The sequence below is a fragment of the Curtobacterium sp. MCBD17_030 genome (assembly GCF_003224255.1).
Taxonomy (GTDB): domain Bacteria; phylum Actinomycetota; class Actinomycetes; order Actinomycetales; family Microbacteriaceae; genus Curtobacterium.
Map to the genome: position 1 here is coordinate 110556 of NZ_QKLI01000003.1, position 56592 is coordinate 167147.

General features: G+C 68.9%; 55 protein-coding genes and 3 tRNA genes (2 of these 58 running past the window's edge). 28 read left to right on the forward strand and 30 right to left on the reverse strand.

All coding sequences use genetic code 11. The features are described 5' to 3' along the window. The 3 genes from DEI89_RS04670 to DEI89_RS18300 all read right to left on the reverse strand — a co-directional run. Positions 1-128, reverse strand: partial view of a GAF and ANTAR domain-containing protein gene (locus tag DEI89_RS04670; RefSeq protein WP_309146506.1) — the 5' portion only. The gene continues 757 nt to the left of window position 1, outside the view; the window shows 128 of its 885 coding nt (coding positions 1-128); the start codon lies at positions 126-128; its stop codon lies beyond the left edge, outside the window. A gap of 88 nt (positions 129-216) precedes the next feature. Beyond that, the gene (locus DEI89_RS04675; protein ID WP_110902886.1) at positions 217-1059 is read right to left on the reverse strand and encodes an SDR family oxidoreductase; all 843 of its coding nucleotides are present in this window, start codon (positions 1057-1059) and stop codon (positions 217-219) included. Between the two features lie 66 nt (positions 1060-1125). After that, complete coding sequence (locus DEI89_RS18300; RefSeq protein WP_375537767.1) at positions 1126-1437, reverse strand: hypothetical protein; 312 nt, start codon at positions 1435-1437, stop codon at positions 1126-1128. Between DEI89_RS18300 and DEI89_RS18230 the strand changes: the two genes are divergently transcribed. Both DEI89_RS18230 and DEI89_RS04685 read left to right on the forward strand, forming a co-directional pair. Next, positions 1324-2082 carry a transcriptional regulator gene (locus DEI89_RS18230; RefSeq protein WP_375537766.1) on the forward strand — a complete coding sequence of 253 codons (759 nt, stop codon included), beginning with the start codon at positions 1324-1326 and terminating at the stop codon, positions 2080-2082. The genes DEI89_RS18300 and DEI89_RS18230 overlap by 114 nt on opposite strands. A gap of 72 nt (positions 2083-2154) precedes the next feature. Then, entirely contained in the window at positions 2155-3141 is a 987-nt protein-coding gene (locus DEI89_RS04685) for an aldo/keto reductase (RefSeq protein WP_110902888.1), read from the forward strand. Positions 3142-3362: 221 nt separating this feature from the next. On the opposite strand, the gene dnaB is transcribed toward DEI89_RS04685, so the two are convergent. From dnaB to DEI89_RS04715, 6 genes are all read right to left on the reverse strand, one after another. After that, a complete protein-coding gene (gene dnaB, locus DEI89_RS04690; RefSeq protein ID WP_110902889.1) occupies positions 3363-4727 on the reverse strand; it encodes a replicative DNA helicase in 1365 nt (454 codons plus the stop codon). Positions 4728-5372: 645 nt separating this feature from the next. Then, entirely contained in the window at positions 5373-5825 is a 453-nt protein-coding gene (gene rplI / locus DEI89_RS04695; RefSeq protein WP_110902890.1) for a 50S ribosomal protein L9, read from the reverse strand. A 14-nt stretch (positions 5826-5839) separates the two neighbouring features. Next, positions 5840-6097 carry a 30S ribosomal protein S18 gene (gene rpsR, locus DEI89_RS04700; protein WP_017887834.1) on the reverse strand — a complete coding sequence of 86 codons (258 nt, stop codon included), beginning with the start codon at positions 6095-6097 and terminating at the stop codon, positions 5840-5842. Between the two features lie 47 nt (positions 6098-6144). Continuing rightward, a complete protein-coding gene (locus tag DEI89_RS04705) occupies positions 6145-6732 on the reverse strand; it encodes a single-stranded DNA-binding protein (RefSeq protein ID WP_110902891.1) in 588 nt (195 codons plus the stop codon). Positions 6733-6735: 3 nt separating this feature from the next. Next, entirely contained in the window at positions 6736-7125 is a 390-nt protein-coding gene (gene rpsF / locus DEI89_RS04710; RefSeq protein WP_110902892.1) for a 30S ribosomal protein S6, read from the reverse strand. Positions 7126-7285: 160 nt separating this feature from the next. After that, the gene (locus DEI89_RS04715) at positions 7286-8722 is read right to left on the reverse strand and encodes a CCA tRNA nucleotidyltransferase (protein ID WP_110903003.1); all 1437 of its coding nucleotides are present in this window, start codon (positions 8720-8722) and stop codon (positions 7286-7288) included. 111 nt (positions 8723-8833) lie between these two features. Here DEI89_RS04715 and DEI89_RS17930 point away from each other — a divergent pair, with 111 nt between their 5' ends. The 5 genes from DEI89_RS17930 (at position 8834) to DEI89_RS04740 (ending at position 17067) form a co-directional block, all read left to right on the forward strand. Then, the gene (locus DEI89_RS17930; RefSeq protein ID WP_220034514.1) at positions 8834-13051 is read left to right on the forward strand and encodes a DUF6049 family protein; all 4218 of its coding nucleotides are present in this window, start codon (positions 8834-8836) and stop codon (positions 13049-13051) included. A 78-nt stretch (positions 13052-13129) separates the two neighbouring features. Then, complete coding sequence (gene trxB, locus DEI89_RS04725) at positions 13130-14125, forward strand: thioredoxin-disulfide reductase (protein WP_110902893.1); 996 nt, start codon at positions 13130-13132, stop codon at positions 14123-14125. A gap of 84 nt (positions 14126-14209) precedes the next feature. Then, positions 14210-14536: a thioredoxin gene (gene trxA, locus DEI89_RS04730; RefSeq protein ID WP_110902894.1), complete on the forward strand. Its 327-nt coding sequence runs from the start codon at positions 14210-14212 to the stop codon at positions 14534-14536. Between the two features lie 220 nt (positions 14537-14756). Next, complete coding sequence (locus DEI89_RS04735) at positions 14757-16058, forward strand: PLP-dependent aminotransferase family protein (RefSeq protein WP_110902895.1); 1302 nt, start codon at positions 14757-14759, stop codon at positions 16056-16058. A gap of 46 nt (positions 16059-16104) precedes the next feature. Then, a complete protein-coding gene (locus DEI89_RS04740) occupies positions 16105-17067 on the forward strand; it encodes a D-alanine--D-alanine ligase (RefSeq protein WP_110902896.1) in 963 nt (320 codons plus the stop codon). Positions 17068-18333: 1266 nt separating this feature from the next. Here DEI89_RS04740 and DEI89_RS04745 read toward each other — a convergent pair. From DEI89_RS04745 to rpmH, 8 genes are all read right to left on the reverse strand, one after another. Then, a complete protein-coding gene (locus DEI89_RS04745; RefSeq protein WP_110902897.1) occupies positions 18334-19323 on the reverse strand; it encodes a ParB/RepB/Spo0J family partition protein in 990 nt (329 codons plus the stop codon). Further along, on the reverse strand, positions 19323-20255 hold the full coding sequence (locus DEI89_RS04750) for a ParA family protein (RefSeq protein ID WP_110902898.1): 933 nt from the start codon (positions 20253-20255) through the stop codon (positions 19323-19325). Before DEI89_RS04750 ends, DEI89_RS04745 begins: the two co-directional genes overlap by 1 nt. Before the next feature lie 96 nt (positions 20256-20351). Then, positions 20352-21014 carry a 16S rRNA (guanine(527)-N(7))-methyltransferase RsmG gene (rsmG, locus tag DEI89_RS04755; RefSeq protein WP_110902899.1) on the reverse strand — a complete coding sequence of 221 codons (663 nt, stop codon included), beginning with the start codon at positions 21012-21014 and terminating at the stop codon, positions 20352-20354. Further along, positions 21011-21487 (reverse strand): R3H domain-containing nucleic acid-binding protein, encoded by a 477-nt coding sequence (locus tag DEI89_RS04760; protein WP_110903006.1) that lies wholly within the window; start codon positions 21485-21487, stop codon positions 21011-21013. The genes rsmG and DEI89_RS04760 overlap by 4 nt, the downstream gene beginning before the upstream one ends. 92 nt (positions 21488-21579) lie before the next feature. Then, positions 21580-22554: a membrane protein insertase YidC gene (gene yidC, locus DEI89_RS04765; RefSeq protein WP_110903005.1), complete on the reverse strand. Its 975-nt coding sequence runs from the start codon at positions 22552-22554 to the stop codon at positions 21580-21582. Between the two features lie 8 nt (positions 22555-22562). Then, positions 22563-22928 (reverse strand): membrane protein insertion efficiency factor YidD, encoded by a 366-nt coding sequence (yidD, locus tag DEI89_RS04770; protein WP_110902900.1) that lies wholly within the window; start codon positions 22926-22928, stop codon positions 22563-22565. Then, complete coding sequence (gene rnpA, locus DEI89_RS04775; RefSeq protein ID WP_110902901.1) at positions 22925-23275, reverse strand: ribonuclease P protein component; 351 nt, start codon at positions 23273-23275, stop codon at positions 22925-22927. Before rnpA ends, yidD begins: the two co-directional genes overlap by 4 nt. 18 nt (positions 23276-23293) lie before the next feature. Further along, a complete protein-coding gene (gene rpmH, locus DEI89_RS04780; protein ID WP_043595303.1) occupies positions 23294-23431 on the reverse strand; it encodes a 50S ribosomal protein L34 in 138 nt (45 codons plus the stop codon). A 519-nt stretch (positions 23432-23950) separates the two neighbouring features. Here rpmH and dnaA point away from each other — a divergent pair. The 10 genes from dnaA (at position 23951) to DEI89_RS04830 (ending at position 35370) form a co-directional block, all read left to right on the forward strand. Beyond that, on the forward strand, positions 23951-25408 hold the full coding sequence (dnaA, locus tag DEI89_RS04785; RefSeq protein WP_110902902.1) for a chromosomal replication initiator protein DnaA: 1458 nt from the start codon (positions 23951-23953) through the stop codon (positions 25406-25408). Between the two features lie 455 nt (positions 25409-25863). Further along, entirely contained in the window at positions 25864-27024 is a 1161-nt protein-coding gene (gene dnaN, locus DEI89_RS04790) for a DNA polymerase III subunit beta (RefSeq protein ID WP_110902903.1), read from the forward strand. A gap of 70 nt (positions 27025-27094) precedes the next feature. Further along, positions 27095-27979 (forward strand): phosphogluconate dehydrogenase (NAD(+)-dependent, decarboxylating), encoded by an 885-nt coding sequence (gene gnd / locus DEI89_RS04795; protein ID WP_110902904.1) that lies wholly within the window; start codon positions 27095-27097, stop codon positions 27977-27979. A gap of 37 nt (positions 27980-28016) precedes the next feature. After that, a complete protein-coding gene (gene recF / locus DEI89_RS04800; protein ID WP_110902905.1) occupies positions 28017-29246 on the forward strand; it encodes a DNA replication/repair protein RecF in 1230 nt (409 codons plus the stop codon). Next, positions 29246-29746: a DUF721 domain-containing protein gene (locus tag DEI89_RS04805; protein ID WP_110902906.1), complete on the forward strand. Its 501-nt coding sequence runs from the start codon at positions 29246-29248 to the stop codon at positions 29744-29746. The genes recF and DEI89_RS04805 overlap by 1 nt, the downstream gene beginning before the upstream one ends. Before the next feature lie 133 nt (positions 29747-29879). Beyond that, positions 29880-31898: a DNA topoisomerase (ATP-hydrolyzing) subunit B gene (gene gyrB, locus DEI89_RS04810; protein ID WP_110902907.1), complete on the forward strand. Its 2019-nt coding sequence runs from the start codon at positions 29880-29882 to the stop codon at positions 31896-31898. A 112-nt stretch (positions 31899-32010) separates the two neighbouring features. After that, positions 32011-34695, forward strand: a complete 2685-nt coding sequence (gyrA, locus tag DEI89_RS04815; RefSeq protein ID WP_181421500.1) for a DNA gyrase subunit A — start codon at positions 32011-32013, stop codon at positions 34693-34695. Then, a complete protein-coding gene (locus tag DEI89_RS04820; RefSeq protein WP_110902908.1) occupies positions 34688-35095 on the forward strand; it encodes a DUF3566 domain-containing protein in 408 nt (135 codons plus the stop codon). Before gyrA ends, DEI89_RS04820 begins: the two co-directional genes overlap by 8 nt. Before the next feature lie 72 nt (positions 35096-35167). Further along, a tRNA-Ile gene (locus DEI89_RS04825) sits at positions 35168-35244 on the forward strand. A 53-nt stretch (positions 35245-35297) separates the two neighbouring features. Further along, positions 35298-35370 (forward strand) — tRNA-Ala (locus DEI89_RS04830). 505 nt (positions 35371-35875) lie between these two features. Here DEI89_RS04830 and DEI89_RS04840 read toward each other — a convergent pair. Then, entirely contained in the window at positions 35876-36436 is a 561-nt protein-coding gene (locus DEI89_RS04840) for a hypothetical protein (protein ID WP_110902910.1), read from the reverse strand. Between the two features lie 114 nt (positions 36437-36550). Here DEI89_RS04840 and DEI89_RS04845 point away from each other — a divergent pair, with 114 nt between their 5' ends. Together DEI89_RS04845 and DEI89_RS04850 are read left to right on the forward strand one after the other, a co-directional pair. Beyond that, positions 36551-37090, forward strand: coding sequence for a peptidylprolyl isomerase (locus DEI89_RS04845; RefSeq protein ID WP_110902911.1), 540 nt, complete (start codon positions 36551-36553; stop codon positions 37088-37090). Positions 37091-37239: 149 nt separating this feature from the next. Next, positions 37240-37947, forward strand: coding sequence for a rhomboid family intramembrane serine protease (locus DEI89_RS04850; protein WP_258368742.1), 708 nt, complete (start codon positions 37240-37242; stop codon positions 37945-37947). 384 nt (positions 37948-38331) lie between these two features. Here DEI89_RS04850 and DEI89_RS04855 read toward each other — a convergent pair whose 3' ends face one another. Continuing rightward, on the reverse strand, positions 38332-38586 hold the full coding sequence (locus tag DEI89_RS04855; protein WP_110902913.1) for a cell division protein CrgA: 255 nt from the start codon (positions 38584-38586) through the stop codon (positions 38332-38334). An 83-nt stretch (positions 38587-38669) separates the two neighbouring features. Here DEI89_RS04855 and DEI89_RS04860 point away from each other — a divergent pair, with 83 nt between their 5' ends. Next, positions 38670-39308 carry an aminodeoxychorismate/anthranilate synthase component II gene (locus DEI89_RS04860; RefSeq protein ID WP_110902914.1) on the forward strand — a complete coding sequence of 213 codons (639 nt, stop codon included), beginning with the start codon at positions 38670-38672 and terminating at the stop codon, positions 39306-39308. A 71-nt stretch (positions 39309-39379) separates the two neighbouring features. Here the strand turns inward: DEI89_RS04860 and pknB are convergent, their stop codons facing one another. The 7 genes from pknB to DEI89_RS04895 all read right to left on the reverse strand — a co-directional run bounded on the left by pknB (position 39380) and on the right by DEI89_RS04895 (position 48591). Then, on the reverse strand, positions 39380-41206 hold the full coding sequence (gene pknB / locus DEI89_RS04865) for a Stk1 family PASTA domain-containing Ser/Thr kinase (protein ID WP_258368743.1): 1827 nt from the start codon (positions 41204-41206) through the stop codon (positions 39380-39382). A 152-nt stretch (positions 41207-41358) separates the two neighbouring features. Further along, complete coding sequence (locus DEI89_RS04870) at positions 41359-43086, reverse strand: serine/threonine-protein kinase (protein WP_110902916.1); 1728 nt, start codon at positions 43084-43086, stop codon at positions 41359-41361. Next, a complete protein-coding gene (locus DEI89_RS04875; RefSeq protein ID WP_110902917.1) occupies positions 43083-44537 on the reverse strand; it encodes a penicillin-binding protein 2 in 1455 nt (484 codons plus the stop codon). Before DEI89_RS04875 ends, DEI89_RS04870 begins: the two co-directional genes overlap by 4 nt. After that, a complete protein-coding gene (locus DEI89_RS04880; protein ID WP_110902918.1) occupies positions 44534-45973 on the reverse strand; it encodes an FtsW/RodA/SpoVE family cell cycle protein in 1440 nt (479 codons plus the stop codon). Before DEI89_RS04880 ends, DEI89_RS04875 begins: the two co-directional genes overlap by 4 nt. After that, complete coding sequence (locus tag DEI89_RS04885) at positions 45970-47340, reverse strand: Stp1/IreP family PP2C-type Ser/Thr phosphatase (RefSeq protein ID WP_110902919.1); 1371 nt, start codon at positions 47338-47340, stop codon at positions 45970-45972. Before DEI89_RS04885 ends, DEI89_RS04880 begins: the two co-directional genes overlap by 4 nt. 7 nt (positions 47341-47347) lie before the next feature. Continuing rightward, entirely contained in the window at positions 47348-47914 is a 567-nt protein-coding gene (locus DEI89_RS04890; RefSeq protein ID WP_110902920.1) for an FHA domain-containing protein, read from the reverse strand. Then, positions 47911-48591, reverse strand: coding sequence for a DUF3662 and FHA domain-containing protein (locus DEI89_RS04895; protein ID WP_110902921.1), 681 nt, complete (start codon positions 48589-48591; stop codon positions 47911-47913). Before DEI89_RS04895 ends, DEI89_RS04890 begins: the two co-directional genes overlap by 4 nt. An 85-nt stretch (positions 48592-48676) precedes the next feature. Between DEI89_RS04895 and DEI89_RS04900 the strand changes: the two genes are divergently transcribed. Further along, positions 48677-48763: transfer RNA gene (locus DEI89_RS04900), tRNA-Leu, on the forward strand. Positions 48764-48911: 148 nt separating this feature from the next. Here the strand turns inward: DEI89_RS04900 and DEI89_RS04905 are convergent. The 3 genes from DEI89_RS04905 to DEI89_RS04915 form a co-directional block, all read right to left on the reverse strand. Then, on the reverse strand, positions 48912-49703 hold the full coding sequence (locus DEI89_RS04905; protein WP_110902922.1) for an alpha/beta fold hydrolase: 792 nt from the start codon (positions 49701-49703) through the stop codon (positions 48912-48914). Between the two features lie 51 nt (positions 49704-49754). Continuing rightward, entirely contained in the window at positions 49755-50438 is a 684-nt protein-coding gene (locus DEI89_RS04910; RefSeq protein ID WP_110902923.1) for an SDR family NAD(P)-dependent oxidoreductase, read from the reverse strand. 91 nt (positions 50439-50529) lie between these two features. Then, a complete protein-coding gene (locus DEI89_RS04915) occupies positions 50530-51387 on the reverse strand; it encodes an NmrA family NAD(P)-binding protein (protein ID WP_110902924.1) in 858 nt (285 codons plus the stop codon). Positions 51388-51486: 99 nt separating this feature from the next. Here DEI89_RS04915 and DEI89_RS04920 point away from each other — a divergent pair, with 99 nt between their 5' ends. The 7 genes from DEI89_RS04920 (at position 51487) to DEI89_RS04950 (ending at position 56438) form a co-directional block, all read left to right on the forward strand. Further along, positions 51487-52260 (forward strand): TetR/AcrR family transcriptional regulator, encoded by a 774-nt coding sequence (locus DEI89_RS04920; RefSeq protein ID WP_110902925.1) that lies wholly within the window; start codon positions 51487-51489, stop codon positions 52258-52260. 109 nt (positions 52261-52369) lie between these two features. Then, complete coding sequence (locus tag DEI89_RS04925) at positions 52370-53206, forward strand: SDR family oxidoreductase (protein WP_258368747.1); 837 nt, start codon at positions 52370-52372, stop codon at positions 53204-53206. A 37-nt stretch (positions 53207-53243) separates the two neighbouring features. Further along, positions 53244-54125, forward strand: coding sequence for a manganese catalase family protein (locus DEI89_RS04930; RefSeq protein ID WP_110902927.1), 882 nt, complete (start codon positions 53244-53246; stop codon positions 54123-54125). 189 nt (positions 54126-54314) lie between these two features. Next, a complete protein-coding gene (locus DEI89_RS04935; protein ID WP_110902928.1) occupies positions 54315-54497 on the forward strand; it encodes a hypothetical protein in 183 nt (60 codons plus the stop codon). A 3-nt stretch (positions 54498-54500) separates the two neighbouring features. Further along, the gene (locus DEI89_RS04940) at positions 54501-55067 is read left to right on the forward strand and encodes a MarR family winged helix-turn-helix transcriptional regulator (protein WP_110902929.1); all 567 of its coding nucleotides are present in this window, start codon (positions 54501-54503) and stop codon (positions 55065-55067) included. A 91-nt stretch (positions 55068-55158) separates the two neighbouring features. Further along, complete coding sequence (locus DEI89_RS04945; RefSeq protein WP_258368750.1) at positions 55159-55812, forward strand: TetR/AcrR family transcriptional regulator; 654 nt, start codon at positions 55159-55161, stop codon at positions 55810-55812. 71 nt (positions 55813-55883) lie between these two features. Then, the gene (locus DEI89_RS04950) at positions 55884-56438 is read left to right on the forward strand and encodes a hypothetical protein (RefSeq protein WP_110902930.1); all 555 of its coding nucleotides are present in this window, start codon (positions 55884-55886) and stop codon (positions 56436-56438) included. 142 nt (positions 56439-56580) lie between these two features. Here DEI89_RS04950 and ctaD read toward each other — a convergent pair whose 3' ends face one another. Beyond that, positions 56581-56592 carry the end of a cytochrome c oxidase subunit I gene (gene ctaD / locus DEI89_RS04955; protein WP_110902931.1) on the reverse strand. 1752 nt of this gene lie beyond the right edge of the window, so the window shows 12 of its 1764 coding nt (coding positions 1753-1764); its start codon lies off the right edge, out of view; its stop codon occupies positions 56581-56583.

The window sequence follows — 56592 nt, forward strand, 5'->3', positions numbered from 1 at the left end:
CGACGAGTGTACGTCTCGAACCTGTCCGCGCCACCCCCCCCGGTGCAGTAGCGGCCCACAGCACCGGCAGCAGCAAGGCCTCTCTGAGCTCCGATCCTGATCGGGCTCATGCTGACCGTGATGCTCATCCAGGTCTGACGACGGCGGTCACTTTGCGCCCGTTGAGCGATCGGCTACCGGACAGTCGTAGGGACGTCCGGTAGCCGATCGAGGGAGTCAGACGTCGTGAGCGAGTGAGGAAGACAGTTCCTCGTGTGCGGCGACCTGCTGCAGGAGCAGGTTGGCTTTGTCGACACCGGTTTGCACGGCGTCAGCGCCCGCGACCCATCGCAGCGGCGGCTCGTCGGAATCGACCAACGACACCAGGCCAGCAGCGAGCTTGGTGGGATCACCGCCCTGCTTGCCGTTCATGCTCTTCCACGCCTCGATGGTCGTCGCGGTGCGCTCGGCGTAGTCGTCGATGGACAGCTCTGGCCAGATGGTGGAAGCTCCTTCGACGAGCAGCTCGGTCCGGAAGAAGCCAGGCTCGACGATCATGGTCGAGACACCGTACGGCGCGAGGTCGTACCGGATGGACTCCATCCACCCTTCGAGGGCGAACTTCGACGCGCAGTACGCCGCGACGAACTCCTGACCGACGAGGCCGGCAGTCGAGCTGATCGTGACGACCTGCCCGCTACGCTGACGACGCATGACGGGTAGGACCGCCCGGGTGACGTTGAGCGGGCCGAAGAAGTTCGTTTCGATCTGCTGCCGCATCTGCTCAGGGCTGATCTCCTCGAAGAACCCTGCGTAGAACAGGCCGGCGTTGTTCACGAGAACGTCGATCCGCCCGAAGCGGGAGACCGCGGCGTCCGCGGCGGCCCGCGCCGCGTCTTCGTCGGTGATGTCGAGCGAAACTGCCAGCAGATCATCCCGCTCGCCGAACACCTCGGTGACCTTCGCGGCGTCACGCGCGGTGGCAACGACGCGGTGGCCGGCGGCGAGGGCAGCTCGGGTCAGGTCGATGCCCATCCCGCGTGCTGCGCCGGTGATGAACCAAACGGTGGAGTCAGTCATGGGTGTGCCTTTCGATCGGGAACACCGCAAGTGAACGACGCCGTCACGGCCGGAAACAGACTCCGTCTACACGGTCACTGACAGGGACCCCCTGCCGGCAATCCGGTGACGTACCGTCGGGGCGTGGACATTCAGGCGGAGATTCGCGATTTCCTCACATCGCGGCGGGCCAGGCTCCTGCCGGAACAGATCGGCCTGCCGGACTTCGGCGGACGCCGCCGAGTTGCTGGGCTGCGCCGTGAGGAAGTGGCCCTCGTCGCCGGGATCAGCACCGAGTACTACACACGCCTTGAACGGGGCAACGCGACCGGCGTCTCTGACAGCGTCCTCGACGGTGTCGCTCGTGCTCTGCTCCTCGACGACGTCGAAGCGGCCCACCTCGTTGACCTTGTTCGAGCCGCCAACGCGCCGACCCACCTTCGGCCGCGGCGCTCTGCGCAGCGATCACAACCGGGCAGCGTGAGTGCGGGCGTGCAGCAGATCGTGGACGGCATGACGGGCATGCCGGTGGTCGTGCAGAACACCACGCTCGACGTGGTCGCGTCGAACCCGCTGGGGCGTGCGTTCTACCTCGACCTGTTCGGTACTCCTGGCCGGCCGGTGAACTTCGGCCGGTACATCTTCCTCGACCCTCGCTCGCGCGACTTCTACCGCGACTGGGACAGCGTCGCTGAGCAGAGCGTCGCGGTGCTGCGCACTGAGGCGGCCCGTGCCCCGGCGGACCGTGCACTCGCTGCCCTCGTCGGGGAGCTGTCACTGGCAAGCGAGGCATTCCGCACCCTCTGGGCCAGTCACACCGTGCGGGAGCACCGTGCGGGTGAGAAGCTCGTGCACCACCCGATCGTCGGAGACCTCGACCTGACGTTCGAGTCACTGGACGTCAGCTCTCGAAGCGGGCTCGCCCTGATTACCTACATCGCAGTTCCGGGATCGCCCTCCGACGACAGCCTGCAACTCCTTGCGCACTGGGCTGCGACGAAGGACGCCGCGAGCGTGAAGGAACCTCGAACGACCGAACCATGAGTCGCCCGCACCCGCTCGACGACCTGGCAGAACCTTGCCGCTGATCGTCGTGCCCATCGAAAGGACCCATCCGTGAAGTACACCCGACTCGGCAACTCCGGACTGAAGGTCAGCAGCATCGCGCTCGGCTGCATGAGCTTCGGCGACCCCGCCAGCGGCCACCTGCAGTGGTCCCTCCCCAAGGACGACGCGCTGCCCTACTTCCGGCAGGCCCTCGACCTCGGCATCACTTTCTGGGACACGGCCAACGTCTACTCCTACGGCGACTCCGAGCGCATCGTGGGTGAAGCGATCCGCCAGTTCACCAACCGCGACGAGATCGTCCTGGCAACCAAGGCGCACTTCTCCGACAAGCCCGGCACCGGGCCTGGCCTGCACGTCGCCGGCCTGTCGCGGAAGGCAATCATGCAGCAGATCGACGCGTCCCTGACCCGTCTCGGCACCGACTACGTCGACCTGTACCAAATCCACCGCTTCGACCCGGAGACCCCGATCGAGGAGACGATGGAAGCCCTCCACGACGTCGTCAAGGCCGGCAAGGCCCGCTACATCGGCGCGTCCGCGATGTGGACGTGGCAGTTCGCCAACATGCAGCACGCCGCGGACCTGCACGGATGGACCCGGTTCGTGTCCATGCAGGACCAGTACTCCCTGCTGTACCGCGAGGAAGAGCGTGAGATGTTCGGCCTGCTCGCCGACCAGGGCGTCGGCAGCATCCCCTACAGCCCCCTCGCCAAGGGCCGCGTCGCCCGCCCCGCCGGTGAGCAAACCAAGCGCTCCTCCGACGACCCGGTCGGTAACAGCTTCTTCGCCGACACGGAACGCGACCGTCCCGTCATCGACGCGGTGCAGCGGATCGCCGAGGCCCGGAACGTGCCGATGGCGCAGATCGCGATGGCGTGGGTCCTCAACAACCCGGTCGTGAGCGCACCCATCATCGGCGCGACCAAGCCGCACCACCTCGACGACGCTGCCGCCGCCGTTGATATCGACCTGACGGCAGACGAGGTCACTGCACTCGAGGAGCACTACCAGGTGCGCCCCGCTGGCGGCTTCTGAGTAGCTGCTACCGCCAGCATTACGAAGCGGCCCTACTGTGCGAACGCGCGGTAGGGCCGCTTCGTCTCTGTGTTCCCACGCGTCTCGATTGACCTTCGACTACCCGTGTCGGCCCCAGCGCTCCGTGGCGGCCTGGGACGAGCCGCACCGCCGACCGGCGACGGGCGACCGGCGACAAGTTGTACCCGAAGGAGACAAGTTGTGTGCGCGGCGACACTCCCCTACTGCGGCATGTCCACGAACCGCGAGAACATCCCGTGGAACGCCACCGTGATGGTGTCGGTCGGCCCGTTGCGGTGCTTGGCCACGATCAGGTCCGCCTCCCCCTGACGCGGGTTGTCCTTCTCGTACGCCGACTCGCGGTGCAGCAGGATGACCATGTCGGCGTCCTGCTCGATCGACCCTGACTCACGCAGGTCGGAGATCATGGGCTTCTTGTCGGCACGCTGCTCGGGGCCACGGTTCAGCTGCGACAGGGCGATGACGGGCACCTGCAGCTCCTTCGCCATGAGCTTGAGCGCACGCGAGAACTCGGAGACCTCCTGCTGGCGGCTCTCGACCTTCTTGCCCGAGGTCATCAGCTGCAGGTAGTCGATGACGACGAGCTTCAGGTTGTGCTGCTGCTTGAGTCGACGGCACTTGGCACGGATCTCGACGAGGGTCATGTTGGGGGAGTCGTCGATGAAGAACGGGGCGTCGTTGATGCGGCCGCGGGTCTGCGCGATGGTGGTCCAGTCGCGGCTGTCGACGGTGCCCTTGCGCATGTTCTGCAGCGGCACGCTGGACTCGGCGGACAGCAGGCGCATCGCGATCTCGGCGCGACCCATCTCGAGCGAGAAGAACGCGGCGGTCTGGTTGTGCTTGAGCGCTGCGGAGCGGCACAGGTCGAGCGCCAGGGTCGACTTGCCGAGTGCGGGTCGTGCCGCGACGATGATCAGCTGTCCGGGGTGGAAGCCGTTGGTCAGGGCGTCCATCTGGGCGAACCCGGTGGGGACGCCGGTCATCTGTCCGTCGCGGCCCTTGGCGGCTTCGATCTCGTCGATGGCGGTGCCGATGGCTTCGGTGAGGGGCACGTAGTCCTCGGTCTGCACCCCGCCGGCGACGTTGTAGACCTCTGCCTGGGCACTGTTGACGAGGTCGGTGACCTCACCTTCGCTGGCGTAGCCCATCTGGACGATGCGGGTGCCGGCTTCGACGAGGCGGCGGAGGACCGCCTTCTCGGCGACGATGGCGGCGTAGTAGCCGGCGTTCGCCGCCGTGGGCACCATGCTCGTCAGGCTGTGCAGGTACTCCGCGCCGCCACCGCGGGACAGGAGGCCCGTCTTCGTCAGCTCGTCGGTGACGGCGATGACGTCGGTCGGCTCCCCGTGGGAGTACAGCGACAGGATCGCGTCGAAGATGACCTCGTGCTTGGGGATGTAGAAGTCGACGCCGCGGGCGGTCTCGATGACGTCGGCGACGGCGTCCTTCGACAGCATCATTCCGCCGATGGTCGACTGCTCTGCGAGCATGTCGTGCGGGGGAGTCCGGTCGGCGTTCCGCTCGGCGTACTCCCGGGGGGCCGGCTCCAGATGCGCGATCGACACACGTGCTCCTCAGTGTTTGGCGGTGCTGGCGGACGGCTCTGTGAACCGTTCCCCACCGAGCAGTTCTACCCCGGGCGACCGACATCCCCGAGTCGCTGGCTCAAGCTACGGGTACGGAGTTATCCCCAGCAAACAGCCCTGTGGACAACTCTGTGGAGAGATCGTGGAACACGCCGGACTCCTGTGTGGAGGGTTGTGCACTCAGCTGTGGACAACGCGGCCGGGGAACACACTTTCGACCGTTGATCAGGGCTTTCGTGTTCCACACCATGTGTGGAGAACTCGGCTTCAAGCGTGAGTCGAAGGTTGCCGTTGGAGCCCGTCACTGTGCAGAACCGACTTGACAAACGGCACCCGCGTCCCGTCTCACTCGGCTGGCTCCCAGGTGGCAGAGCCGAGCCGGACGTAACCGGCCAGCGGTGTTTCGGGTGCCGGACCTGCTCAACCGGCGCGCACCTCCAGGACGTTCCCGGCAGCCGCCGACACGCCCAGCACCACGAGGTACACGTCCGCCGAGCAGTCACCGTCGACCGGCCGTTCGGGGCGGAGACACCACGTGCACCCGGGCATGCGAGAAGGGCGGGCCTCCACTGGGGGAGACCCGCCCTTCCGGCGGTGCTGGTGCTGCCGGAGCAGCGACCGGGACTACTTCGCGGCGACGACCTTCAGCGAGATGGTCGCGACGATGTCCTCGCGCAGACGCACGGTGGCCTCGTGGTCACCGACGGTCTTGATGGTCGCGGGGACCTCGACCTTGCGCTTGTCGAGCGAGCCGACGCCCTGCGCCTGGACGGCGTCAGCGACGTCACCCGGGCGGACGGAGCCGAAGAGACGACCGTCCTTGCCGGCCTTGACAGACAGCTGGATGGTGGCGTTCTCGAGCTTCATCTTGAGGTCCTGTGCCTCTTCGATGGTGGCGAGCTCGCGTGCGGTACGAGCTGCACGGATCGACTCGACCTGCTTCTCGCCGCCCTTCGACCACGACACGGCGAAGCCCTGCGGGATCAGGTAGTTGCGGGCGTAGCCGTTCTTGACGTCGACGACGTCACCGGCGGAACCGAGGCCAGAGACCTCGTGGGTGAGGATGAGCTTCGACATTCGTCGACCTCCGATCAGCGGCCGGAGCCGGCGTAGGGGAGGAGCGCCATCTCACGGGCGTTCTTCACGGCACGGGCGATGAGGCGCTGCTCCTGGACGGAGACGCCGGTGATGCGACGGGCGCGGATCTTTCCACGCTCCGAGATGAACTTGCGAAGGGTCGCAACGTCCTTGTAGTCGATGACGCCGACCTTGATCGACTTCGCGGGAGCGGCGTTCTTGCCGCCCTTACCGCGAGGCTTCCGGCGATCGCCGGTGCTCTTTCCAGCCATTGTGTGTCCTTAGAGAAGAAGAAGTTGTGTCGTCAGACCGCTGAGGATCAGAACGGGGTCTCGTCGTCGTAGGTGCCGCCGGGGGTGGACCACACGTCGTTCGACGATGCGTTCCCGCCACCCTGCTGACCACCCTGCGGCGACCACGGGGCGTCGGACTGACCGCCACCGTTGCCACCGGACGCGCCACCGTTGTAGCCGCCGTTGCCGCCGGAGGAGTTGCCTCCACCGACCTGGCCACGGCCACCACCGGCGCCACCACCACTGCCACCCGGTGCACGGGTGATCTGGGCGGTCGCGTACCGGAGCGAGGGGCCGATCTCGTCGACCTCGAGCTCGATGCTCGTCCGCTGCTGTCCCTCACGGTCCTGGTAGGAACGCTGACGGAGACGACCCTGCGCGATGACGCGCGAGCCCTTCGTCAGCGACCCCGCCACGTGCTCGGCGAACTCGCGCCACACACTCGCACGGAGGAACAGCGCATCGCCGTCCTTCCACTCGTTCGCCTGACGGTCGAACGTGCGAGGAGTCGACGCGATGGTGAAGTTCGCCACGGCGAGCCCGTTCTGCGTGTAGCGCAGCTCCGGGTCCGCGGTGAGGTTGCCCACCACCGTGATGACGGTTTCGCCGGCCACGGGCTACTCGGCGCTCGCGGTCGTGGCGGCCGAGGCCGACGCGTTGGCGGCCTTGCGGGCGGCACGGGCTTCGTCGCGCTGCTTCTGCGCGGCGACCTGGGCCATGCCCTCTTCGGCGCGGAGGACCTTGGTGCGCAGGACGGCCTCGGAGAGACCGAGCTGGCGGTCCAGCTCCTTGGCGGAGTCGGCGGACGACGTGAAGTTCACGACGGCGTAGATGCCCTCGTTCTTCTTCGCGATCTCGTAAGCGAGCCGGCGACGGCCCCAGACGTCCACGTTGTCGACGGTGCCACCGTCGTTGCGGATGACCGCGAGGAACTTGTCCAGGCTGGGAGCGACGGTGCGCTCATCGATCTCGGGGTCGAGGATCGCCATCAGTTCGTACTGGTGCATGCGGAACCCACCTCCTCTGGTCTCAGCGGCCCCGGGCAGTTCCCGGGGCAGGAGGGTTGATGCATGTGCCTCGGCACGCTGAATGCGCGCGAGACAACCTGCCCATCGTAGCGGACGGCCTGGAGGCGCGCCACCGGCTGTGCAGAGCGACCGGCGTCGGTCAGGCGGACGCGTCGCGCGACGCCCACCACGTGCGGAGGCGCGCCTCGGCGTCCTCGGGCCCGAGCGGCCCCTCGTCCATCCGCGCCTCGAGCAGGAACCGGTACGCCTCGCCCACCGCGCGCCCCGGCGGGATGTCGAGGATCCGCATGATGTCGTCCCCGGAGAGGTCGGGACGCATGGAGTCGAGTTCCTCCTGCTCTGCGAGGACGGCGATCCGGGCCTCCAGGTCGTCGTACGCGAACCCGAGCCGGTCCGCCTTCCGACGGTTCCGGGTGGTGACGTCCGAGCGGGTGAGCTCGTGCAGCCGCTCGAGCTGGTCGCCGGCGTCCCGGACGTAGCGGCGGACGGCCGCGTCGGTCCAGGCGCCCTCGGTGTAGCCGAAGAACCGCAGGTGCAGTTCGATCAGGCGGGACACCGAGGCGATCGTGTCGTTGTCGAAGCGCAGGGCGCGGAGCCGTTTCTTCGCGAGCTTCGAGCCGACCAGGTCGTGGTGGTGGAAGCTCACGGCGCCGCCCGGCTCGAGCTTCCGGGTCGCCGGCTTGCCGATGTCGTGCAGCAGTGCGGCCAGACGCAGGACCGTGTCGGGGGCGTCGCCCGGGTGGCGTTCGGCCTCGTACCCGATGGCCTGCGTCAGGACGGTGAGCGAGTGCTCGTAGACGTCCTTGTGGTGGTGGTGCTCGTCGATCTCGAGCTTCATCGCGGGGAGCTCGGGCAGGATCCGCTCGGCGATGCCGGAGTCGACCAGCAGCCGGATGCCCTCGACCGGGTCCGCCGTGTCCAGGAGTTTCACGAGCTCGTCCCGAACGCGCTCGGCGGAGATGTTCTCGATCGAGTCGGCGAGGTCGGACATGGCGTCACGGACGTCGTCGGAGACGGTGAACCCGAGCTGGGCCGTGAACCGTGCCGCGCGCATCATCCGGAGCGGGTCGTCGCGGAAGGACACCCGAGCCGCCTGCGGCGTCGCCAGGCGCTGCGTGAGCAGGTCCTCGACGCCGCCATGGACGTCGACGAGTTCGCGCTGGGGGAGTCGGAGTGCCATCGCGTTGACGGTGAAGTCGCGGCGGAGCAGGTCGGCCTCGATGGTGTCACCGAAGGTGACCTCGGGCTTGCGGGTCTCGCCGTCGTAGACGTCACTGCGGTAAGTGGTGATCTCGACCTGCTCGCCGCGGACCATCGCGGCGATGGTGCCGAACTGGCGGCCGACGTCCCAGGTCGAGCTGGCGAGGGGCTCGACGATCGCCAGGACGGCGTCGGGTCGGGCGTCCGTCGTGAAGTCGAGGTCGGTCACCGGACGGCCGAGGAAGGCGTCCCGGACGGGCCCGCCGACGAGCGCGAGCTCGTGACCGGCGGCGGCGAACGCCCGTGCGAGGACGTCGACGGTGTCGGTGGCGGCGAGTGCGTCGAGTCGCTCGACGGCCTGGGCTACGGACTGCATGACGCCGTCGATCATCCCAGATAGTGGGCGGGAGCACCTGCGCGCTCGCCTGCTGTCATGGTCGCGCCTCATACACTCGTCGTGGCCCGCTGAAGACCAGGACCCTCCCACATGCAGATTCTCCGTACCGTGCTCGCCGCCGCCGCGTCCGCCCTGGTCGCCACCGGTCTGGTCATCGCGCCCGCAGCGGTGGACGTCGCCGACGCCGCCACCACCTCGAAGCCGGCGACGCCGACGACGGCCCAGGCGGGCACCACGTCGGTCCAGGTGACCCCCTCCGGACGCGGGGTGCTCGACCTCGGCGACGACCTCTCGCTCTCCGTCACGGTGACGAACGACACCGACACCGCTCTGCCCGCGGGCCGTGCGGACCTGGACATCATCCGGCCGGTGGTGGGGACGCGCGACATCCTCACCGACTGGCTCAACGACACCTCGTCAGACGGTTACCCCGGCGAGCCCATGGACCGGGTGACGATCCCGGAGGTCCCGGCACATCGATCAGTCACGGTCGACTCGATCTCGGTGCCGTTCGCCGACGTCCGTCTGGGCACGCTCAACCCCTTCGGCGCCCGACGCATCGCGGCCTCGTACGTCGCCGGATCGACCCTCGCGGTCGGGCGCTCCGCCTTCACCTGGAACCCCGGGCCCGACGCCGCACCGGTCGACGTCGCGGTCGCGATGCCCGTCACCGTCCCGGCGACCGAGGACGGCCTGCTCAGCGCGAACACCCTGGCCGCCGACACCGCGCTCGACGGCACCCTCACCCAGCAGCTCGACGCGGCGGCCGGCCACAGCGTCGCCCTCGCCGTCGACCCCCGCATCATCGCGTCGATCCGCATCCTCGGCGACGACGCCCCGAGTTCCGCGACGGCGTGGCTCGAGCGGCTCGAGGGCCTCCGGAACGAGAAGTTCCCGCTGTCCTACGCCGACGCGGACGTGACGGGGCTGCGCCAGGCCGGGCTGTCGGGCATCGCCGCGCCGATCTCCTTCGACCAGGCCATCGCCGCCGCCGTGGACGCCGACCGGTTCCCGGGGGCGACCCCGAGCCCGACCGCCACCGCGACCCCGGCGGACCCGGCCACGGACCCCGCGCAGGACCCGGCCGACCAGGACAGCGGCACCACCACGCAGACCCCCGACGACACCGCCACCGGACCGACCGACACCGCCACCGCGGACGCGGCAGACGGTAACGCCGACGGCAACGGCAACGGCAACGGCGCCGACGAGACCGACCCCGCCACCATCCCCACCTCGGCCTCGCTGGTGTCCTTCCCCTGGACCGTCGACACCGTCGCCTGGCCCGTCGAGGGCACCGTCGCCGCCGACGACCTCCCCGCCCTGCGCACCGCCGGCTCCACCTCGACGATCATCTCCAGCGGGAACACCTCCGCCGGCCGGGACACCACGGTCGCCGCCGCCGAGCAGGTCGGCTCGACCAAGGCCCTCGTGTCCGACCAGGGCATGTCCGACCTGCTGCGCCAGGCCGCCGACGCCCGCTCCGCACGGGCCACCGACCGCGCCATGGCGACGCTCCGCGCCACCCTCGCCACCGTCGCCGTCCAGGGCAGCGCCACGGGTCCGGTCCTGCTGACCCTCGGCCGGTCCTGGCCGACCGACTCCGCGCGCCTGGAGCAGGCCCTGGACGCCCTCGAGGACACCGCCTGGATCTCGCCGACGGACTTCTCCACGGTCGTCGACGCGAAGCCGGGCTCGCTCACCCTGCAGAGCAGTGACGACGGTGCCGACCGGCTCACCGTCCTCCGGCGCCTGGTGCGGTCCGAGCAGGCGCTCGTCGACTTCGCCAGCGCGGTCACCGACCCGGTCCAGGTCACGGCTCCGGCCCGCCTGCGGACCCTCGCCGCCGCGTCGAACGCCTGGCGTGCGGACACCGACGGACTGACGACCGTCGTGGACGGCATCGACGCGGACCACCGGGAGACCATCGGCAGCGTCGGGATCGTCAACTCGAGTGACATCACGCTGCTCGGTGACCGGTCCTCGCTGCCGATCTCGGTCCGGAACCGTTCCGACTGGCCGGTCACGGTGTTCCTGACCGTCACGCCGTCGAACTCGTTCCTGCGCATCGAGCGGAACGCCGTCGAGGTCACGATCCAGCCCCGCTCCTCGACCCGCACCACCTTCCCGGTGCAGTCGGTAGCGAACGGCAAGGTCGCGCTGTCGATGGCGCTGACGAGCGCGAGCGGTGCCCGCATCGCCACCCCCGCCACGGTCGAGATCAACGTGCAGGCGCAGTGGGAGACCGTGATCACGGCCCTCGCCGCGATCGCCGTCGTGGCGGTCTTCGGCCTCGGGATCCTCCGCAACGTCCGCCGCCGCCTCCGTCGCCGCAACGGCGAGCCGGAACCCGAGGACGACGACCCCAACCGTCCCCTCGAGATCCAGCCCCCCGGCCCGGGCGAGCGTCCGCTGCCCGCCGAGACGGTCCGGCCTGGAGGCCCCACCACCGTCCCCGGGGCCGCCACCGCCATCGCCGTGGCCAGCTCCGGCACCGACACCGTCGCTGGCGACGGCGACCGTCTCGAGGACGCGATCGCGCGGGCCGGGATGGAGTCGAGCCTCCCGTCCGACCGAGACGACCAGGGCGACCGACACGACCAGGGCGACCGCCCGCACCCCGAGGAGCCGACCATCAGCACCACCCAGCCCAGCGCCGAGGTCGACGCCGAACAGGGCGAGGGCCGCGGGCTCGGCCGGGCCAGCGCGATGCTGGCGGCGGGGACGATGATCTCCCGCCTGCTCGGGTTCGCGAAGACCTTCGTGCTCGCCTACGCCATCGGCCAGGCGAACTCCCGGTCCGCCGACGCGTTCGCGGTCTCGAACCAGCTGCCGAACAACATCTACGCGCTCATCGCCGGCGGACTGCTGTCGGCCGTGCTCATCCCGCAGATCGTGCGCTCGATGTCGCAGAACAGCGACGGCGGGCGGGCCTACGTCAACAAGATCGTGACCCTCGGTGGCTCGGCCTTCGTCGTCATCACGATCATCGCGACCCTGCTCGCGCCGCTCCTGGTCCGTCTCTACTCGGCGCAGACTCAGGACGGCAAGGGCTTCTCGCCGGCGACCACCGACCTGGCCGTGGCGTTCGCCTTCTGGTGCCTGCCGCAGATCCTCTTCTACGCGATCTACTCGCTGCTCGGTGAGGTCCTCAACGCCAAGCAGGTGTTCGGGCCGTTCACCTGGGCGCCGCTCATCAACAACGTCATCGCGATCTCCGGCCTCGTCGTCTTCATCGCGATGTTCGGGAACCGCGCGGTCAACTCCGGCACCGACGACTGGACGCCGCTGAAGATCGCGGTGCTCGCCGGCAGCGCCTCGCTCGGCGTGCTGGCACAGGCCGCGTTCCTGCCGTTCTTCTGGAAGCGCGCGGGCCTGACCTTCCGCCCCGACTTCCGGTGGCGCGGCGTCGGGCTCAAGGCGACCGGGACCGCCGCCGGCTGGCTCTTCGCGATGATCCTCGTCACGCAGCTCGCCGGCATCGTGCAGTCCCGCGTGGCCTCGCTCGGCTCGGGCAACGCCGGCAACGCGGTCCTGCAGAACGCCTGGCTGCTGTTCATGCTGCCGCACTCGATCATCGCCGTGTCGATCGCCACCGCGTACTTCACCCGGATGAGCCACGACGCCGAACGCGGCGACCTGGCAGCCGTCCGGCGCAACCTGTCGCTGTCGCTGCGGATCGTCGGGCTGTTCACGGTGTTCTCGTCGGTGGCGCTGATGGTGGTCGCCGCACCGTTCGGCCGGATGTTCGCCGCGGACTTCGACGGTGCGTTCTCGATCAGCGCCGTCCTGCTCGCCTACATGCCCGGACTGGTGCTGTTCAGCATGCTCTTCATCATCCAGCGGGTGTTCTGGGCGATGCACGACCACCGGACGCCGTTCTTCATGCAGCTCGTGCAGTCGGTCCTGTTCGTGATCGGCGCGCTCGCGGTCACCCTGCTGCCGGGGAACATCATCGGGCTCTCGCTCGCCGCGTGCACGACGATCGCCGGCTCGGCCCAGACGATCGTGGCCCTCGTCGTGGTCCGCCGTCGACTCGACGGCATCGAGGGTCGCATCGTCACGCGTTCGCACCTGCAGTTCGTCACGGCCGCAGTCGTCGCCGGCGTGGTCGGGTTCCTCGTCACGACGTTCTTCGGTGGGTACTCCCGCACCGGGTTCGCCATGTCCGACTTCACGAGCGCGTTCATCACCGTGGTGCTCGCCGGCGCCGTGATGGTGGCCGTCTACTTCGCGGTGCTGGTCGTCGTCAAGAACGCCGAGGTCCGCAGCGCCGTCGAACTGGTGCGTGCCCGGCTCGGACGCTGACAGGGGAGCCAGTCCCGGGAATGGTGCGCAGCTACCATGGGTTGACCCGGTCAGCAAGCAACGGAAGGGCAATCACGCATGCGCGAGCTCATCATCATCGGTTCCGGTCCTGCCGGGTTCACGGCCGGCATCTACGCCGCGCGCGCTGAACTGAAGCCGCTCATCGTCGCCTCCAGCGTCGAGACCGGCGGTGAACTCACCAAGACGACCGAGGTCGAGAACTTCCCGGGCTTCCCCGAGGGCGTCCAGGGCCCCGACCTCATGATCAAGATGCAGGAACAGGCCGAGAAGTTCGGCGCCGAGGTCCTGTACGACGACGCCGTCTCGGTCGACCTCACCGGCCAGGTCAAGAAGATCACGGTCGGCTCCGGCGAGACGTACGAGGCCCTCACGGTCATCTACGCGACCGGTTCCGCCTACCGCCACCTGGGTCTCGCCGACGAGGAGCGCCTCTCCGGCCACGGCGTCTCCTGGTGCGCCACGTGCGACGGCTTCTTCTTCCGCCAGAAGAACATCGCCGTCGTCGGCGGTGGCGACTCCGCGATGGAAGAGGCCACCTTCCTCACCCGCTTCGCCGACAAGGTGACGGTCATCCACCGCGGGGACTCCCTGCGCGCGTCGAAGATCATGCAGGACCGTGCGATGAACGACCCGAAGATCGAGTTCGCGTGGAACAAGGAGGTCACCGGCATCACGGGTGGCTCCGCTGTCGAAGGCGTCACGCTCAAGGACACCGTGACCGGGGACGAGTCCTCGCTCGCCCTGGACGGTCTGTTCATCGCGATCGGCAACGACCCGCGCACGCACCTGGTGCACGGTCAGCTCGAGATCGCCCCCGAGGGCACGCTCGCTGTCGAGGGCCGCTCGTCCCGCGCCGTCGGCGTCCCCGGTGTCTTCATCGCCGGTGACGTGCTCGACCCGACCTACCGCCAGGCGATCACCGCCGCGGGCTCGGGTGCGGTCGCAGCCCTCGACGCCGAGAAGTACCTCGCCGACCTCGACCGCGAACTCACCGACCAGGCCGAGGGCGTCACCCCGACCGAGGCGACCATCGACGTCACCGCCCGCGTCTGACCTGCGGCCCTGCACGCCACGGGAATGCGCGCCGCCGCGTCCCCGTTCACCACACCGAACCGACTTCCCGTCGAAGGAGCAAACATGTCCAGCGCAAAGGCAGTGACCGACGCCACGTTCGAGGCCGAAGTCCTCAAGTCCGACAAGACGATCCTCGTCGACTTCTGGGCCGAATGGTGCGGCCCGTGTCGCGCGGTCTCGCCGATCCTCGACCAGATCGCCGCGGAGCACGCCGACAAGATCGAGATCGTCAAGCTCAACGTCGACGACAACCCCCAGTCGGCCATGAACTACCAGATCACCTCGATCCCGGCGATGAAGGTGTTCAAGGGTGGCGAGGTCGTCAAGACCGTCATCGGCGCCAAGCCGAAGCCGGCCCTCGAGGCCGACCTCGCGGACTTCCTCGCGTAGGACCCGCACCCACAGACCCGGACGCCCCGTCCTCCATTCCATCGGAGGGCGGGGCGTTCGCCTGTCCGGAGGCCCGTCCAGCGTCTGCTGACCGGCGGACGCTGAGGGGGCCTCCCGACCGGAGCCAGGCCACGGATCGCCGATCGGCCTGTGTCGTGGGACGACGGATGCCCGGCTGCATGTCGTACTGTGGCGAGAACGACCGAGTGGAGGAAACTCGATGACGAACGGCAACAGTCTCGATCCCTGGTACGACTCCTACGCCCAGCGCACCGCCGGGCTGAGCGCCTCCGAGGTCCGAGCTCTGTTCGCCGTCGCGTCGAGGCCCGAGGTGGTCTCGCTCGCCGGCGGCATGCCCTTCGTCTCCGCGCTGCCCCGTGAGCTGGTCACCGGCTCGCTCGACCGCGTGATGGCCGAGGACTCCGCGATGGCGCTGCAGTACGGCGGCGGACAGGGCCTGCGGTCGCTCCGCGAGCACATCGTCAACGTCATGTCGCTCGAGGGCATCCGTGCCAGCGCGGAGGACGTCGTGGTCACCACGGGGTCCCAGCACGCCCTGGACCTCGTCACGCGGCTCTTCATCGATCCGGGCGACGTCGTCCTGGCCGAGTCCCCCTCGTACGTCGGGGCCATCGGTGTGTTCCGGTCGTACCAGGCCGAGACGGTCCACGTGGCGACGGACGAGCTCGGACTGGTCCCGGAGGCCCTGCGCGAGACGATCGCCCGTCTCCGGGCCGCTGGCAAGCGGATGAAGTTCCTGTACACGATCCCGAACTTCCACAACCCAGCCGGTGTCACGATGAGTCGGGAGCGCCGCATCGAGGTGCTCGACATCTGCCGGTCGAACAACATCCTGGTGCTCGAGGACAACCCGTACGGGCTGCTCTGGTTCGACGAGCCGGCACCCCAGGCGATCCGCTCGATCGACGACGAGGGCGTGGTCTACCTCGGCTCGTTCTCGAAGACGCTCGCTCCCGGGTTCCGCGTCGGCTGGGCCCTCGCACCGCACGCCATCCGCGAGAAGCTCGTGCTCGCGAACGAGTCCGCCGTCCTCGCGCCGAACTCGTTCGGCCAGTACGTCGTGAACGCCTACCTCGACGCCGCCGACTGGAAGGGTCAGGTCGACACCTTCCGCGGGATCTACGCCGAGCGCCGTGACGCCATGCTCTCCGCGCTGGGGGAGTTCCTGCCCGACCTCAGCTGGACCGTGCCGAACGGTGGCTTCTTCGTCTGGCTCACGCTGCCGGAGTCCCTCGACTCGAAGGGCATGTTGCCCCGGGCAGTGAAGGAGCTCGTCGCCTACACGCCGGGCACCGCCTTCTTCGCCGACGGGCGCGGAGCCGGCAACATCCGGCTCTCGTTCTGCTACCCGACGCCGGAACAGATCCGGGTCGGGGTGAAGCGGTTGGCGTCCGTCGTCAACGACGAGCTCGAACTGGTCGAGACCTTCGGTTCCGCCAGTCGCTCGAGCGCCTCGGTGAGCACCTCGACTGTCAGCTCCCCGCAGCCGAACATGCCCTGACCAGGGCTTTCCGTACCGATCAACGACATCCGCAGAGGATCGCCCCATGGCCGAGTTCGCCAGCCGTCACGTCGTCGTCGTCGCCGGAGGAATCTCCCACGAGCGGGACATCTCCCTGCGGTCCGGTCGGCGGGTCGCGGACTCGTTGACCGGCTACGGGTGGCAAGTCGACCTGCGGGACGCGGACGCCTCGCTGTTGCCCGCGCTGGCCGCGGACCGGCCGGACGTCGTCTGGCCCGCGCTCCACGGCGCGTCCGGCGAAGACGGCGCGCTCCGCGGCATCCTGGAGGCCCTCGACATCCCGTACGTCGGCTCACGCTCGACGTCCGCTCGCCTGGCCTGGGACAAGCCCACCGCGTCGGCACTCGTGTCCCGGGCAGGAGTCCGGACGCCGCGCTCGGTCACCCTGTCGCACGACGTCTTCCGGGAACTCGGTGCCGTGGGCGTCCTCCAGGCCATCGCCGCCGAGCACCCCGTCCCGCTCGCGGTGAAGCCCGCACGCGGCGGCAGCGCCCAGGGCGTCACCCTGGTCGAGAACGCCGACGACCTGCCGCGTGCCATGGTCGCTGCGTACACGTACTGCGAGGACGCCGTCGTCGAACAACTCATCCGGGGGACCGAGATCGCCGTCGGCATCATCGACACCGGTGACGGTCCGACTGCGCTCTCGCCCGTCGAGATCGTGCCCCGTAACGGGTTCTACGGGTACGAGGCCCGGTACAACGCGGGGGAGACGACCTTCTTCACGCCCGCGCGACTCAGTGAGGAGCAGTCGCAAGCTGCTTCCGCTGCCGCCGTCCTGGCACACCGAGCACTCGGGCTGCGCCACGTGTCCCGCGTCGACCTCATCATTGACGGCGCCGGCACACCGTGGTTCCTCGAGGCCAACGTGCTGCCCGGGCTGACCGAGACGTCGCTCGTGCCGCAGGCATTGTCCGCGTCAGGGTTCGACCTCGGGTGGACCTACGCCGAGTTGGCGGAGCAGGCCATCCGGGACCACTCGGCCTGACGCGTCGACCCGCCGGGCCAGCATTCGGCACCCGGGACTCCCGCTGAACTTCGGCATCGCGGCCCGCCCGGGTAGCGGTGTGGTCGGAGCTCCGTCCTGGGACTGAGTCGGACCGTCGCCTCTTGGGGTTTCATTCCGGCGCTGGGGAAGTGGCGACGACGACGCTCCGATGTTCCACGTGGAACATCGATCGGAGTTCCAGCAGCCAGCATCAGCGCCCCCGGGTACTCGGGCGCTGCTCTCCGCCATCGCTGATGGCACGGACAGGGCGCCAGCCCGCGGCAAGAGATTCACTTCGCTCGAGCCGTTCGTACAGGATCGTGACGACCTCCATGTCCGGAGGAATGTCCGCTGACACTGCCGGGCTCGTCAGGGCGGCGCAAGGGAGCGCGTGACGAGGGCGTCTCACCGGTGGCGCCGTCGACCCGACTTCGCACCTACACCATCCCGACGACGACCCCGCAGAGCGGCCCCGCGGCTCGAGCCTCACACCCGAGCACTGGGGCCCGATCAAGAGCGGCGTCAACGTCAGTCGGAAGCAGTTCGATTCGCTCCACGGTTCCACAACCGTGGCTGCAAGCCGGGACAGCCGCACCTGTAGTCCGGAACCACCGGCGCGGGCTGGACGCCACTGCTCAGCCTGCAGACTCTCAAGCACTCGGGGCGCGCCGTCGTACGAGCGGCCGGATCGCGGGGCGTCGGGCTGGCGAGCCAGGGTCTATGCCCGTAAGGCGTTCCACGTGGAACATTCGCCGTCGCACCCACTCCAGCGTGGGTTGGTCCAAGTACGACGCTTCAGTCCTGACCGATGGGCCGCCCCGGTCATGAGACGCCCATAACGGCGTCGTTCGGTGATCGAGCACGAGGTGGCGCTCGTGGCGAGCGGGCCGCGGCGGTTCAGTCGGCCTGGTCCTGGGCGGAGATGTTCCACGTGGAACATCATCTGGGGCACGCAAGGGCAGCGTCGGCGCCGTGCTGTGCGATCCCGCTCCGGCGAGGGGTCACCTCCAGGTAGCCGCCCACCCTGCAGGGGGCAGTGCTCAACGACGGATAGCCGAGGGCTCCCGCTCGACCGCCTTTACGACGCTCCGCGTGCAGCAATGCGCCACACCCTACGACCGGCACGACGCGGAGCACGTGGTCGCGTCCTCAACGCGGCACAGGGCCCGCAGAGCACCGTTCGTGGCCCAGAGCGTGCCCGACCGCACGCAAGCACTCCCGACGCCGCAGACGGGCACACAGCCGCTCACCGCAGTGGCTGTGCCCTCAACCGGCCAGGTCCTGTACTCCGAGCTCCTTGAGGATCCGAGCCAGATCGTCCGGGTTCGCGAAGTCGATCGTCACCGAGCCCTTGCGGGCGCCCACGGCGATCGTCACGCGCGTGTTGAGCCGGTCACCGAGACGCTCCGCCATGTCGTTGAAGTGCACCTGCCGCTTCGACGGCTGTGCGGGGGACTTCCCCGGTGCCTTCGTGGAGAGCTGCTGGGCGATCGCCTCGGCAGCCCGCACCGACAGGTCCTCATTGACGATCTTCTCGGCCAGGTACTCCATCGCCTCGGCGTCGGGCGCCGCCAGGATGGCTCGGGCGTGCCCGGCTGACAGAACACCCGCGGCCACACGGCGCTGCACGGGGGAGGGCAGGCGGAGCAGACGGATCGTGTTCGTGATCTGCGGACGGGAGCGGCCGATCCGCTGTCCGAGCTGCTCCTGGGTGATTCCGAAGTCCGCCAAGAGCTGCTGGTAGGCCGATGCCTCCTCGAGCGGGTTCAACTGTGCCCGGTGGAGGTTCTCGAGCAGTGCGTCCCGGAGCATGGCGTCGTCAGGGGTCTCCTTGACGATGGCCGGGATCGTCGCGAGGCCGAGCTCCTTCGTTGCGCGGAGACGGCGCTCACCCATGATGAGCTCGTACTGCGGCGCGGTTCCGGTAGCACCCGGGATGGGTCGCACGACGATCGGCTGCAGCAACCCGATCTCGCGGATGGAGTGCACGAGCTCTTGGAGCTCTTCCTCGCGGAACTCCTTCCGCGGCTGCTGGGCGTTCGGCACGATGTCGAGCGGGTTGAGGTTTGCCAGGCGGGCCCCTGGGACAGCGAGGAGCTCCTCCGCGGTACCCGCGCCGGAACCACCGTTGGTCGTGTCCGCCGCCGAAGTACCGCCGGACGGGAAGAACACGTCGACGGGCCGCTCCTGCTGCTCGTTCGTCGTGGGGATGAGCGCGCCGATGCCGCGCCCGAGTCCGGTCCGCTTGGGTGCCATCAGGCCTTTGCTCCTCGTTCTGCGATCTCGGCTGCGGCCTCCAGGTAGGAGAGCGAGCCGGTGGAGTTGACGTCGTACGAGACCACGCTCTGCCCGTAGCTCGGCGCCTCGCTGACGCGGACTGAGCGGGGGATCATGGCCTGCAACACCTGGTCACCGAAGTGGGTCCGAACCTCGTTGGCGACCTGGTTCGCCAGGTTGGTCCGACCGTCGTACATGGTCAGCAGGATGGTCGTCACGGCGAGGTGCGGGTTCAGGTGGCGTTCGATCAGTTCGATGTTCCGCAGCAGCTGGCTCAGACCCTCGAGCGCGTAGTACTCGCACTGGATCGGGATGAGCACTTCTTTGGCCGCGACGAAGGCGTTGATCGTCAGCAGGCCGAGCGACGGCGGGCAGTCGATGAAGACGTAATGGAACGGCTCGTCGACCGACGCCAGGTACTCGTCGAGCGCGGTCCGCAACCGCTGCTCGCGGGCGACGAGCGAGACGAGTTCGATCTCGGCACCCGCCAGGTGGATCGTTGCCGGCACGCACCACAGCGTCTCCGATTCGGGGGAGCGCTGGACCGTGTCCGCCATCGGAGCCTCGTCCACGATGACGTCGTAGATGCTCGCAACCTCCGCCTGGTGGTCGATCCCGAGCGCAGTCGACGCATTGCCCTGCGGGTCGAGGTCGATCACGAGGACGCGGGCTCCGCCGTGCGCCAACGCCGCCGCGAGGTTCACGGTGGTGGTCGTCTTGCCGACGCCACCCTTTTGGTTCGACACGGTGAAGACTCGCGTCTTCTCCGGCAGCGGGAACTGCTGGGTCGCGATGGCGCGTCGGCGCCGGTTGAGATCAGCGATCTCGCGCGCGAGGGGCGTCGACGCGTCGTAGTCAGTGGACGAACTCAACGAGTGCCTCTTCCCCGGTCTGTGTTTCACGTGGAACATCGGGGCGCGTTGCGGTGCGGTCGCCCCTCGACGCTTCAGCCCGCGCAGCGGCGGACCCGTGCAGCAGCTGAGCCCAGTCAGACCGGACCGGTGGCGTCAGTCAACTGTAGCCCGGAAGACACGCGTGGTCTCGTCGACCACACCCACCCCGAGCTCCAGGACCTCGACGTCTTCAAGTCGGCTGCGCAAGATCACCTTGCGAGCGGCCGTGACCTCGTCATCGACGCGCGCGCCCTTCATGAGGATGAGTTGCCCGCCGATCCGGACGAGCGGGACCGTCAACGGGATGAGCTTCGAGAGCGCACTCACAGCGCGCGCAGTGACCTGGTCGAGCACGAGTTCATCGGCAACGTCTTCGGCGCGCGCCCGGACCACCGTGACGTTCTCGAGTCCCAGGCGGTCCGCTTCACCACGGAGCCAGTCCGTCCGCCGCTCCATCGGCTCGATGAGCGTCATCGACACGTCCGGACGAGCGATGGCCAGCACGAGCCCGGGCAGACCGGCGCCCGATCCGACGTCGCCGACGGATGCACCCTCATGGAGGAGCGGGGCCACCAGGGCAGAGTTGAGGATGTGTCGAGTCCAGAGTCGGGGGAGTTCGAGGGGACCGATCAAGCCCAGCTCTTCACCACGGCGGGCGAGCTCGTTCGCGAACGACCGTGCGCCGTCGATCTGTTCCCCGAAGAGGCTCGCGGCAACGGCCGGCTCGACCTCCAGGACAGGAGGCTCCGAACCGGCCGTGACGTCGACATCCGTCATCGCGTGATGACCGTGTGGCGGTCCCGGCCCTCGCCCTCGGACTCCGAGTGGAAGCCCTTCTCGGCGACCAGGTCGTGGACCAGCTTGCGCTCGTAGGACGACATCGGGGGGAGCGCCGCGGTGGTCGAACCGGCCTCGATGCGCTCGACAGCGGTGTCCACCAGACGCTGCAGCTCCGTGGCACGGGCGTCCCGCGATCCACCGATGTCCAGGATCAGGCGGCTGAACTCGCCCGTCTCGGCCTGCACGGCGATCCGGGTGAGCTCCTGCAGTGCCGTGACCGTGTCCGGCTTGGCGAGGACACGCAAGGCCGCCCCGTCGTCCGTGACGGACAGGTAGACGCGACCGCCACGCTCCTCGATCTCGATGTCGCCGTCGAGGTCGCAGATGTCGAGCAGCTCTTCGATGTAGTCGGCAGCGATGTCCGCTTCGTCGCGGGGCTCGTCGTCGCTCTCCACCTCATCGCTGTCCACGTCGTCGAGGTCCGCGTCGACCGTCGCGTCGGTGGGGTCGAGGTGCTGGTCGTCATCCGTGGTGTCGACGACCGCAGCAGTGTCCTGCTCGCTCACTTGGTCTTCCCGTTCTTCTTGGCGCGCGACTTGCCGACCGGCTGCTGGCGCTGGTTGTTCACGCGGGCTTCGACCTCGGCCAGGGACGCCCCGGCACCGGCTTCGGTGAGGACACCGGCGGCCGCGGAGGAACCACTGCGCTGGGCCTTCTTCGCGAGACGGGCCTCACGAGCGAGCGCGGCCTCGGAACCGGGCGTCGGCATGCTGCGGATGACGAAGTACTGCTGCGCCATCGTCCAGATGTTCGAGGCCAGCCAGTAGAACATGACACCGAGGGGGAACGACAGACCCGAGATCACGAAGACCAGCGGGAGCACGTACAGCATCATCTTCTGCTGGCGGTACATCGGAGACTCCTTGGTCTCCGGCGACATGTTCTTGGCGACGAGCTGCAGCTGCGTGATGAACTGCGAGGCCGTCATCACGACGATCATGAAGCCCGCGATCACCCGGACTTCCCAACCCGAGGCGTTCGTGAACGTCTCGTGCAGGGGTGCGCCGAAGAGCGAGGCGTTGCCGAACGACTTCGCGAGCTCGCTCGAGAGCAGGCCGATGCCCGTCTTGTTGATCTGGGCTTCGTGCAGCACGGAGTACAGCGAGAAGAAGATCGGCATCTGGATCAGGAGCGGCAGGCAGGAGCTCAGCGGGTTCGTCCCGGTCTCCTTGTACAGCGCCATCGTCTCGCGGGACATGGCCTCACGCGAGAACTGGTCCTTCTTGCCCTTGTACTTGTCCTGGATCTTCTTCAGCTGCGGGGCGACCTCCAGCATCCGTCGCTGCGACTTGATCTGTCGAACGAAGATGGGGATCAGCGCGCCGCGCACCACGAAGGTCAGGAAGATGATCGACAGCACCCACGTGATGCCCGCGGAGGGGTCCATCCCGAGGTTCTCGAAGACCCAGTGGAAACCGACCAGGATCGCGGACACCACCCATTTGAGTGGCCAGAGGATCGTACCGATGAGGTCCATGGGGACGGTCACGCCTTTCGAGTGCGCTGGGGGAGCAGCACCGGACGGACCGTGCCGGCCGAGGTCTGCTGTTGCTGCGGGATCGGCGCGAGGACGAACCCGAACCGACTGACGGTGAAGGGGCGGCGACGTTCCCTGACGTCGTCGATCCCGCCGGCTGCCCACGGGTTGCACCGGGCGATGCGCCAAGCGCCCATCGCCGATCCGCGGACCACGCCGTACTGCTGGATCGCCTCGAGCGCGTACCGCGAGCACGAGGGGTGGTACCGACAGACGTTGCCGTAGAGCGGTGAGATCACCGCTCGGTAGGCCCGGAGCACCACGACGCACGCGTTGCGTGGGAGCAACGCGAGGACCCAGAGGAACCGGTTCATGCTGCCTTCTCCACACCGCGCGCGAAGGAGCGCGTGATGTCTTCGAGCAGGGTAGGCCATGGGGCCTGCGCGGCGGCTGGCAGTGCACGCACCACCACGTCGTACCCGAGCGGTGCGCTCGGGAGGACCCCGTGCGCGATCGCCTTCAGACGGCGTCGCACGAGGTTGCGGGTCACGGCGTTCCCGACGGTCTTCGCCACGATGAACCCGAACCTGGTGGGACCTCGATCGTCATCGAGGCGACGGACCACCGACACGACGGCGTGCGCCGTGGCGCTCCTGCGGCCACGGCGCACGACCATCCGGTAGTCGTCGCCTCGGACGATGCGGTTGGCTCGGGCCAACACGACGAGGACCCCCGCGGATCAGGCGGAGAGCTCGGTGCGCCCCTTGCCGCGACGTGCGGCGAGGATGGCGCGGCCCGCACGGGTGCGCATGCGGGCGCGGAAGCCGTGCTTCTTGGCGCGGCGGCGGTTGTTCGGCTGGAAGGTGCGCTTGCTCATGATGATCTCCACACGGCTGCTCGCGGCGAGCCGTCACGTATGCGTTGGTTGACGCGGAAGGCGCGACCGAACGGCCGCAGTCAACTGGACAACGGTACGTGACGAGGGCTGCGAGGTCAAATACCCGTGGGCCCGTGGCCACCCGCAGCATGGCGTCCTCCGGATTCTCCACACTGGGGACAACTTCCGTTGGGTACGACGCGCCCCGGTCCTTTACAGTTGTGTCACCGCACCGCCGGAAGCCCGGTAGTCCGGGGGAGTACCCCCTCGACCTCGGTCCGTGCGGCCGTGGAGCAGACTGTGGACAACCCTGTGGGAAGCTCGACGGGGAAACGGCGCCAGAAGACCGCGCCGATCGCCTCCGGCAGTCCAGGAGGCGCGGGCCGGCCCGGCGTGGCTCGCTCGCCGGTCGACGCCCGGCCTTGTGCCGGACAGACCGGATCCGGACGGGACGGACCCGGACCGACCACGCCCGCAGAGCGACGCACCCGAGCAGTGAGACCAGGAGACGAGCACGCCATGACGATGCCGGCCGACCCCGTCGAGGACCTCTGGTCGTCGGTCCTCGGGATCCTCTCCGACGACGACCGGATCACGCCGCAGCTGCACGGGTTCCTCAACCTCGTCGAACCGAAGGGCGTCCTCGCCGGGACCCTCTACCTCGAGGTCCCGAACGACCTGACCCGCGGCATGCTCGAGCAGCGCATCCGGGTGCCCATCACCGAGGCGGTCTCGCGGATCGGTGACGACTCGGTCGCCAACTTCGCGATCACCGTCAACCCGGACATGGCCTCCGAGCCGCGGGTCGACGCCGTCGCGGTGCCCTCCTACGCCGAGCCGGTGCAGGAACACGTCCCGCAGACCGCTGCACCGCGCCAGTACATCGAGGCGCCGTTCATCCCGAGCCCGGTGGACTCACCCGGGACCGGCGGCCGCCCGGAGTCCCGGCTCAACCCGAAGTACAACTTCGACAACTTCGTCATCGGTGCCTCGAACCGGTTCGCCCACGCCGCGGCGGTCGCGGTGGCCGAGGCGCCGGCGAAGGCCTACAACCCGCTGTTCATCTACGGCGACTCGGGTCTCGGCAAGACCCACCTGCTGCACGCGATCGGGCACTACGCCGAGAGCCTCTACCCGGGCATCCGCGTCCGCTACGTGTCGAGCGAGGAGTTCACGAACGACTTCATCAACTCGATCGCCAACAACCGCTCGAACCAGTTCCAGCAGCGCTACCGCGACATCGACATCCTGTTGATCGACGACATCCAGTTCCTGCAGGGCAAGGACTCCACGCAGGAGGCCTTCTTCCACACCTTCAACACGCTGCACGACCACAACAAGCAGGTCGTCATCACGTCGGACGTCGCGCCGAAGCACCTGACCGGGTTCGAGGACCGGATGCGCAGCCGCTTCGAGTGGGGCCTGATCACGGACGTGCAGGCGCCCGACCTCGAGACGCGCATCGCGATCCTCCGCAAGAAGGCGCAGTCGGACCACCTGCAGGTGCCGGACGACATCATGGAGTTCATCGCCTCGAAGGTGTCGAGCAACATCCGTGAGCTCGAGGGCACCCTGATCCGGGTGACCGCGTTCGCGAGCCTCAACCGGACGGCCGTCGACATGGCGCTGGTGCAGACGGTCCTGAAGGACCTGATCACCCTGGACGAGGACAACGTCATCGCGCCGACGGACATCATCAACCACACCGCGGACTACTTCAAGCTCTCGGTCGACGACCTCTACGGCTCGTCCCGGTCGCAGGCGATCGCCACGGCACGCCAGATCGCGATGTACCTGTGCCGTGAGCTCACGAGCCTGTCGCTGCCGAAGATCGGCCAGCTGTTCGGCAACCGTGACCACACGACCGTCATGTACGCCAACAAGAAGATCGCCGAGCTCATGAAGGAGCGCCGCTCGATCTACAACCAGGTCACCGAACTGACCAGTCGGATCAAGCAGGACCGCCGGTACCGGTAACGCGCACCACCGCGCCACCCCCCGTCCAGGAGGCCCGTCCCAGACCCGGGATCGGCCTCCTTCTGCGTGCGTCCACCATCTGAGACGGTTCCATGCGGCGGATTCCCCACAGTGTGGAAAGCCTGTGGATAACTGTGGAGGACACGCCGCCCGCTTGTACACAGCCAGAGGGGCGCCTGTGGAAACTGGGGAGAGAAGTGGATAGACGACATTTGCTCATCCAGAGGTCGCTCACACGCCACCAACAAGTCACACGGTTGTAGTTCCCAGTTGGGGAGCGGCATCCCCAGAGTTGTCCACAGTGTGCACAGGCGTTAAGACCATTACTCCTCTCTTCTCTCTCCATCTCCCTGGGCCAACCTCTGGGGACGGCGAATGACACGGATCGGCGGTCTGCCGACGCTGTGCCACAATGGGGCGGCCGGGCAGTCAACCGATCGACAGGGGTCCACGCCGTGAAGTTCGAGGTCAACCGGGACGTCTTCTCCGAAGCCGTCTCCTTCGCGGTGAAACTCCTCCCACAGCGCACGACCCTCCCGATCCTGTCCGGTGTGCTGATCCACGCCGACGGTGATCGTCTGACGCTGTCGTCGTTCGACTACGAGGTCTCGGCGCAGACGTCGATCGCCGCGCAGATCGACGACCCGGGCACGGTGCTCGTCTCCGGCCGACTGCTGAACGACATCGCGAGCCGACTGCCGAACGCCCCGGTCAGCTTCTCGACCGAGGACTCCCGGATCACGGTCACCTGCGGCTCGGCGCACTTCACGCTGCTGTCGATGCCCGTCGAGGAGTACCCGACGCTCCCCGAGATCGGTCCGCAGACCGGTGTCATCCCCGGCGACTCCTTCTCCGAAGCCGTCTCGCAGGTGGCCGTCGCCGCCAGCCGTGACGACGTCACCCCGGTCATCACCGGTGTCCAGCTCGAGGTCGGCGAACACGACGTCTCGCTCATCGCGACGGATCGCTACCGCGTCGCGGTCCGCACCATCCAGTGGGACTCGGGCCGCGCCGGCAACGACGGCGACCCAGCCACGACCCTCCACGCCCTCGTCCCGGCCCGGACGCTGCAGGAGGTCGGTCGCACCTTCGGTTCGGCCACGACGGTGTCGGTCTCGATCAGCGGTGGCTCCGACCGCGAACTCATCGCGTTCCACGCCGACGACAAGACGGTGACCTCCCTGCTCATCAAGGGCAACTACCCGCCGGTCCGCCGGCTGTTCCCCGAGACGGTCCAGGACCACGCGGTGATCAACACCGCGGAACTGGTCGAAGCCGTCCGACGGGTCTCCCTCGTCCTGGAGCGCGAAGCCGCGCTCCGGTTCTCCTTCACGGTCGACGGGCTCACGCTCGAGGCGATCGGTTCCGAACAAGCGCAGGCGTCAGAGTCGATCGATGCGTTGCTGACCGGTGAGGAAACGGTTGTCTCCCTGAAACCGGCCTTCCTCCTCGACGGGTTGAATGCAGTGCACTCCGAGTTCGTCCGGATCTCCTTCACCAAGACGGAGAACCCGAACAAGCCGGGACCGGTGTTGATCACCGGTCAGTCCTCGCGAGAGGAACCGGCCACGGACGGATACCGGTACCTGCTCCAGCCCAACCTCCTGCTGCGTTAGTCGCAACGGGGATCCTGCGCTGACGCGCCACCACCTGCATCAGCGCGACATCGACGAAGAAGAGGAAATCATGCAGATCGGTCTTGTCGGCCTCGGGAAGATGGGCAACAACATGCGTGCGCGTCTGCGCAACGCAGGGATCGACGTCGTCGGGTACGACGCGAACCCCGCCGTGTCGGACGTCGCCGACCTCGGCGCATTGGCAGCGGCACTCACCGGGCCGCGCCTGGTCTGGGTGATGGTCCCCCACGGGAAGATCACCGACGACGTCATCACCGACCTCGCCGAGGTCCTCGAGCCGGGTGACCTGGTCATCGACGGCGGCAACTCGAAGTGGCTCGACGACGAGGTGCACGCGAAGCAGCTCGACGCCAAGGGCATCCGCTACATGGACGTCGGCGTCTCGGGCGGCATCTGGGGCAAGGACAACGGGTACGGCATGATGGCCGGCGGTGACGTCGCCGACGTCGAGCGTGCCATGCCCGTCTTCGATGCGCTGCGCCCGGAGGGCCCGCGCGAAGAGGGCTTCTCGCACGCCGGCGGCATCGGCGCGGGGCACTACGCGAAGATGGTCCACAACGGCATCGAGTACGCGATCATGCAGGCGTACGGCGAGGGCTACGAGCTCCTCGAGGCGAAGGACATCATCACCGACGTCCCCGCCGTCTTCGCCGGTTGGCAGCGCGGCACCGTCGTGCGCTCCTGGCTGCTCGACCTCATGGTCCTCGCGATCAACGAGGACCCGAAGCTCGACGCCATCGAGGGCTACGTCGACGACTCCGGCGAGGGTCGTTGGACCCTGGAAGAGGGCATCGAGCTCGCGGTGCCGATGCCGGCGCTCTCCGCGGCCATGTTCGCCCGCTTCGTCTCGCGTCAGGGCAGTGCGTCCCCGACGATGAAGGCCGTCGCGGCCCTGCGCAACCAGTTCGGCGGCCACGCCGTCAAGAAGGCGTAGTCGGTCGGGGTAACCCCCTCGACCCGTCTCGGCCCGCGTGCACGTCGACCATCTCCAGCTCTCCGACTTCCGGAACTACCGGGAGGCGGACGTCGACTTCGCACGCGGGCCGAACCTGTTCGTCGGCCGCAACGGTCAGGGCAAGACCAACCTCGTCGAGTCGATCGGGTACCTCTCGACCCTCGGCTCGCACCGGGTCCCGACCGACGCCGCGCTCGTCCGGCAGGGCTGTGACTCCGCGATCGTGCGGGCGCGGCTCGCGCACGAGGACCGGAGCATCCTCGCCGAGGTGCAGATCAACCGCACCGGGTCGAACCGGGCGCAGGTGAACCGGTCGGCGATCAAGCCACGTGAACTGCCGCGGTACTGCACGAGCGTGCTCTTCGCGCCGGAGGACCTGGCGCTCGTCCGCGGCGAACCGTCCGGGCGCCGTCGGATGATCGACGAGCTCCTCGTCCAGATCGCCCCGCGCATGCAGGGCGTCCTCGCCGACTACGACCGGACGCTCCGCCAGCGGAACACCCTGCTGAAGTCGGCGCGGGCGACCGGGGCGAAGGCCACCGCGCTCTCGACGCTCGACGTCTGGGACGACCGACTCGTCGAGTTCGGCGCCGAGATCATCGCGGCGCGCGACCACCTCACGCGGCGGCTGGCCCCGTTCGTGACGGAGTCGTACGCGACGGTCGCCGGCGAGCGACACCAGGCGTCGATAGCCGGTGTGCTCAGTGTCCGCGGTGCCGACCCGGAGGACGCGGCTGCGACCGACCCGGTGCTCGGGACCCCGGAGGAGCCGGTCACCATCGCCTCCGCTGCCGAGGCCTTCCGAGCCGCCCTCGAGCGGCGGCGGCGGGACGAGCTGGACCGGGGGCTGACCCTCACCGGTCCGCACCGGGACGACGTGCTCTTCGAGCTGAACGGGTTACCGGCCCGCGGGTACGCCAGTCATGGGGAGTCCTGGTCGTTCGCACTCGCCGTGCAGCTCGCTTCGGCGACCATCCTCCGCGCCGAGTCCTCGCTCGGAGACCCGATCATCATCCTCGACGACGTGTTCGCCGAACTCGACGAATCGCGGCGTGAGCGGTTGGCCGGAGCGGTCGCCGACTACGAGCAGGTGCTCATCACTGCGGCTGTGCACGGCGACGTCCCCGGCCAGCTCACCGCCCACACAGTGCGGATCGAGGCTGGCGCCATCGTGACCGACGAGGCGGACGTGGACCGTGCCTCCCGGCCCGATGTCGCCCATGAACCGGACCCGGCGGCGTCCTGATGCCCACCCCCCGGAAGCCCGCCGAACCCTCCCGCGTCTACCAGCACTTCAAAGCCGTCTTCGGTGACCCGTCGAAGCGCGGCCTCGATGCCCGACGCCGCCGAGCCGCCGGACAGGACCCGGACTCCGTGCCGTACGGCAAGGGACGGGAGCCCGCGGGCCTCGGCGACGTGATGGGCGCCCTCACCGCTGAGCTCGGTTGGACGGAGCCGTTGGCGCGTTCCGAACTGTTCGTGGACTGGCCGAGCGTGGTCGGTGACGAACTCGCGAAGCACTCCACACCGGTGACGATCGAGGACGGCGCGCTGGTCATCCGGTGCGACTCGACGGCCTGGGCAACGCAGCTCCGACTGATGCGCGGGACGGTCACGACGACCATCGCACAGCGGTACCCGGCGGCAGGGGTCGAGTCGATCCGGGTTTCGGGGCCGGACGCCCCCACGTGGAAACGCGGCCTCAGGTCGGTCCAGGGGCGCGGCCCTCGCGATACCTACGGTTGACCAGACGAAATCATCCATCGGTATGGGATTCGTCGCTCTGTGAGGCGTACGGCCCCCGGACGGAGCCCTCCCTGCGGTAGACTGGGAAGTGCAGTGTGCGGGCGTTCCGCGCGCAGGCAGGAGCACTCCCGACATGACATCTGAATCTGACGACCAGCGAGACCCGCAGAACGACGAGGCCCAGCCGCAGGAGCAGGCCCCGAAGAGCGAACCATCGTACGGCGCAGACCAGATCCAGGTGCTCGAGGGGCTCGAAGCCGTCCGGAAGCGCCCCGGCATGTACATCGGGTCCACCGGTCCCCGCGGTCTGCACCACCTGGTCCAGGAGATCGTCGACAACTCCGTCGACGAAGCCCTCGCCGGCTACTGCGACACCATCAACGTCACCATCCGTGAAGACGGTGGCGTCCGCGTGGTCGACAACGGTCGAGGCATCCCGGTCGACATCCACCCCAACGAGGGCATCTCGACGGTCGAGCTCGTGCTGACGGTGCTGCACGCCGGCGGCAAGTTCGGCGGCGGCGGGTACGCGGTCTCCGGTGGTCTGCACGGCGTCGGATCCTCCGTCGTGAACGCGCTCTCGAGCGAACTCGACGTCGAGGTCCGCCGGCAGGGACACGTCTGGCGGCAGAGCTACACCGACGGCGTCCCCGTGGCGCCGCTGTCGCAGGACGAACCGTCGGACGAGACGGGCACGACGATCACGTTCTGGCCGAACGCCGAGATCTTCGAATCGGTCGAGTTCGACTACGAGACCCTGCGCGGCCGGTTCCAGCAGATGGCGTTCCTCAACAAGGGACTGCGCATCACGCTGCACGACGAGCGCACCCCCGACGAGGGCGAAGAGTCCCGCCACGACTCGTTCCGCTACGAGCGCGGCCTGGCCGACTACGTCGAGTACCTCAACGGGCAGAAGAAGGCCGACCTGGTCCACCCCGACGTGATCGGCTTCGAGTCCGAGGACCCGGAGCGCAAGATCGCGCTCGAGGTCGCGATGCAGTGGAACACCTCCTACCAGGAGAGCGTCCACACCTTCGCGAACACGATCAACACGCACGAGGGCGGTACGCACGAAGAGGGCTTCCGCGCGGCGCTCACCACGCTCGTCAACCGCTACGCGCGCGAGGCGAAGATCATCAAGGAGAAGGACGACAACCTCACGGGTGACGACATCCGTGAAGGGCTCACCGCCGTCATCTCCATCAAGCTCGGCGAACCGCAGTTCGAGGGCCAGACGAAGACCAAGCTCGGCAACACCGAGGCGAAGTCGTTCGTGCAGCGCGTCGTCGGCACGGAGCTCACCCACTGGTTCGAGAGCAACCCGACGCAGGCGCGCGACGTCGTGCGGAAGGCGATCCAGGCGTCGCAGGCCCGGCTCGCCGCTCGCAAGGCCCGTGAGACCACCCGGCGCAAGGGACTCCTCGAGTCGGGCGGCATGCCCGGCAAGCTCAAGGACTGCCAGTCGAAGGACCCGACCCTGTCGGAGATCTTCATGGTCGAGGGTGACTCCGCCGGTGGCTCCGCCGTGCAGGGGCGCAACCCGATGACGCAGGCGATCCTGCCGCTGCGCGGCAAGATCCTCAACGTCGAGAAGGCCCGGCTCGACCGCGCCCTGGCCAACCAGGAGATCCAGTCGATGATCACGGCGTTCGGCGCCGGCATCGGTGAGGACTTCGACCCGGACAAGGCCCGGTACCACAAGATCGTGCTCATGGCCGATGCCGACGTCGACGGCCAGCACATCACCACGCTGCTGCTCACGCTGCTCTTCCGCTACATGCGTCCGCTCATCGAGCGCGGCTACGTGTACCTCGCGCAGCCGCCGCTGTACCGCCTGAAGTGGTCGAACGCGGCCGACCAGTACGTGTTCAGCGACCGTGAACGCGACGCGATGCTGCAGTCCGGCATCGCCGCCGGCAAGCGCATCCCGAAGGACAACGGGATCCAGCGCTACAAGGGCCTCGGCGAGATGGACTACAAGGAACTCTGGGACACCACGATGAACCCGGACACCCGCACGCTCCTGCAGGTCACGCTCGAGGACGCCGCCGCGGTGGACAGCGTCTTCGCGACGCTGATGGGCGAGGACGTCGAGTCCCGTCGCCAGTTCATCCAGCAGAACGCGAAGGACGTCCGCTTCTTGGACATCTAGGCCGGGAGGCGCGGCGCGAGCCGCGTCGACCCGTCCCGACCCCTCGTGGTCGCGCCCGGCGCGACCTACGGACGACGAGCCTCCAGGCTGTCAAGGAAGGCAACGCAAGCACATGGCTGACGACAACGAGAACGGTGCCGACGAGCCCGAGATCGTGCACGGCTCCAGCGGGGACATCGTCGTCTCCGGTGACCGCATCTCGCAGGTCGACCTGCAGCTCGAGATGCAGCGCTCGTACCTCGACTACGCGATGTCCGTCATCGTCGGACGCGCCCTGCCGGAGGTCCGCGACGGCCTGAAGCCCGTGCACCGCCGCGTGATCTACGCGATGTACGACGGCGGGTACCGACCGGACCGGGCCTTCTCGAAGTGCTCCCGCGTGGTCGGCGACGTGATGGGCCAGTTCCACCCGCACGGTGACAGCGCCATCTACGACGCACTCGTCCGCCTCGTGCAGCCGTGGTCGCTCCGGTACCCGCTCGCGCTCGGCCAGGGCAACTTCGGGTCCCCGGGCAACGACGGCGCCGCGGCCCCGCGGTACACCGAGACCAAGATGGCGCCGCTCGCGCTCGAGATGGTGCGGGACATCGAGGAAGAGACCGTCGACTTCCAGGACAACTACGACGGTCGTACGCAGGAGCCGTCGATCCTGCCGGCCCGGTTCCCGAACCTGCTCGTCAACGGCTCCGTCGGCATCGCGGTCGGCATGGCGACGAACATCCCGCCGCACAACCTGCGCGAGGTCGCTGCCGGCGCGGTCTGGGCGCTCGAGCACCCCGACGCGACGCGTGAAGAGCTCCTCGAGGCCCTGATGCAGCGGATCAAGGGCCCGGACTTCCCGACCGGGGCGCAGATCCTCGGTACCCGCGGGATCGTCGACGCCTACCGGACGGGCCGCGGATCGATCACGATGCGCGCCGTCGTCAGCGTCGAGGAGATCCAGGGTCGCACCTGCCTCGTCGTCACCGAGCTGCCGTACCAGGTCAACCCGGACAACCTGGCGATCAAGATCGCCGAGCTCGTGAAGGACGGTCGTCTCGCCGGCGTCGCCGACATCCGCGACGAGACCTCCGGGCGCACCGGTCAGCGGCTGGTCATCGTGCTGAAGCGCGACGCGGTCGCGAAGGTCGTGCTCAACAACCTGTACAAGCACACGCAGTTGCAGGAGAACTTCGGCGCCAACATGCTCGCGATCGTCGACGGTGTCCCGCGCACCCTGGCGCTCGACGGGTTCATCAGCGCGTGGGTCGACCACCAGGTCGAGGTCATCGTCCGCCGCACCCAGTTCCGCCTGCGCGAGGCCGAGAAGCGTGCGCACATCCTGCGCGGCTACCTGGCGGCGCTCGATGCGCTGGACGAGGTCATCGCCCTCATCCGTCGGTCGCCCGACGTGGAGGAGGCCCGCAACGGCCTCATGGAGCTGCTCTCGGTCGACGAGATCCAGGCCCGCGCCATCCTCGAACTCCAGCTGCGTCGTCTGGCCGCCCTCGAGCGCCAGAAGATCCACGAAGAGGCCGAGGCGCTCGAGCTGAAGATCGCGGACTTCGAGGACATCCTCGCCCGCCCGGAGCGGCAGCGCTCGATCATCATCGACGAGCTCACCGAGATCGTCGACCGCTTCGGGGACGACCGTCGCACCGAGATCATGCTCGGCTTCGACGGCGACATGAGCATGGAAGACCTCATCCCCGAGGAAGAGGTCGTCGTCACCATCACCCGTGGCGGCTACGTCAAGCGCACTCGCAGCGACCAGTACCGCTCGCAGCACCGCGGGGGCCGTGGGGTCCGCGGTGCCCAGCTCCGCGCGGACGACGTCGTCGAGCACTTCTTCGTGACCACGACGCACCACTGGCTGCTGTTCCTCACCGACCAGGGTCGTGTGTACCGGGCGAAGGCGTACGAGCTGCAGGAGGCCGGGCGCGACGCCAAGGGCCAGCACTCGGCGAACCTCCTGGCCCTGCAGCCGGACGAGAAGATCCAGCAGGTCCTCGACATCCGCGACTACGAGGCGGCTCAGTACCTCGTGCTCGCGACCGAGCAGGGCCTCGTGAAGAAGACGGCGCTCACCGACTACGACACGAACCGCACCGGCGGCATCATCGCCATCAACCTGCGCGAGGGCGACAAGCTCCGCTCTGCGCTGCTCGTCGACGAGCACGACGACCTGCTGCTCGTGTCCCGCCACGGGATGTCGCTGCGCTTCACCGCCACGAACGACACGCTGCGTCCGATGGGGCGCTCCACCTCCGGCGTGAAGGGCATGTCCTTCCGCGGGGACGACTCGCTGCTGTCGGCCTCGGTCGTCGCGGACGACGGGTTCGTCTGGGTCATGACGGAGGGTGGCTACGCCAAGCGCACCTCGGTCGACCAGTACCGGATCCAGGGTCGTGGTGGTCTCGGCATCAAAGTGGCGCGTCTGGCCGCCGATCGCGGTGACCTGGTCGGTGCCCTGATCGTCGGCGAGGACGACGAAGTGCTCGTCGTGCTGCAATCGGGCAAGGTGGTAAGGTCTGCCGTGGCCGAGGTCCCAGCCAAGGGCCGGGACACGATGGGGGTCGTCTTCGCGAGGTTCGCGGAGAACGACCGGATCATCGCTGTGGCCCGCAACAGTGAGCGGAACCTGGACGACCAGGAGGACGCCGAGATCGAGCCCGCGGGCCCGGTCGAGACCGTCAGCCCGGACGAAGCGGTCGCCGACGCCGCCGACGCAGAGCTCGTGGAGGAAGTCTCCACCGACGCACTGCCCACCGACGCCGCGCCTGTCGAGGCCGGAGAGGACGAGTCAAGCAATGAGTAGTGTCGCCGAGAAGCTCCAGCGGAAAGCGAAGCGGCCCGTCGGGACTCGTCAGGTCCGACTCCGCCTGGTCTACGTCGACTTCTGGTCGATGGTGAAGCTGTCCTTCCTCATCGCCCTGGCCGGCTCGATCGTGATCGTCGTGGCCACGGCGTTGGTGTGGGTCATCCTCAACCAGACCGGCGTCTTCGACCAGATCGACAGCCTGTTGAAGGACGTCACCGGCCAGAACAGTTACTCGATCATGGACCAGTTCTCGCTCGGCCAGGTCCTCGGGTTCTCGATCGTCGTCGGCATCCTGAACGTCGTCGTCGGGACCGTGCTCGGCGCGATCGTCAGCGTCCTGTACAACCTCAGCGTGCGGATCACGGGCGGCGTGCTCGTGGGCTTCACCAACAACTGACCCGGCCCGGGTGGGCCGACCCGCTCGATTTCGCTCAGGCGCGATCGTGGGGTAGGCTTTCATCCGGTCTGAGGGGCTATAGCTCAGGCGGTTAGAGCGCTTCGCTGATAACGAAGAGGTCCAAGGTTCAAGTCCTTGTAGCCCCACCACAACTCAACTCCCGCGTCGGAACTCTCGACGTTGCGTCCGGTCCGGTCGCTCCGGGGCCTTAGCTCAGTTGGTAGAGCGCTGCCTTTGCAAGGCAGATGTCAGGAGTTCGAATCTCCTAGGCTCCACTCCCTCGGCGTGAGCTCTGCTCCACTCGTTCCTCGCTCCGCCAGTCTCGGTCGTCGTGCTCATCCGCGCCGCCGCCCGTGCGGCGCGTGCGTCGTGCGCTGTCCGTCGAGGTTCCGGAATGGGTAGCTCTCGGCGGTCGAGGTGCACGAATTGTGGAACCTCAGCGATCGGGTCACGGCGTGTTGTGCGACCTCGAACTCCGACACGACGCGCGTCCGGGGGCTCTGCTGGGGTGCCGTGCTCGCCGGGGCGTCGGTCCCCACGTGGTGTCACCCTCGTCGGTCGCGCCGTGGTCGCGCGACGTGCCGCGCGCTGTCCGTCGAGGTCCCGGAATGTGCTGCTCTCGGCGCTCGAGCTGCGCGGATTGTGGGACCTCGGCGTCGGGGCGGCGGCGAGTCGTGCGACCTCGGGCGGCTCGGGTCGGGGCCGGTGACCGGGCCCCGGGCCCCGGGAACGACGAAGGGCCCCGGCGCAGTGCCGGGGCCCTTCGAGCGAACCAGGAGGTCAGGCGGCGGGCTTGCCCGCGTTGTCCGCGTCGTCGGCGACCCAGAGGTCGTCGTCAGCGCGGAGCGTCTGGTACGCGGCGTACGCAGCACCGGCGACCGCCACGACACCGACGACGATGAGGGCGACCCCACCGAACCCGATGCCCTTCTTCTGCGGGACGGGAGCCTGCTTGAGGAACTTCCCGCCGCGCTTCTGTGCTTCCTTCACGATCTTCTGCACGCGCGGGTCCTTCGCCAGGTCTCCGACGCTGAGCACGGAGCCGGCGGTGGAGATGAGGCCGGGCACCACCTCGGACTGGAAACGGTGCGAAGCGCTCTGCGCTGCAGAGGTCGCGGCGTGCACGCCCGTTGCGACTGCGGGACGGAGCCCGTTGTCGATCGCGTTCTGCACGCGAGGGGCGAGGTCCTTCCGAGCGGCATCTGCTGCGTGCCCCCGGGCCTCGGCCAGGATGGCGTTCGCGTGCTCCAGGACCTTGCGCTGCTCACCGAGGAGCGTCGCGGTCTTGCCCTTGAGCTTCTTGATCTGCTTCCGGCGCTTACGCGGGATGTCGATCGACATTCGGTACCTCCATGGGTCGACGTGACCCCATACTGCCACCCGAGCGCCTGACAGGTCACGGAACCCCGGCTGTGCGTCCCGTGCACATCCAGCGGCACATGCGAGAATCAGGTCATGTCTCTGCACACCGCTGTCGCAACGATCCACACCAACAAGGGCGACATCCGCGTCAACCTGTTCGGCAACCACGCACCGAAGACCGTCCAGAACTTCGTCGGTCTCGCGACCGGCACCCAGGAGTGGACGCACCCCGGCACCGGCAAGGTGTCGACCGACAAGCTCTACGACGGTGTCGTCTTCCACCGCATCATCAAGGACTTCATGATCCAGGGCGGCGACCCGCTCGGCCAGGGCATCGGCGGCCCGGGCTACCGCTTCGACGACGAGATCTCCCCGGAGCTCACCTTCCAGAACCCTTACATCTTCGCCATGGCGAACGCCGGCCTCCAGGGTGGCCGTGGCACCAACGGCTCGCAGTTCTTCATCACCACGGTGGCGACCCCATGGCTGCAGGGCAAGCACACCATCTTCGGTGAGGTCGCCGACGACGAGTCCCGTGCCGTCGTCGACGTGATCGAGGGCGTCCCGACCGACGGTCGTGACAAGCCCGTCGAGGACGTCGTCATCCAGAGCATCGACGTCGAGGACGTCTGAACCGAGTGACCGACTCCACCTCGGCTTCGCCCAACACCTGCTACCGGCACCCGGACCGGCCGAGCTTCGTGCTCTGCCAACGCTGCGGGCGGACAATCTGCCCGGAGTGCCAGACGCCGGCAGCGGTCGGGGTGCACTGCCCCGAGTGCGTGCGTGAGCAGCGGGCGAAGTTCACCGAGAACCGTCGTGCGTCCGGTCCGAGCAGCCTGACGGTCGCTCGGCGCCGGTTCGCGATGCTCGACCAGAAGGCGACGGTCGTCCTGATCGCCGTGTCGGTGGTCGTGTGGCTGCTCGACCGGGTGTCCGGCGGGTTCCTGAGCCAGTGGCTTGCGTACAACTCGGCGCTGCTCCCGACGCAGCCGTGGCGAATCGTGACCGTGCTCTTCGTGCACTCGACGTTCCTGCACCTCGCCTTCAACATGTGGGCGCTGTTGATCTTCGGTCGGATGCTCGAGAACATGCTCGGGACGTGGCGGTTCCTGGCGCTGTTCTCCATCGCCGGGGTCGGCGGCTCGGTGCTCGTCACCTTCCTGGCACCCGGTACCTGGGTCGTCGGGGCGTCTGGCGCGATCTTCGGGTTGTTCGCGGCGTTCTTCGTCCTGCAGCGCAGCCTCGGCAACAACGCCGTGTCGCTCCTGGTCGTGATCGGCCTGAACCTGGTGATCGGTTTCCTGCCCGGCACGAACATCTCGTGGCAGGCGCACGTCGGTGGCATCATCGCCGGCTTCGTCACCGGGTTCGTGTTCGCCCGGACGCGCAACGTCCGGCAGCGTGGCCTGCAGGTGGCGCTGCTCGGACTGGAGGCCGTGGTCGCCATCGCGCTCTGCTTCGTCGGGTACGCGGTCACCACCGGCTGACGCCTCAGCACACTCCGGCCCCGACGGCTTCGCAGAACGCCCCACCGCTCGCTTCGGTGGGGCGTTTTGCATTGGCGACCGACCGGTGCGGTCGGACGCCGGAGCGAAGCGCACATCAGTTCTCCACACCTGCCGCCCGAGTTCTCCACACCTGGGGACAAGTCCGTGAGTTACACCGGTGTGATTATCCCCAATGTGGAGGAGCCTGTGGAAAACCAGGCATCGGGGGTGGGGACAGGTGTGTGGAGAACTGCACGATCTGTGGACAACGCGCCCTGAGCCTCCCGGCTGGCGATGCGCGGCACCCGCAGCTTGTGGAAAGACGACGACGCCCGCCGCACCAGGAGTGGTGCGACGGGCGTCGAGGGAGTGCGGAGCAGGCGGTCAGCGCCACCGCGTCGTCATCAGGAACCCGACGAACATGATGCCGAAGCCGATCAGGATGTTCCACGAGTTCAGCGACGGGACCGGCAGCGTGCCGCCGGAGACGTAGAAGACGATGACCCATGCGAGTCCGATCAGCATGAAACCGAACATGACGGGCTTGAACCAGACGGGGTTCGGCTGGTCCCCCGCGGTGTCGACCGAGTCGGCTCGGGTCGTCCGGGCGGGCTTGGTGCGGTCCTTGTCCATGGCCATGGCCGGTATCCTACCGTCACCATGCGTGCGTTCCCGCCCCGTCGGACGGGACTCACATCACACACGAGTACGGTGGACGGCCCATGACCAAGATCCTCGTCGTCGACAACTACGACAGCTTCGTGTACACGCTGAACGGCTACGTGCAGCAGCTCGGGGCGGACACCGACGTCGTCCGCAACGACGCGTTCCCGGTGGGCGAGATCGCCGATCGCATCGCCGAGTACGACGGTGTGCTGCTGTCTCCCGGCCCGGGTACCCCGGCCGACGCCGGCGTCTCGATCCCGACCGTGCGGGCAGCCATCGCGGCTGACAAGCCCTTGCTGGGCGTCTGCCTCGGACACCAGGCGATCGCAGAGGCTCTCGGAGCCACCGTCACGCACGCCGACGAACTCATGCACGGCAAGACGTCGCAGGTCGACCACGACGACAGCGTGCTCTTCGCCGGCGTCCCGCACCCCTTCACGGCCACGCGGTACCACTCGCTGGCGATCGTCGACGGCACGGTGCCCGACGAACTGACGATCACGGCCCGGACCGCGGGTGGCGTCATCATGGGCGTCCAGCACCGCGGCGCACCGGTCTACGGTGTGCAGTTCCACCCGGAGTCCGTCCTGACCGAGGGCGGGTACCGGATGGTGGGCAACTGGCTCGAGACTGCCGGGCTCAGCGGCGCAGCCGAGCGCGCAGCCGGTCTCGGTCCGCTCATCTCCGGACGCTGACCCGATCCCTGGTTCCCGGGTCCCCGGACTCGCGGACTGACCACTCGGAGGCGCAGAGGCGCTCCCAGCCGTCAGCCGTCGTCGCCCTGGTTCAGGGTCGCGCCGCCGCCGCCGGTCGTGCCGCCGTTGTCGGCTCCTCCGTCGGAGGGGGCCGCTGGCTGTCGTGACGGCTGACGCTGTGCGGTGCCGGCGCAGTAGGTCAGGGTCACGCTGCTGCCCTGGGCGACGTCGCCCGCGGGGACGCTCTGCTGGGTCACCGTGGTGCCCGTGCAGGCGTAGGTCGGCGCCGGCTGTACCGTGAGCCCGAGGCCGGCGAGGGTCGAACGGGCGGTGTCGAACGGCTGCTGCGTGACGTCCGGCAGCTGGACCTTGCCGTTGGACACGACGAGGTTCACGACCGAGCCCTTCGCCTGGGTGCCGCCCGACGCCGGGTCGCTGCTCAGGACGGTCCCTTCCGGAACCGTCGGCGAGTAGTCCGAGCTGACCGCTCCGACCGAGAAGCCGGCGGACTCGAGGGCCTTGGTCGCAGCGTCCTGCGTCTGCGACTGGACGTCGGGGACCGCGATCTGCTCCGGCCCCGTCGAGACGATGATGCGGATGTCCTGGTCCCGCGCCACGGAGGTACCGGAACCCGGGATCGTCCGGATGACGTCGTCCTCGTCCACGTCGTCGGACGGTTCGTCGTCGCGGACTCCCTTCAGACCCCGTCGTTCGAGTGTCGCCTGGGCCTCGTCGAAGGTCTGGCCGGACACGCTCGGGACCTTGATCGAGGAGCTCACCGGCGGCTTGCCCGGCTCGAGGTTCGCGACGAAGTAGGCCACGGCGGCGATGACGGCGATGGTCAGGACGATGCCGAGCCAGATCCAGGCGACCGGTGGACGGTTCTGGGTCCGCTGGGGACGGCGCTCCTGCGTGTCGTCGAGCTCGCGGAACGTGACGTCGGCAGTGGCGGCGGCGCGGGGGTTGACCCCGAACAGCAGTGCGGCGTCGTCCGCGGCGGCGGCCGCGAGCTTCTTCTTCGAGATCGGGACGTGGCCGGCGGCCGCCTGCTGCAGGTCCCGGCGGAACTCGGCGGCGTTCTGGAACCGGCGGGTGCGGTCCTTCACGAGGGCGTGCAGCGTGACGGCATCGAGGGCCGGTGACACCGTCGACGTGAGGGTCGACGGAGGGACGGGCTGCTCGCTGACGTGCTGGTAAGCCACGGCCACGGGCGACGCGCCCCGGAAGGGCGGGTGCCCGGTGAGCAGCTCGAACAGCACGATGCCGGTCGAGTACAGGTCGGTGCGGGCGTCGACGACCTCGCCGCGGGCCTGCTCCGGCGAGAAGTACGACGCAGTGCCGAGGATCGACGTGGTCTGCGCCACCGTGGCCGAGGTGTCGGTGATGGCACGGGCGATACCGAAGTCCATCACCTTGACCTGGCCCGAGTGGGTGATCATGACGTTGGCGGGCTTGATGTCGCGGTGGACGACGCCTGCGCGGTGGGAGAACTCGAGCGCGGTGAGGATGCCCTCGACGATGCGCGCGGCCTCTTCCTGCACGACCGGACCCTCCGCGACGATCTCGCTCAGCGGGCGGCCTTCGACGTACTCCATCACGATGAAGGGGACCTGCACCTCGGCGCCGGAGTTCTCGCGCACGGTCTCTTCACCGGCGTCGTAGACCCGGACGATCGTCGGGTGCGCCATGCGGGCTGCGGCCTGGGCCTCCTGCCGGAAGCGCGTGCGGAACGCCGGGTCGTTGGCGAGGCTCGGCTTGAGCAGCTTCACGGCCACTCGCCGGCCCAGTCGGGTGTCGGTGCCGACGTGCACGGTGGCCATGCCGCCGCGTCCGATGACGTCACCGATCTCGTACCGGTTGGCGAGGAGCGTGATCCCCGCGGTCACACCTTCAGGCACGTACTCCTCCGAATGTCCGTCCGGGCAAGTCTACGGCAGGGGTCTCTGGAGGGACGCTGGCTGACGGCGCTCCGCGAGCAACCGTTACCGGAACGTGGCGGGGCCCCGACACGTTCCGTGTCGGGGCCCCGGGCGGTGGCGCGTGTGGCGCGTCAGTCCTGCGGCGTCGCCGTCGAGCTCGGCGCGTCCGTGGGCTCCACCGGTGCCACCCACGTGGCCGTGGCCGGGTCGGAGCTGCTCGACGCGGCGAGGTTCCCGCACGTGACGGTGTACGACAGGGTGACGTCGTCGCCGGCCTGGTCGGCCTGGATGTCGACCGAGGTCTCCGAGGTGTCGCCGCTCGTCGCGCCGCTGGAGTCCTTGCCGCCGGAGACCGTCCACGAGTACTTCGAGACGGTGTACCCGGTCGGGCAGGTGGCGGTCGACCAGCTGAACGTCACCGCTCCGGTGGCGGAGACCGCGCCGGCGCTCGGGGTGTTCGGCTTGTTGACCGACGGCGGAGCCGTGAACTCCCGGAGGGTGATCAGCGTGCCGTCCGACAGGCTGCCGGTCGGGCTGATCGACTGCACGGTGTTCGCCTGCTCGGCGGTCTCGGCGGGGTCGCCGTCCTGGACCCGGACCGAGAAGCCCATGCCCTGCAGTTCACCCTGGACCTGGTCCGTCGGGCGCCCCACGAAGTCGGCCGGGTTGATCGTCGTCCGGACCTCCGTCGGGGTCGCCGAGGGTTCCTGACTCGGTGTCTGCACCTGGGACGGGGTGGCGCTCCGGCTCGGCGTCGTCGGCTTCGGGTCGGGGTCGCCGTTCGCGAAGACGAGCACGCCGATCACGATCGCGGCGATCACCACGACCGCGCCGACGAGCCACCAGATCCACGCGCGGCTCTTCCGCTCGTCGGTGTCCTCTCCGGGGCCAGCCGGGCTGCCCGGAGCGCCACCACCGACGACCGGGGCGTTCGCCTGGGTGCCGATGAGCGCGGTCGCCGCGTCGTTGCCGGGCGGCGGGTTGAACGCCACGGTCCCGGCGCCGCCGATGGCCGGTACGGCGACGGTCGCTGCGGCGACGTCGCCACGACGGAGGGCCTGGGCGGCGCGGGCGAGGTTGGCCGCGGTCGCCGGGCGGTCGGCGGGCTTCTTCGCGATGCAGGACATCACGAGGGCCGCCACCGGCTCCGGGACGGTCCCCGGGAGCGCGGGCGGCTGGTCGTTGATGTGCGCCATCGCGATGGCGACCTGCGACTCACCCGTGAAGGGTCGACGACCTGCCAGGCACTCGTACGCGACGATGCCGAGCGAGTACACGTCCGTGGACGGGGACGCCGGGTGGCCGCTCGCCTGTTCGGGCGAGAGGTACTGGACGGTGCCCATGACCTGGCCGGTCGCGGTGAGCGGCACCTGGTCGGCGATGCGTGCGATCCCGAAGTCGGTGATCTTGACGCGGCCGTCCGGGGTGATGAGCAGGTTGCCCGGCTTGATGTCGCGGTGCACCAGGCCGACCGCGTGCGCTGCCTGCAGGGCGTTCGCGGTCTGGGCGACGATGTCGAGGACCTTGTCGACGGGCAGGGTGTGCTCGCGCTCGATCATCGTCGACAGTGCTTCGCCGGGGACGAGCTCCATCACGAGGTAGGCGCTGCCGTCTTCCTCGCCGTAGTCGAACACGTTGGCGATGCCCTCGTGGTTGACGAGTGCGGCGTGCCGGGCCTCGGCGCGGAAGCGCTCCAGGAACCCGGGGTCGCCGAGGTACTCGTCCTTGAGGATCTTCAGGGCGACGGTGCGCCCGATGACGAGGTCAGTCGCCTGCCACACCTCTCCCATGCCGCCGATGGCGACTCGGGAGGAGAGCTGGTACCGCCCACCGAAGGTGAGTCCGCTGGTGGGTCTCATTTGTTCAGCACCGCCTCCATGACCTTCTTCGCGACGGGAGCCGCGACCGTGTTGCCGACTCCGGACTGCCCGAGCCCGCCGCCGTTCCCGACGACCACGGCGACCGCGACCTCGGGGTCCTTGGCGGGGGCGAAGCCCGTGAACCAGAGTGTGTAGGGATCGCCCGTGCCGCCCTCGGCCGTCCCGGTCTTGCCGGCGACGTCGACCCCGTCGATCTTCGCATTCGTTCCGGTCCCCGCGTTGACGACGCTCTGCATCGCCTCGGTCAGGTCGGAAGCCGCGTCGGACGACAGCGGGGCGCTGTACTGCTTCGGCGAGAACGAGTCGACGGTCTTGAGGTCGCTCGTCTCGATCGACTCCACGAGCGACGGCTGCATGACGCGGCCGCCGTTCGCGATGCCGGCGGACACCATCGCCATCTGCAGCGGGGTGACGCGGTCGCTGGCCTGGCCGAACGAGCTGAGCATGAGCTCGGCCGTCGACTCGGGCTCCGGGTACTGGCTCGGGGTCGCCGAGGTCGGGACGTCGATGACGCTGCCGAAGCCGTACTCGTCCGCGGTCTTCTTGATGGCCTGGTACCCGAGCTTGCGACCGAGTTCGGCGAAGGGGATGTTGCACGAGTACTGGATCGCGACGCGGAGCTTCACCTCGTCGCCACCACCGCAGCTGCCGCCCTCGGCGTTGTTGATCCGTGAGCTGCTGCCCGGCAGGGTCAGGGTCGACGGGTTCGGGAGCGTCGAGTCGAGCGTGTAGTCCCCGCTCGCCAGTGCCGCGGAGGCGACCACGAGCTTGAACACCGACCCGGGCGTGTACAGGTCGCCCGCGATGGCACGGTTCGCCAGCGGCTTGGACGCGTCGGACTCGAGCGCCTCGTAGCGCGCGATGACGTCCTTCGTGTCGTGCGACGTGAGGGTGTTCGGGTCGTAGCCCGGCTTCGACACCATCGCCAGGATCTTGCCGGTCTTCGGCTGGATCGCGACGACCGCACCCGTGTTCGCACCGAGGGCGTCATACGCGGCCTGCTGCACGTCGGGGTCGATCGTCAGGTTGACGTTGTCGCCCTGGACGTCCTGGCCGGTGAGGATCGCGTTGAGGTTCTGGAAGAACGAGTCGTCGCTGTTGCCGGACAGCACGGCGTTCTCTGCGCTCTCGATGCCGGAGTTGCCCTGGCCGATCGTGAAGTGGCCGGTGACTGCCGAGTAGAGCTCGCCGTTGTTGTACTTGCGCTGGTACTGGTACTGGTCGTCGACCGCGGTGGACTCGGCGATCGGCTTCCCGTCGACGAGGATCGCGCCGCGCTTGGTCGAGTAACTGTCCAGGATGGTTCGGGAGTTCCGGCTGTCGGCGCGGAGCGAGTCCGCCGCGAAGAACTGGATGGACGTCGTCGACACGAAGAGTGCGACGAACATGAGCACGACGACGGTCGAGACGCCGCGGAGTTGGCGGTTCACCGGCGCTCCTTCCTGGACCGGCCACGGCCGGTGTTGCCCCGCTCCGACAACGCACCCTGTTGGATGCGCTGTTCGGCGGGGATCGAGTCGGTCAGGCGCAGCAGCATCGCCGCGATGATCCAGTTCGCCACGAGGGACGAACCACCCGCCGCCATGAACGGCGTGGTGAGTCCGGTGACCGGGATGATCCGGGTGATGCCGCCGACGACGACGAAGACCTGCAGGGCGATCGTGAAGCCGAACCCGATGCCGAGCAGCTTCCCGAAGTCGTCCTGGGCCATGAACCCGACGCGGATGCCGCGGGAGACCAGGACGACGAACAGACCGAGGACCGCGAAGACGCCGATCAGACCGAGCTCTTCACCGATCGAGGCGATGATGTAGTCGGCGTTGGCGACCGGCGTGATGTACGGGCGGCCCTGCCCCAGTCCGGTGCCCGTGATGCCGCCGTTGGCGAAGCCGAACAGGCCCTGCACGAGCTGGTAGCTGCCCTGCGTCTGCCGCAGGAAGATCTGCTGGTCGAACGGGTCGAGCCACTGCTCGAACCGGCCCTGGACGTAGACCAGGACGCTCGCCGCGACGAGGGCGCCGCCGACGAAGAGGACGAGGCCGATCACGACCCAGCTGAGCCGGGCGGTCGCGACGTAGATCATCACGAGGAACAGGCCGAAGTACAGCAGCGCCGTGCCGAGGTCGCGCTGGAACACCAGCACGCTCATCGCCACACCCCAGATGATGAGGATCGGGCCGAGGTCACGGGCGCGCGGGAACGTCATGCCGAGGAACTTCCGGCCGACGATCGACAGGCTGTCCCGCGCGGTGACCAGGTAGCCGGCGAAGAACAGCGCCATCGTGATCTTCGCGAGCTCGCCCGGCTGGAACGAGAACGGTCCGATCCGGATCCAGACCCGGGCACCGCCGATGTTCGTGCCGATGCCGGGCAGCATCGGCAGCAGGAGCAGCACGATCGTGAGCAGCATGAAGATGTACCGGTAGCGCTGCAGGAACCGGTGGTTGCGCACGAGCAGGATCGTCGCGATCGCGAACACCATCGCGAGCAGCGTCCAGGCGATCTGCTTCACGCCGATGGCCGCCCAGCCCTCGACGCCGTTGTGGATGTCGATCCGGTAGATCTCGGCGATGCCGATGCCGTTCAGCACGAGCGCGACCGGGAGGATGAACGGATCGGCGTTCTTCGCGACGATCCGCAGGATGACGTGCATCACCAGCGCGAGGCCGAGGATCGAGGCCGCGGTCCAGAGCACCGAGGTGTCGAAGACCCGGCCCTTGGTACCGAGTTGTACGAGCACCATCGCCCCCGCGCAGATGCCGCATGCGATGACGAGCAGCACGAGCTCGAGGTTCCGCGCGCGAGCCGGCTCCCGGAGCTTGATCGTGATCGCCTGGGTCAACGAGGGTGCGGTCGTGGCGCTCATCGTGCGCTCCTCGACGGAGAGGGTGACGGGGTACGGGGCGTCGCGGACCCGGAGGGGGAGGCGGACGGTGACGACGTCGGGGAGTCGGCCGAGCCTCCCGTCCCGCTCTGGTCCTGGCCGGTCGCGGCGGCGGTGCGCAGGCGCTCGACGATCGCTCGCGCGTCCTGCAGCGAGGTCGCGTTGATCGTCGACCGGACGTTCTCACGCGTGTAGTCGGGGAGCTCGGTCAGCGCGATGTCGGTGTCCTCGTAGACATCGGACAGCGCGATCGGGCCGATCGACTGCTGGACGCCCTTGTAGATCGCGACCGAACCGCGGTCCGTGCCCACGTAGTAGTGGTCCTGCACGATGCGGTAGCCGAGGAAGAGTGCGCCGACGAGGGCCAGGATCGCGACGACGAGCGCGATCGACCACGAGACGCGGCGTCGGACCCGGCGGCGGCGGTCCTCGGCGATGAGTTCGGCGAAGTACTGGTCCGACTCGGGCTCGAAGTGCGAGTCCTCCGGAGCGCTCGAGACCTTGAGTGGGTGGAGCAGGATGGTGGGGAGCCGGATCGGCTTGCGGCCGGTGGACGCCTCGAAGGTGAGGGGGGCTGCGGCCGAACCGACCGTCGTGGCCGCGTCGTCGTCGTCGCCCGGCTCGGAGTCGGTGACGTCGAGCACGACGACCGTGACGTTGTCGGGCGCACCGTGGTCGAGCGTCTCCTTGACCAGACGCTGCGTCACCTGGTTGGCGTCCATCGTCGACGCGAGCGCGTGCCGGATGCGCTCTTCCGCCAGGTAGGACGACAGTCCGTCGGAGCACAGCAGCCACCGGTCGCCCGGGCGGATGTCCATGATCGCGGTGTCGACCTCCGGCGCGGCGTCGACGTCGCCGAGCACGCGCATCAGGACCGAGCGGCGGGGGTGCACGGCGGCCTCTTCGGGCGTGATGCGGCCGCTGTCGACGAGACGCTGCACGAACGTGTGGTCAGCGGTGATCTGCTGCAGTTCGCCGTCACGCCAGCGGTAGATGCGTGAGTCGCCGATGTGGGCGATCGCCAGCTGGTCGCCGACCCGGATCATGGCGCTCACCGTGGTGCCCATGCCGGTGAGTTCCTGGTGTTCGAACACCGTCTCGGTGATGAGCTGGTTCGCGGCGATCAGTGCGGACTGCAGCGCGAACTCGGCGTCGTGCGCGGACGGGAACTCACGGTCGACCTCGCGGATCCGCCGGATCGCGATGGCTGAGGCGACGTCACCGCCGGCGTGCCCGCCCATGCCGTCGGCCACCGCGAACAGGTGCTGCCCGGCGTAGCCGGAGTCCTGGTTGTTCGCGCGGATGCGTCCGACGTGGGACACAGCGGCGCTCAGCGTGCGAGCCGTCATCCCGGGACTACCGCCGCAGCTCGAACGTCGTCGTCCCGATGGTGATCGGGGTGCGTTCCGCGACGGTGGTGGGAACGGTGACCTTCTGGCCGCCCACGAAGGTGCCGTTGGTCGACCCGAGGTCGGTCAGCACCCAGGCACCGCCCTGCAGGTCGAGCCGGGCGTGGTTGGTGGAGGTGTAGTCGTCGCGGATCACGACGTTGCTCTCGCTGGAGCGGCCGATCGTGATGGGGCCGCCGCCGAGGGGCATCTCCATGCCCTCACGAGCACCTTCGGTGATGACGAGACGGGTGGCGACCGCTCCGGAGGGGGAGGCCGTCGGGGTGTTGGGCTGGCCAATCAGCTCGGTGAAGGCGCTGGGCGACGCCCCGGAGGCTGCGGCGGCGGTCCCGGCACCGGCCGGCATCGGCGGCGTGGTCGGCGTCGACGGGCCGGCCTTGGGGTCGGTCGGGATCGCACGGACGCGTTGGCCGAAGAGGTCGCTGCGCAGCGCGAAGACGATCACGAAGACGAACAGCCACAGCACCGCGAGGAACGCGAAGCGCAGGACGAGCAGGGTCAGGCCCGTGGTCATCGCGCACCTCCGTCGTTCTCCGGGATCACCCGGAACACCATACGGGTCCGACCGATCTCAATGGTTGAGTCCGGCTCGAGGATCGCCTGACTGAAGCGCTCACCGTTGAGTTTCGACCCGTTCGTCGACCCGAGGTCGTTCACCTGCGCGTGCTTGCCGTCCCACAGGACCTCGACGTGCTTGCGGCTCGTGCCGGTGTCGGCGACCGTGATGTCGGCGTCCGTGCCGCGGCCGATGACCGTGCGGCCGCGCTGGAGACGGTGGCGCTGCGAGCCGATGTCGAGGACCGCGACCCAGGCGACGTCACGTTGCACCGTCGTCGAGTCGATCTCGAGGATGCCGGTGGAGAGGGTGCCGTCCTGCTGCAGACGGATGGTGACGGGGCCGGAGAACGAGTAGTTCTGCGCCACCGCGTGCTGCTGCACCCGCTGCGTGAGCTCGTCGATGAGCGGCCGCCCGACGTCGTTCATCCGGGTGTGGTCCGGCGGAGCGAGCCGCACCGTGAACTCGTTCGGCACGAGGATGCGCTCGCGGGAGACCACGGCAGCCTTGGTGTCGAGTTCACGCCGCAGTGCCGCGGTGATCTCGACCGGCTGCACACCGGAGCGGAAGGTCTTCGCGAACGCGCCGTTGACGGCGCGCTCCAGCCCTCGCTCGAAGTTGTCCAGTAAGCCCATGGTCCCCACGTTCTCGGTCGCTGACCTCTGCATGGTAGTGGTTGGCTCCGGGCACCGTCTGTGCATGGTAGTGTTCTCGTCGCTGGCGCGAGTGGCGGAATTGGTAGACGCGCACGGTTCAGGTCCGTGTGCTGGAAACGGCGTGGGGGTTCAAGTCCCCCCTCGCGCACCAGGGCTCTCCGATGGAGAGCAGCACGACGAAGGCCCCGATCGAGAGATCGGGGCCTTCGTCGTTCGCGGCGGCTCGTCGGTCGGTCGTCGTGGCGGTAGGTCGTCGTGCGCCATGTGCGCCGCCATCACGCCCCGAGCGTGCGCCGCCATCACGCCCCGAGCGCTGCCGCGACCTCCCGCGCCGTACCCGCCGGGTGGAGTGCATGGTCCTGCGACTCGGGGACGACCACGAGCCTCCCGGTCGGCAGGAGTTCCGCGAGCCGGTCGGTCGCAGTCACCAGGAACGGCCAGGTCCGCCCACCCCGCAGGACGGTCACCGGCATCGACACGGCCGCCATGGCGGGGGAGGGCACCGGCGTCTCGGCGGTGATCGTCGCGTCGTACACGGTCGACTGCGCGACGGCGACGAGGGCCGGCCACATCGGTGCGTGCCGGATCTGTTCGATGACCTCGTCGGGCAGGCCCACGGCCTCGCGCTGGAAGAGGACGACGGCGTCCTCGGGTCGCCCGGCGTCGAGGTGCGCCTGCAGTCGGTCCACCAGGTCCGGGGCCTGCGGCGGGCGGGAGTCCTCGAACGCGAAGGGCGGCTCGGAGAGGAAGAGATGCTCGACCTCGAGTCCACCGGCCGCCGCACGGAGGGCCAGGACGGCGCCCGAGGAGTGCCCGAGCGCGGCACGGACGCCACCGGCGGCCGCGGCGACGGCGATGAGGTCCTCGACCTCCCGTCCGGGCGCGTACGGCCACGTGTCCCCGGATCCGCCGCGGGCACGGCGGTCCAGGACCACACCCCGGAGGCCCGCCTCGGCGAGGGCGTGCGCGAGTGGTCGGGCGGCGTCGGCGGTGCTGAACGCCCCGCCGACCACGACGACTCCGGGGGCGTCGGACGGGCCGACGGCCTCCCAGGCGATGGAGGTGCCATCGGCGGAGTGGACCTGCTGCATGGCGGCAGTCAACACCCGCCCGTCGCGCGGCGGAAGAGACGTGCCAGCCGGTCAGACGGTGACGCTCCCGAGGACACGATGGGCGATCGAGATCGACTCGCCGGACACGACCGACAGCGGGGAGGACAGGAACGCGACCAGGTCGGCGATCTGCTGCGGGCTGGACTGGCCGCCGGCACCCGGTCGGACCTCGGCGTCGGGCTGATCGGTCACGGTGCCCGGGTTGATGACGTTGACGGTCACGCCGGTGCCCGCGGTCTCGTCGGCCAGGTTCTTCGCGATCACGTTCGTCGCCGCGTTGCGCAGCGAGGTCGTGATGTTCCCCGAGAGGTAGGCGTTCTGTCCACTGACGACGACGACGCGGCCGAAGCCGGCCCGGCGCTGCGCGGGCAGGACGGCGTTCGCCACGCGGAGGAACCCGAGGGCCTTGCCGTCGACGGCCGCGGCGACCTGGTCCGGGTCGGAGCGGCGCTCGGGGTCGAGGGTGTTCGCCGCCGGGGCCGCGGTGACCACGAGGACGTCGATGCGCGCATGGTCCTCGAGCACGCGGGCGACGGCGGTGTCGACCGATGCCTGGTCGGCGGTGTCCATCGCGATGCTTCCCGGGGCGTCGGCGGTGCGGGAGGCGACGACGACGATGGCGCCCTCCTGGCGGAGGCGGTCGACGACGGCCGTGCCGATGTACCCCTTCCCGCCGACGACGAGTGCGACACGGTCCTGCAGCTGGAGATCCACGTCGTGGACGGTACGCCGGTGCCCGTTCAGGTGCCGGACGGGAGGCCCGTGCCGGGCCCGCCCCGCGCCTCCCGTCCGGCGCCGCGCGCGATCAGTGCGCCCGCAGTGCGTCGGCGAGGACGTCCTCGATGCTCCGCGGCTCGCGGCCGAGGAGGTCGGCGAGCATCGGGTCGACCGTGGCGAACTCGCCGTCACGTGCGGCTGCGAAGAACCCGGTCATCATCGGGGTGAACGCCTCGGGGAGTCCGCCGGCGACGAGTTCTGCGCGGTACTCGTCCTCGTCGATCACGGTCCGGGTGAGGGTCCGACCCGTGACCCGCGAGACGATCTCGGCGAGCTCGTCCATGTCGAGCGCCCGGGACGCGGTGAGCGGCGGGGTGGTGCCGTGCAGGCGGTCGGGGTCCGTCAGGGCGATCGCGGCGGCGACGGCCAGGTCCGCCTGCGCCGTCCAGGCGACGGGACCGTCGGCGGGCAGGCGGAGCTCGCCGGTCCGGAGGCCGGCGCCGAGCATGAAGGGTGCGCTCGAGGCGTGGAAACCGTTGCGGAGGGACGTGGTGGCGATGCCGGTGGTGGCCAGGTCCTGCTCCGTGGCGGCGTGCTGCCGGGCGGGACCGAAGTGGGAGTCCGGGGAGGTCGCCATGTGTGCGGTGTAGACGATGTGTCCGGCGCCGGCGGTGACCGCTGCCTCGACGGCGACGCGGTGCGGCTCGGGGTCGGCCGGCCCGGAGACGATGAGCACCCGGCTGGCGTCCGCGAACGCCGTGGGGAGCGTGGCGGGCTCGGTGAAGTCACCCCGTCGGACCTGCACGCCCCGGTCGGCGAGCCGGCGTGCGGCGTCCGACCGTGGGTCGCGGACGCTGACGGCGAGCTCCCGGGCGGGGACGTGTTCGAGGAGGTGGGCGACGACTGCCCCGCCGAGCTGTCCGGTGGCTCCGGTGACGATGATCATGGCTGCTCCGATCGTGTTTCCAGTGGTAACACGAGGAAAGTATCATTGGAAACGCCATGAGGGAAGCGGCGATACCACCGCCTCGGTAGCATCGGAACCATGAGCCCCGCACCGGATCCGCGCACCCGCATCGTCACCGCGGCCGCACGCCTGCTCGCCGAGGACGGTGTCGCCGCGGTCACCACCCGGAGCGTCGCGCTCGCCGCCGGTGTCCAGGCGCCGGCGATCTACCGGCTCTTCGGTGACAAGGACGGCCTGCTCGACGCGGTCGCCGAGCACGTCCTGGCGGAGTTCGTCGCCGCGAAGACCGAGCACGCCGCCGCCGAGGTCGGCGGCGGCGGGGACCCGGTCGCGGACCTCCGCGACTCGTGGCGGGTGCAGGTGGCCTTCGGGCTCGCCAACCCCGCGCTGTTCCGTCTGCTCTACGCCTCGGACCGCGACGACGACTCCCCGGCGGTCGCTGCCGGACTGGAGGTGCTCCGTGCGCGGGTGCACCGGGTCGCCGCCGCCGGACGCCTCCGCGTGCCCGAGGAGCAGGCGGTCGCGATGATCCGCGCGGCCGGCGCCGGGTCGATGCTGACGATGCTCGCCGGCGGACACGGCGGCGGGCATGCCAGCGGACACGGCGAGGACGTTGGAGTCGGCGGAGACGGCGCCGGACCCTCGTTGCCCGAACTCATGCTCGACACGGTCCTGGCCGCCATCGTCACGGACCCGCCCGTATGGGCAGGCGGCGACCCTGACGAGGGAGCGTCGATGACCCTCGCTGCGCTGCAGGCCGTCCGTGCCGCCGCTCCGGCACTCCCCGGGCTGACCGACCCCGAGCGGGCGTTGCTGCAGGAGTGGCTCGGACGGGCGACCACCGCCTCCTGACCGGCGGGCACGCGGTGCCCTTCCGCGTGATCTGAACACTCCGGACGGCCGTCCAGCGACGCCCGCCGACCATGACCCCCTGCACGATGACCTTCGTCCAGGGAGTGACATGAGCGATCAACAGCAGCAACCCCCCGGTTCCGAGCAGGCGATGGGACCGAAGCCGGACCACGGCGAGACCAGCTACAAGGGATCCGGCAAGCTCGCCGGCAAGAAGGCCGTGATCACCGGCGGTGACAGCGGTATCGGCAAGGCGGTCGCGATCGCCTTCGCCCGCGAAGGTGCCGACGTCCTGATCTCCTACCTGCCCCAAGAGGAAGAGGACGCGCAGGAGACCAAGCACTGGATCGAGGACGCCGGTCGCAAGGCCGTGCTCTTCCCCGGTGACGTCAGTGACCCGGCCTACTGCCGCAGCATCATCGACACCGCGGTGTCCGAGCTCGGCGGCATCGACGTGCTGGTGAACAACGCCGCGTACCAGATGACCCACGAGACACTCGAGGAGATCACCGACGAGGAGTGGGACCACACCCTCGCGACGAACCTCAGCGCCTACTTCCACCTCGTCAAGGCAGCACTGCCGCACCTGCAGTCGGGCGCCTCGATCATCGGCACGAGCTCGGTGAACTCCGACAACCCGGTGCCGACCCTGCTGCCGTACGACGTGACCAAGGCCGGGATCGCCAACTTCTCGGCCGCGCTCGCGCAGCTCGTCGGGGAGCGCGGCATCCGCGTGAACAGCGTCGCGCCCGGCCCCATCTGGACGCCGCTGATCCCCTCGACGATGCCCGCCGAGCAGGTCGAACAGTTCGGCACCCAGACACCCCTCGGTCGCGCCGGACAGCCGGCAGAGCTGGCCCCGGTGTACGTCCTGCTCGCGAGCGACGACGGCAGCTACGTCTCCGGTGCGCGCATCGCGGTCACCGGCGGCACGCCGATCCTCTGACCCGTCCACCCGAACCGAACAGAAACAGGAGAACGATTTGTACTTCCACAAGCAAGAGCTCCAGTTCAAGGCGACCCCCGACAAGCCCGACGCGATCTACGCGCGCAAGCTCCAGGAGGTGCTCGGTGGTCAGTACGGCGAGATCTCCGTCGCGCTGCAGTACCAGTTCCAGGCGTGGAACATGCACATCCCGGGCAAGTACCGCGACATGGTGTTCGGCATCGGCGCCGAGGAGATGGGCCACGTCGAGATGCTCGCGACGATGATCGCCCAGCTGCTCGAGAAGTCCCCGCTCGGCATCACCGAGGACGCGCTGCAGGACGACCCGACGGTCGCCGCGATCGTCGGTGGCACGGACGTCCAGCACGCCATCGTCGCCGGCGCCGGTGCGCGTCCGGTCGACAGCATGGGCAACCCGTGGCAGGGCTCCTACATCACGGCCAGCGGCAACCTGCTCGCCGACTTCACGGCGAACGAGAACGCCGAGATGCAGGGCCGCGTCCAGGCCGCACGGCTCTACCACATGACCGACGACCACGGCGTCCGGGACCTGCTGAGCTTCCTCATCGCCCGCGACACCATGCACCAGAACATGTGGGCGACCGCCGCCGCCGAGCTGCGCGAGCAGGGCCTCGAGACGCTGCCGGTCCCGAGCAACTTCCCGCAGAGCAAGGAGAACCAGGAGGTGCACTACCAGTACCTCAACTTCTCCGACGGAGCCCAGGCGAAGGAAGGCTCGTGGGCGAGCGGCCCGTCGTTCGACGGCAAGGGCGAGTACTCGTACCACGACGGCCCCACTACCTCGGTGCCGATGCCGCCGCCCACGCACCCGGACGCGCGCCTCTACGGCACGACCGAGCTGCCGAACACGGTCGAGAAGATCGCCGGCACGGTGCAGGACAAGCTCAACAAGGAGTAGTCCGTCCCGCTCCACACACGAGCCCTTCCTCCGCTGGAGGAGGGGCTCGTGTGCGTCCGCGGGGGACCGCAGTCGTTCGGTGCGCGAACTGTACAAGTGGCAAAACTGTTTGTTGCCCTCACAGTTCACGATGTGAAAGAGTTTGCTCGTCCGGACGGACAGCAGACCCTCGACGAGGAAGGCGCACCCATGCAGAGCACGTACCACAGCACGTCGCACGACACTCGGTTCGGCGGCTCCCACCCGCGAGTGGGACTCACCGATCCAGCCGTCATCGAGGCCTGGGTCGCCCAGCGGATCCAGGACCCGTCGCTGCTGTCCCGCCGCACCGAACTGTCCTACGCCGACTTCTTCGTCGCTCCGGCCGCCTGACGCATGCCGCTGACCGTCGTCCGCCGCGAGCACGTCCACCTCTACGCCCGCGAGCCCCGCACCCGGTCCGCCAAGACCGCGGTCGACGCCCTGCTGCGGCTGCAGCACGCCGAAGAGGACCAGCTCGAACGTGCCCGCGGCGAGAGCGGTCTGACGAAGAACGAGTTCCTCACCGTCCGCTACATGCTGCAGGCGCACCGCGACGGCCGGAGCATGGGCCCGAAGGACCTGGCCGTCATGCTGTCGGTCTCGAACGCCTCGGTCACCAAGATCGTCGACGGCCTGGTCGAGAAGGGCGACCTGCTCCGGGTCCCGCACCCCACCGACCGGCGGGCGCAAGTGCTCGAGCCCACGGTGCAGGCCGCCCGCAAGATCGACAAGTCGTACGAGATCTTCCACGAGGCCGTGGTCGAGGTCATCGACCACCTCTCGGCGGAGGACAACGAGGTCCTGGCGCGCTGCCTGGCGCAGATCACGGCCGCACTCGACGCGGGCCTGCCGACGCCGGTGGACGAGTACACGGTCCCGCAGGCCGGCGCTGACGCCGGCGAGTCGGCTGCCGGTTCCTGACACCCACCGGACGGGAGGCACGTCACCGGTGGTGATCCGGGCCTCCCGTCCGCCACTGGCCGCGAAAACCTTCCAGCGGTAAGTTGGCACGGTGAACGACCCCGCCGATGATGACGCAGCGACTTCGTCGCGCCGCGGCGGCTACCGCAAGGGCACCGAGCGACGGGCGCAGATCCTCGATGAGATGATCCGGATGGTCGCCGAGCAGGGTGTCGACGCGTCCTCGTTGCGGTCCGTCGCGGACGCCCTCGGCATCACGCACGCGGCTCTCCGGCACTACTTCCCGAGCCGCGACGAACTGCTGCTCGCCGTCTACCGCGAGCACGAGGTGCGCGAGCAGGGCGCACCGGAGCGGATGAAGTCCGCCATCGGCGACATGCGCGAGAGCGCCGCCCGCAACCGGGCCGTACCGGGGCTGGTGCAGCTCTACACGACCCTCTCCGCCGACGCCGTGCAGGAGGGGCACCCGGCCACCCGCGAGTTCATGCGCGACCGGTTCACCCGGCTGCGCGCCGACCTGGCCGACCTGATCCGGCGGGACCAGTCGGCAGGACGGATCCGTGACGACCTGGACCCGGAGGACCTGGCGAGCCTGAGCATCGCGGTGTCCGACGGTATGCAGGTGCAGTGGCTGCTCGACCCGGGCTCGGTCGACGGGGAGCGGGTGCTGCGACTGCTGGAACGGATCGTGCCCCCCGGCGAACCGCGGGCATCCGGCCCCGAGGCCGTGCTCCCGGCCGACTGATGCTCCCCGAGCAGGCACCGCGAGTGAGAACTGGTCGCGCCCTGTCCACCGCGAGCCGGTGGACTGCTGTCGTGGTCGCCGCCGTCGCGCTCGTCGTCGGCGTCGTGCTCGTGCACGCCGGAGGTGACGGCGCGCAGCTCGTCATCGCCGGACGCGGGCCCGGCACGATCATGCAGGCCTGCTGGTTGGTCGGTGCGCTCGCTGCCTCGTACGCCGCCGTCACGTGGGCGTGGCACCTGACCCGGTCAGCGCGCTCCGCGGGCAGGACGGTCGCTCGCGCTGCCGCGGCGCTCGTGTCGGTGGGGCTCCTGGTGTGCACACTCGCTTCCGTCGTGCTCTCGTCCCTCGGTGGGTCGGTCCGGTACGTCGACGTCGGTTCGGCCTCCGGTCACACGGTGACCGTCGCCGAGTACCGCTCGCTGGGCGGACGTCAGCTCCAACTCGGCTTCCGCGACGGATGGTCCTTCCGACCCGCCGCCGGCGCGCGGGCGTGGGCGAACAGCAACCAGGTCGAGACGGGACCTTCCTCGACCGGTGAGGACGTCTTCCGCCTCCAAGTCGACGGGAGCCGGGTGTTGGTGGACCACGGCGGCGACCAGCCGCTCGAAGCGCGGTTGCCCGGATGACCGTAGACCGGTAGACCGTGCCGTCCAGCAACGGGACCAGTCGGCAGGACGGATCCGTGACGACCTGGACCCGGAGGACCTGGCGAGCCTGAGCATCGCGGTGTCCACCGAGGGGCACGGACCGCACTGAGCGGTGCGGGGGTCACGCCTGTTG

What these genes read in the sequence shown, in the direction of transcription:
- DEI89_RS04675 (WP_110902886.1), bottom strand. Translation starts at nt 1,059, where the DNA reads ATGACTGACTCCACCGTTTGGTTCATCACCGGCGCAGCACGCGGGATG.
- rplI (WP_110902890.1), bottom strand. Translation starts at nt 5,825, where the DNA reads ATGTCGAAGCTCATCCTCACCCACGAGGTCTCTGGCCTCGGTTCCGCC.
- rpsR (WP_017887834.1), bottom strand. Translation starts at nt 6,097, where the DNA reads ATGGCTGGAAAGAGCACCGGCGATCGCCGGAAGCCTCGCGGTAAGGGC.
- rpsF (WP_110902892.1), bottom strand. Translation starts at nt 7,125, where the DNA reads ATGCACCAGTACGAACTGATGGCGATCCTCGACCCCGAGATCGATGAG.
- DEI89_RS04715 (WP_110903003.1), bottom strand. Translation starts at nt 8,722, where the DNA reads ATGCAGTCCGTAGCCCAGGCCGTCGAGCGACTCGACGCACTCGCCGCC.
- DEI89_RS17930 (WP_220034514.1), top strand. Translation starts at nt 8,834, where the DNA reads ATGCAGATTCTCCGTACCGTGCTCGCCGCCGCCGCGTCCGCCCTGGTC.
- trxB (WP_110902893.1), top strand. Translation starts at nt 13,130, where the DNA reads ATGCGCGAGCTCATCATCATCGGTTCCGGTCCTGCCGGGTTCACGGCC.
- trxA (WP_110902894.1), top strand. Translation starts at nt 14,210, where the DNA reads ATGTCCAGCGCAAAGGCAGTGACCGACGCCACGTTCGAGGCCGAAGTC.
- DEI89_RS04735 (WP_110902895.1), top strand. Translation starts at nt 14,757, where the DNA reads ATGACGAACGGCAACAGTCTCGATCCCTGGTACGACTCCTACGCCCAG.
- DEI89_RS04740 (WP_110902896.1), top strand. Translation starts at nt 16,105, where the DNA reads ATGGCCGAGTTCGCCAGCCGTCACGTCGTCGTCGTCGCCGGAGGAATC.
- DEI89_RS04745 (WP_110902897.1), bottom strand. Translation starts at nt 19,323, where the DNA reads ATGGCACCCAAGCGGACCGGACTCGGGCGCGGCATCGGCGCGCTCATC.
- DEI89_RS04750 (WP_110902898.1), bottom strand. Translation starts at nt 20,255, where the DNA reads ATGTTCCACGTGAAACACAGACCGGGGAAGAGGCACTCGTTGAGTTCG.
- rsmG (WP_110902899.1), bottom strand. Translation starts at nt 21,014, where the DNA reads ATGACGGATGTCGACGTCACGGCCGGTTCGGAGCCTCCTGTCCTGGAG.
- yidC (WP_110903005.1), bottom strand. Translation starts at nt 22,554, where the DNA reads ATGGACCTCATCGGTACGATCCTCTGGCCACTCAAATGGGTGGTGTCC.
- yidD (WP_110902900.1), bottom strand. Translation starts at nt 22,928, where the DNA reads ATGAACCGGTTCCTCTGGGTCCTCGCGTTGCTCCCACGCAACGCGTGC.
- rpmH (WP_043595303.1), bottom strand. Translation starts at nt 23,431, where the DNA reads ATGAGCAAGCGCACCTTCCAGCCGAACAACCGCCGCCGCGCCAAGAAG.
- dnaA (WP_110902902.1), top strand. Translation starts at nt 23,951, where the DNA reads ATGACGATGCCGGCCGACCCCGTCGAGGACCTCTGGTCGTCGGTCCTC.
- gnd (WP_110902904.1), top strand. Translation starts at nt 27,095, where the DNA reads ATGCAGATCGGTCTTGTCGGCCTCGGGAAGATGGGCAACAACATGCGT.
- DEI89_RS04805 (WP_110902906.1), top strand. Translation starts at nt 29,246, where the DNA reads ATGCCCACCCCCCGGAAGCCCGCCGAACCCTCCCGCGTCTACCAGCAC.
- gyrB (WP_110902907.1), top strand. Translation starts at nt 29,880, where the DNA reads ATGACATCTGAATCTGACGACCAGCGAGACCCGCAGAACGACGAGGCC.
- gyrA (WP_181421500.1), top strand. Translation starts at nt 32,011, where the DNA reads ATGGCTGACGACAACGAGAACGGTGCCGACGAGCCCGAGATCGTGCAC.
- DEI89_RS04820 (WP_110902908.1), top strand. Translation starts at nt 34,688, where the DNA reads ATGAGTAGTGTCGCCGAGAAGCTCCAGCGGAAAGCGAAGCGGCCCGTC.
- DEI89_RS04840 (WP_110902910.1), bottom strand. Translation starts at nt 36,436, where the DNA reads ATGTCGATCGACATCCCGCGTAAGCGCCGGAAGCAGATCAAGAAGCTC.
- DEI89_RS04845 (WP_110902911.1), top strand. Translation starts at nt 36,551, where the DNA reads ATGTCTCTGCACACCGCTGTCGCAACGATCCACACCAACAAGGGCGAC.
- DEI89_RS04855 (WP_110902913.1), bottom strand. Translation starts at nt 38,586, where the DNA reads ATGGCCATGGACAAGGACCGCACCAAGCCCGCCCGGACGACCCGAGCC.
- DEI89_RS04860 (WP_110902914.1), top strand. Translation starts at nt 38,670, where the DNA reads ATGACCAAGATCCTCGTCGTCGACAACTACGACAGCTTCGTGTACACG.
- DEI89_RS04870 (WP_110902916.1), bottom strand. Translation starts at nt 43,086, where the DNA reads ATGAGACCCACCAGCGGACTCACCTTCGGTGGGCGGTACCAGCTCTCC.
- DEI89_RS04880 (WP_110902918.1), bottom strand. Translation starts at nt 45,973, where the DNA reads ATGAGCGCCACGACCGCACCCTCGTTGACCCAGGCGATCACGATCAAG.
- DEI89_RS04885 (WP_110902919.1), bottom strand. Translation starts at nt 47,340, where the DNA reads ATGACGGCTCGCACGCTGAGCGCCGCTGTGTCCCACGTCGGACGCATC.
- DEI89_RS04890 (WP_110902920.1), bottom strand. Translation starts at nt 47,914, where the DNA reads ATGACCACGGGCCTGACCCTGCTCGTCCTGCGCTTCGCGTTCCTCGCG.
- DEI89_RS04895 (WP_110902921.1), bottom strand. Translation starts at nt 48,591, where the DNA reads ATGGGCTTACTGGACAACTTCGAGCGAGGGCTGGAGCGCGCCGTCAAC.
- DEI89_RS04905 (WP_110902922.1), bottom strand. Translation starts at nt 49,703, where the DNA reads ATGCAGCAGGTCCACTCCGCCGATGGCACCTCCATCGCCTGGGAGGCC.
- DEI89_RS04915 (WP_110902924.1), bottom strand. Translation starts at nt 51,387, where the DNA reads ATGATCATCGTCACCGGAGCCACCGGACAGCTCGGCGGGGCAGTCGTC.
- DEI89_RS04920 (WP_110902925.1), top strand. Translation starts at nt 51,487, where the DNA reads ATGAGCCCCGCACCGGATCCGCGCACCCGCATCGTCACCGCGGCCGCA.
- DEI89_RS04925 (WP_258368747.1), top strand. Translation starts at nt 52,370, where the DNA reads ATGAGCGATCAACAGCAGCAACCCCCCGGTTCCGAGCAGGCGATGGGA.
- DEI89_RS04935 (WP_110902928.1), top strand. Translation starts at nt 54,315, where the DNA reads ATGCAGAGCACGTACCACAGCACGTCGCACGACACTCGGTTCGGCGGC.
- DEI89_RS04940 (WP_110902929.1), top strand. Translation starts at nt 54,501, where the DNA reads ATGCCGCTGACCGTCGTCCGCCGCGAGCACGTCCACCTCTACGCCCGC.